General features: G+C 43.3%; 63 protein-coding genes and 1 pseudogene (1 of these 64 running past the window's edge). 50 read left to right on the forward strand and 14 right to left on the reverse strand.

What is annotated here, in order from left to right:
• Complete coding sequence (locus tag N8M93_RS22885) at positions 1-87, forward strand: IS3 family transposase (RefSeq protein WP_396125556.1); 87 nt, start codon at positions 1-3, stop codon at positions 85-87.
• 44 nt (positions 88-131) lie between these two features.
• On the opposite strand, the gene rarD is transcribed toward N8M93_RS22885, so the two are convergent.
• Entirely contained in the window at positions 132-1,091 is a 960-nt protein-coding gene (gene rarD, locus N8M93_RS11635; protein WP_261132014.1) for an EamA family transporter RarD, read from the reverse strand.
• Positions 1,092-1,204: 113 nt separating this feature from the next.
• On the opposite strand from rarD, the gene N8M93_RS11640 reads away from it, so the two are divergent.
• From N8M93_RS11640 to N8M93_RS11680, 9 genes and pseudogenes are all read left to right on the forward strand, one after another.
• Complete coding sequence (locus N8M93_RS11640) at positions 1,205-2,083, forward strand: LysR family transcriptional regulator (RefSeq protein WP_261132015.1); 879 nt, start codon at positions 1,205-1,207, stop codon at positions 2,081-2,083.
• 223 nt (positions 2,084-2,306) lie between these two features.
• A pseudogene (locus N8M93_RS11645) lies at positions 2,307-2,914 on the forward strand (FMN-binding negative transcriptional regulator).
• 119 nt (positions 2,915-3,033) lie between these two features.
• On the forward strand, positions 3,034-4,503 hold the full coding sequence (locus N8M93_RS11650; protein WP_261132016.1) for a flavin monoamine oxidase family protein: 1,470 nt from the start codon (positions 3,034-3,036) through the stop codon (positions 4,501-4,503).
• Positions 4,504-4,792: 289 nt separating this feature from the next.
• Entirely contained in the window at positions 4,793-5,497 is a 705-nt protein-coding gene (locus N8M93_RS11655; protein ID WP_261132017.1) for a TerC family protein, read from the forward strand.
• Positions 5,498-5,778: 281 nt separating this feature from the next.
• Complete coding sequence (locus N8M93_RS11660; RefSeq protein WP_261132019.1) at positions 5,779-6,288, forward strand: DUF4178 domain-containing protein; 510 nt, start codon at positions 5,779-5,781, stop codon at positions 6,286-6,288.
• Between the two features lie 47 nt (positions 6,289-6,335).
• The gene (locus tag N8M93_RS11665) at positions 6,336-7,007 is read left to right on the forward strand and encodes a PspA/IM30 family protein (protein ID WP_261132022.1); all 672 of its coding nucleotides are present in this window, start codon (positions 6,336-6,338) and stop codon (positions 7,005-7,007) included.
• Between the two features lie 31 nt (positions 7,008-7,038).
• Positions 7,039-7,602 carry a DUF4247 domain-containing protein gene (locus tag N8M93_RS11670; protein ID WP_261132023.1) on the forward strand — a complete coding sequence of 188 codons (564 nt, stop codon included), beginning with the start codon at positions 7,039-7,041 and terminating at the stop codon, positions 7,600-7,602.
• 17 nt (positions 7,603-7,619) lie between these two features.
• Entirely contained in the window at positions 7,620-8,015 is a 396-nt protein-coding gene (locus N8M93_RS11675) for a DUF350 domain-containing protein (protein ID WP_261132025.1), read from the forward strand.
• A gap of 435 nt (positions 8,016-8,450) precedes the next feature.
• Positions 8,451-10,001 carry a polyamine aminopropyltransferase gene (locus N8M93_RS11680; RefSeq protein ID WP_261132026.1) on the forward strand — a complete coding sequence of 517 codons (1,551 nt, stop codon included), beginning with the start codon at positions 8,451-8,453 and terminating at the stop codon, positions 9,999-10,001.
• 45 nt (positions 10,002-10,046) lie between these two features.
• Here the strand turns inward: N8M93_RS11680 and N8M93_RS11685 are convergent, their stop codons facing one another.
• Entirely contained in the window at positions 10,047-10,187 is a 141-nt protein-coding gene (locus N8M93_RS11685; RefSeq protein ID WP_261132028.1) for a lmo0937 family membrane protein, read from the reverse strand.
• A gap of 104 nt (positions 10,188-10,291) precedes the next feature.
• Here N8M93_RS11685 and N8M93_RS11690 point away from each other — a divergent pair, with 104 nt between their 5' ends.
• Together N8M93_RS11690 and N8M93_RS11695 are read left to right on the forward strand one after the other, a co-directional pair.
• Positions 10,292-10,963, forward strand: coding sequence for an AraC family transcriptional regulator (locus N8M93_RS11690; RefSeq protein WP_261132029.1), 672 nt, complete (start codon positions 10,292-10,294; stop codon positions 10,961-10,963).
• Between the two features lie 101 nt (positions 10,964-11,064).
• Positions 11,065-12,228, forward strand: coding sequence for a polysaccharide deacetylase family protein (locus N8M93_RS11695; RefSeq protein WP_261132031.1), 1,164 nt, complete (start codon positions 11,065-11,067; stop codon positions 12,226-12,228).
• A 237-nt stretch (positions 12,229-12,465) separates the two neighbouring features.
• Here N8M93_RS11695 and N8M93_RS11700 read toward each other — a convergent pair whose 3' ends face one another.
• Entirely contained in the window at positions 12,466-12,780 is a 315-nt protein-coding gene (locus N8M93_RS11700; protein WP_261132033.1) for a WGxxGxxG family protein, read from the reverse strand.
• A gap of 259 nt (positions 12,781-13,039) precedes the next feature.
• Between N8M93_RS11700 and N8M93_RS11705 the strand changes: the two genes are divergently transcribed.
• The 3 genes from N8M93_RS11705 (at position 13,040) to N8M93_RS11715 (ending at position 15,989) form a co-directional block, all read left to right on the forward strand.
• Positions 13,040-13,525 carry a DinB family protein gene (locus N8M93_RS11705; protein WP_261132035.1) on the forward strand — a complete coding sequence of 162 codons (486 nt, stop codon included), beginning with the start codon at positions 13,040-13,042 and terminating at the stop codon, positions 13,523-13,525.
• Between the two features lie 589 nt (positions 13,526-14,114).
• On the forward strand, positions 14,115-15,554 hold the full coding sequence (locus N8M93_RS11710) for a carbon starvation protein A (protein ID WP_261132037.1): 1,440 nt from the start codon (positions 14,115-14,117) through the stop codon (positions 15,552-15,554).
• 279 nt (positions 15,555-15,833) lie between these two features.
• Complete coding sequence (locus tag N8M93_RS11715) at positions 15,834-15,989, forward strand: hypothetical protein (RefSeq protein WP_261132038.1); 156 nt, start codon at positions 15,834-15,836, stop codon at positions 15,987-15,989.
• 19 nt (positions 15,990-16,008) lie between these two features.
• On the opposite strand, the gene N8M93_RS11720 is transcribed toward N8M93_RS11715, so the two are convergent.
• Both N8M93_RS11720 and N8M93_RS11725 read right to left on the reverse strand, forming a co-directional pair.
• On the reverse strand, positions 16,009-16,167 hold the full coding sequence (locus N8M93_RS11720) for a hypothetical protein (RefSeq protein ID WP_261132040.1): 159 nt from the start codon (positions 16,165-16,167) through the stop codon (positions 16,009-16,011).
• Positions 16,168-16,405: 238 nt separating this feature from the next.
• Positions 16,406-16,669, reverse strand: a complete 264-nt coding sequence (locus N8M93_RS11725; protein WP_261132042.1) for a hypothetical protein — start codon at positions 16,667-16,669, stop codon at positions 16,406-16,408.
• Positions 16,670-16,844: 175 nt separating this feature from the next.
• On the opposite strand from N8M93_RS11725, the gene N8M93_RS11730 reads away from it, so the two are divergent.
• The 5 genes from N8M93_RS11730 (at position 16,845) to N8M93_RS11750 (ending at position 21,995) form a co-directional block, all read left to right on the forward strand.
• Positions 16,845-17,366 (forward strand): YhcN/YlaJ family sporulation lipoprotein, encoded by a 522-nt coding sequence (locus tag N8M93_RS11730; protein WP_261132044.1) that lies wholly within the window; start codon positions 16,845-16,847, stop codon positions 17,364-17,366.
• Between the two features lie 351 nt (positions 17,367-17,717).
• A complete protein-coding gene (argC, locus tag N8M93_RS11735) occupies positions 17,718-18,755 on the forward strand; it encodes an N-acetyl-gamma-glutamyl-phosphate reductase (protein ID WP_261132046.1) in 1,038 nt (345 codons plus the stop codon).
• 18 nt (positions 18,756-18,773) lie between these two features.
• Positions 18,774-20,000 (forward strand): bifunctional ornithine acetyltransferase/N-acetylglutamate synthase, encoded by a 1,227-nt coding sequence (gene argJ / locus N8M93_RS11740; RefSeq protein WP_261132048.1) that lies wholly within the window; start codon positions 18,774-18,776, stop codon positions 19,998-20,000.
• 11 nt (positions 20,001-20,011) lie between these two features.
• Positions 20,012-20,818, forward strand: a complete 807-nt coding sequence (gene argB / locus N8M93_RS11745) for an acetylglutamate kinase (protein ID WP_261132050.1) — start codon at positions 20,012-20,014, stop codon at positions 20,816-20,818.
• Positions 20,808-21,995, forward strand: a complete 1,188-nt coding sequence (locus N8M93_RS11750) for an acetylornithine transaminase (RefSeq protein WP_261132053.1) — start codon at positions 20,808-20,810, stop codon at positions 21,993-21,995. Before argB ends, N8M93_RS11750 begins: the two co-directional genes overlap by 11 nt.
• Before the next feature lie 86 nt (positions 21,996-22,081).
• On the opposite strand, the gene N8M93_RS11755 is transcribed toward N8M93_RS11750, so the two are convergent.
• Positions 22,082-22,327 carry a hypothetical protein gene (locus N8M93_RS11755; protein ID WP_261132056.1) on the reverse strand — a complete coding sequence of 82 codons (246 nt, stop codon included), beginning with the start codon at positions 22,325-22,327 and terminating at the stop codon, positions 22,082-22,084.
• 352 nt (positions 22,328-22,679) lie between these two features.
• Between N8M93_RS11755 and N8M93_RS11760 the strand changes: the two genes are divergently transcribed.
• From N8M93_RS11760 to N8M93_RS11790, 7 genes are all read left to right on the forward strand, one after another.
• Positions 22,680-23,084, forward strand: a complete 405-nt coding sequence (locus N8M93_RS11760; protein WP_261132057.1) for a VOC family protein — start codon at positions 22,680-22,682, stop codon at positions 23,082-23,084.
• 13 nt (positions 23,085-23,097) lie between these two features.
• The gene (locus N8M93_RS11765) at positions 23,098-23,643 is read left to right on the forward strand and encodes a DUF1697 domain-containing protein (protein WP_261132059.1); all 546 of its coding nucleotides are present in this window, start codon (positions 23,098-23,100) and stop codon (positions 23,641-23,643) included.
• Between the two features lie 390 nt (positions 23,644-24,033).
• Positions 24,034-26,511, forward strand: a complete 2,478-nt coding sequence (locus N8M93_RS11770; protein WP_261132061.1) for a S8 family serine peptidase — start codon at positions 24,034-24,036, stop codon at positions 26,509-26,511.
• A 740-nt stretch (positions 26,512-27,251) separates the two neighbouring features.
• The gene (argF, locus tag N8M93_RS11775; protein WP_261132062.1) at positions 27,252-28,235 is read left to right on the forward strand and encodes an ornithine carbamoyltransferase; all 984 of its coding nucleotides are present in this window, start codon (positions 27,252-27,254) and stop codon (positions 28,233-28,235) included.
• Between the two features lie 121 nt (positions 28,236-28,356).
• A complete protein-coding gene (locus N8M93_RS11780; RefSeq protein WP_261132064.1) occupies positions 28,357-29,301 on the forward strand; it encodes a nucleoside hydrolase in 945 nt (314 codons plus the stop codon).
• Between the two features lie 54 nt (positions 29,302-29,355).
• Positions 29,356-29,901, forward strand: a complete 546-nt coding sequence (locus tag N8M93_RS11785; protein WP_261132066.1) for a DUF3231 family protein — start codon at positions 29,356-29,358, stop codon at positions 29,899-29,901.
• Between the two features lie 136 nt (positions 29,902-30,037).
• Positions 30,038-31,090 carry a hypothetical protein gene (locus N8M93_RS11790; RefSeq protein WP_261132067.1) on the forward strand — a complete coding sequence of 351 codons (1,053 nt, stop codon included), beginning with the start codon at positions 30,038-30,040 and terminating at the stop codon, positions 31,088-31,090.
• Between the two features lie 579 nt (positions 31,091-31,669).
• On the opposite strand, the gene N8M93_RS11795 is transcribed toward N8M93_RS11790, so the two are convergent.
• Both N8M93_RS11795 and N8M93_RS11800 read right to left on the reverse strand, forming a co-directional pair.
• The gene (locus N8M93_RS11795) at positions 31,670-32,005 is read right to left on the reverse strand and encodes a hypothetical protein (protein WP_261132069.1); all 336 of its coding nucleotides are present in this window, start codon (positions 32,003-32,005) and stop codon (positions 31,670-31,672) included.
• On the reverse strand, positions 31,998-32,228 hold the full coding sequence (locus tag N8M93_RS11800; RefSeq protein ID WP_261132071.1) for a hypothetical protein: 231 nt from the start codon (positions 32,226-32,228) through the stop codon (positions 31,998-32,000). Before N8M93_RS11800 ends, N8M93_RS11795 begins: the two co-directional genes overlap by 8 nt.
• A 66-nt stretch (positions 32,229-32,294) precedes the next feature.
• On the opposite strand from N8M93_RS11800, the gene N8M93_RS11805 reads away from it, so the two are divergent.
• The 5 genes from N8M93_RS11805 (at position 32,295) to N8M93_RS11825 (ending at position 36,362) form a co-directional block, all read left to right on the forward strand.
• Complete coding sequence (locus N8M93_RS11805; protein ID WP_261132073.1) at positions 32,295-32,693, forward strand: MerR family transcriptional regulator; 399 nt, start codon at positions 32,295-32,297, stop codon at positions 32,691-32,693.
• A 25-nt stretch (positions 32,694-32,718) separates the two neighbouring features.
• Positions 32,719-33,045, forward strand: coding sequence for a YnfA family protein (locus N8M93_RS11810; protein ID WP_261132075.1), 327 nt, complete (start codon positions 32,719-32,721; stop codon positions 33,043-33,045).
• A gap of 175 nt (positions 33,046-33,220) precedes the next feature.
• Positions 33,221-33,673, forward strand: a complete 453-nt coding sequence (locus tag N8M93_RS11815) for a hypothetical protein (RefSeq protein ID WP_261132076.1) — start codon at positions 33,221-33,223, stop codon at positions 33,671-33,673.
• 177 nt (positions 33,674-33,850) lie between these two features.
• A complete protein-coding gene (locus N8M93_RS11820) occupies positions 33,851-35,269 on the forward strand; it encodes a hypothetical protein (protein ID WP_261132077.1) in 1,419 nt (472 codons plus the stop codon).
• Positions 35,270-35,297: 28 nt separating this feature from the next.
• Positions 35,298-36,362: a nitronate monooxygenase family protein gene (locus tag N8M93_RS11825; RefSeq protein ID WP_261132078.1), complete on the forward strand. Its 1,065-nt coding sequence runs from the start codon at positions 35,298-35,300 to the stop codon at positions 36,360-36,362.
• A 110-nt stretch (positions 36,363-36,472) separates the two neighbouring features.
• Here N8M93_RS11825 and N8M93_RS11830 read toward each other — a convergent pair whose 3' ends face one another.
• Positions 36,473-36,676 carry a hypothetical protein gene (locus N8M93_RS11830; RefSeq protein WP_261132079.1) on the reverse strand — a complete coding sequence of 68 codons (204 nt, stop codon included), beginning with the start codon at positions 36,674-36,676 and terminating at the stop codon, positions 36,473-36,475.
• Positions 36,677-36,743: 67 nt separating this feature from the next.
• A complete protein-coding gene (locus N8M93_RS11835; protein WP_261132081.1) occupies positions 36,744-37,349 on the reverse strand; it encodes a bifunctional 4-hydroxy-2-oxoglutarate aldolase/2-dehydro-3-deoxy-phosphogluconate aldolase in 606 nt (201 codons plus the stop codon).
• A gap of 261 nt (positions 37,350-37,610) precedes the next feature.
• Here N8M93_RS11835 and N8M93_RS11840 point away from each other — a divergent pair, with 261 nt between their 5' ends.
• From N8M93_RS11840 to N8M93_RS11870, 7 genes are all read left to right on the forward strand, one after another.
• Positions 37,611-38,435, forward strand: a complete 825-nt coding sequence (locus N8M93_RS11840; protein WP_261132083.1) for a hypothetical protein — start codon at positions 37,611-37,613, stop codon at positions 38,433-38,435.
• Between the two features lie 474 nt (positions 38,436-38,909).
• Entirely contained in the window at positions 38,910-39,077 is a 168-nt protein-coding gene (locus N8M93_RS11845; protein ID WP_261132085.1) for a hypothetical protein, read from the forward strand.
• Between the two features lie 32 nt (positions 39,078-39,109).
• Positions 39,110-40,654 carry a hypothetical protein gene (locus tag N8M93_RS11850; RefSeq protein ID WP_261132086.1) on the forward strand — a complete coding sequence of 515 codons (1,545 nt, stop codon included), beginning with the start codon at positions 39,110-39,112 and terminating at the stop codon, positions 40,652-40,654.
• A 97-nt stretch (positions 40,655-40,751) separates the two neighbouring features.
• Positions 40,752-40,961 carry an SHOCT domain-containing protein gene (locus tag N8M93_RS11855; RefSeq protein WP_221563360.1) on the forward strand — a complete coding sequence of 70 codons (210 nt, stop codon included), beginning with the start codon at positions 40,752-40,754 and terminating at the stop codon, positions 40,959-40,961.
• 96 nt (positions 40,962-41,057) lie between these two features.
• Positions 41,058-42,485 (forward strand): cell wall metabolism sensor histidine kinase WalK, encoded by a 1,428-nt coding sequence (locus tag N8M93_RS11860; RefSeq protein ID WP_261132090.1) that lies wholly within the window; start codon positions 41,058-41,060, stop codon positions 42,483-42,485.
• Between the two features lie 18 nt (positions 42,486-42,503).
• Entirely contained in the window at positions 42,504-43,190 is a 687-nt protein-coding gene (locus N8M93_RS11865) for a response regulator transcription factor (RefSeq protein ID WP_396125550.1), read from the forward strand.
• A 137-nt stretch (positions 43,191-43,327) separates the two neighbouring features.
• A complete protein-coding gene (locus tag N8M93_RS11870; RefSeq protein ID WP_261132094.1) occupies positions 43,328-43,825 on the forward strand; it encodes a hypothetical protein in 498 nt (165 codons plus the stop codon).
• A gap of 108 nt (positions 43,826-43,933) precedes the next feature.
• On the opposite strand, the gene N8M93_RS11875 is transcribed toward N8M93_RS11870, so the two are convergent.
• On the reverse strand, positions 43,934-45,589 hold the full coding sequence (locus N8M93_RS11875; protein ID WP_261132096.1) for a YecA family protein: 1,656 nt from the start codon (positions 45,587-45,589) through the stop codon (positions 43,934-43,936).
• A 182-nt stretch (positions 45,590-45,771) separates the two neighbouring features.
• Between N8M93_RS11875 and N8M93_RS11880 the strand changes: the two genes are divergently transcribed.
• Genes N8M93_RS11880 through N8M93_RS11890 form a run of 3 tightly spaced genes read left to right on the forward strand, consistent with a single transcriptional unit; the run spans position 45,772 to position 47,326 of the window.
• A complete protein-coding gene (locus N8M93_RS11880) occupies positions 45,772-46,185 on the forward strand; it encodes a FixH family protein (protein WP_261132097.1) in 414 nt (137 codons plus the stop codon).
• A gap of 10 nt (positions 46,186-46,195) precedes the next feature.
• Positions 46,196-46,780, forward strand: a complete 585-nt coding sequence (locus tag N8M93_RS11885; protein ID WP_261132099.1) for an SCO family protein — start codon at positions 46,196-46,198, stop codon at positions 46,778-46,780.
• Positions 46,781-46,807: 27 nt separating this feature from the next.
• Positions 46,808-47,326, forward strand: coding sequence for a GNAT family N-acetyltransferase (locus N8M93_RS11890; RefSeq protein WP_261132101.1), 519 nt, complete (start codon positions 46,808-46,810; stop codon positions 47,324-47,326).
• A gap of 430 nt (positions 47,327-47,756) precedes the next feature.
• On the opposite strand, the gene N8M93_RS11895 is transcribed toward N8M93_RS11890, so the two are convergent.
• A complete protein-coding gene (locus N8M93_RS11895) occupies positions 47,757-48,032 on the reverse strand; it encodes a hypothetical protein (protein WP_261132103.1) in 276 nt (91 codons plus the stop codon).
• A gap of 29 nt (positions 48,033-48,061) precedes the next feature.
• The gene (locus N8M93_RS11900; RefSeq protein ID WP_261132105.1) at positions 48,062-48,331 is read right to left on the reverse strand and encodes a hypothetical protein; all 270 of its coding nucleotides are present in this window, start codon (positions 48,329-48,331) and stop codon (positions 48,062-48,064) included.
• Positions 48,332-48,466: 135 nt separating this feature from the next.
• On the opposite strand from N8M93_RS11900, the gene N8M93_RS11905 reads away from it, so the two are divergent.
• The 5 genes from N8M93_RS11905 to N8M93_RS11925 all read left to right on the forward strand — a co-directional run bounded on the left by N8M93_RS11905 (position 48,467) and on the right by N8M93_RS11925 (position 53,116).
• Complete coding sequence (locus N8M93_RS11905; protein WP_261132107.1) at positions 48,467-49,315, forward strand: DUF1206 domain-containing protein; 849 nt, start codon at positions 48,467-48,469, stop codon at positions 49,313-49,315.
• 194 nt (positions 49,316-49,509) lie between these two features.
• The gene (locus N8M93_RS11910; protein WP_261132109.1) at positions 49,510-49,827 is read left to right on the forward strand and encodes a TIGR04104 family putative zinc finger protein; all 318 of its coding nucleotides are present in this window, start codon (positions 49,510-49,512) and stop codon (positions 49,825-49,827) included.
• Between the two features lie 26 nt (positions 49,828-49,853).
• A complete protein-coding gene (locus N8M93_RS11915; protein ID WP_261132111.1) occupies positions 49,854-50,648 on the forward strand; it encodes an alpha/beta hydrolase in 795 nt (264 codons plus the stop codon).
• A gap of 315 nt (positions 50,649-50,963) precedes the next feature.
• Positions 50,964-52,424, forward strand: coding sequence for a catalase KatA (gene katA / locus N8M93_RS11920; protein WP_261132112.1), 1,461 nt, complete (start codon positions 50,964-50,966; stop codon positions 52,422-52,424).
• Positions 52,425-52,828: 404 nt separating this feature from the next.
• Positions 52,829-53,116, forward strand: coding sequence for a hypothetical protein (locus tag N8M93_RS11925; protein WP_261132114.1), 288 nt, complete (start codon positions 52,829-52,831; stop codon positions 53,114-53,116).
• Positions 53,117-53,230: 114 nt separating this feature from the next.
• Here the strand turns inward: N8M93_RS11925 and N8M93_RS11930 are convergent, their stop codons facing one another.
• Positions 53,231-54,724 (reverse strand): M1 family metallopeptidase, encoded by a 1,494-nt coding sequence (locus N8M93_RS11930; RefSeq protein ID WP_261132116.1) that lies wholly within the window; start codon positions 54,722-54,724, stop codon positions 53,231-53,233.
• A 162-nt stretch (positions 54,725-54,886) separates the two neighbouring features.
• On the opposite strand from N8M93_RS11930, the gene N8M93_RS11935 reads away from it, so the two are divergent.
• From N8M93_RS11935 to N8M93_RS11945, 3 genes are all read left to right on the forward strand, one after another.
• Positions 54,887-55,480, forward strand: coding sequence for a DedA family protein (locus tag N8M93_RS11935; protein ID WP_261132118.1), 594 nt, complete (start codon positions 54,887-54,889; stop codon positions 55,478-55,480).
• An 82-nt stretch (positions 55,481-55,562) separates the two neighbouring features.
• On the forward strand, positions 55,563-56,003 hold the full coding sequence (locus N8M93_RS11940; protein ID WP_261132120.1) for a GNAT family N-acetyltransferase: 441 nt from the start codon (positions 55,563-55,565) through the stop codon (positions 56,001-56,003).
• A 10-nt stretch (positions 56,004-56,013) separates the two neighbouring features.
• Positions 56,014-56,312, forward strand: the 5' portion of a protein-coding gene (locus tag N8M93_RS11945) for a DUF4871 domain-containing protein (RefSeq protein ID WP_261132123.1). The gene runs 250 nt beyond the window's last position; only the first 299 of its 549 coding nucleotides appear in the window; it begins with the start codon at positions 56,014-56,016; the stop codon falls past the right edge of the window.

Below are 56,312 nucleotides of genomic sequence, written 5' to 3' on the forward strand. Positions count from 1 at the left end.
GTGGAATACTACAATTCCTTTAGGTATCAATGGGGATTAAAAAGAATGACCCCAGAACAATTCCGGGGTCACCTCTTAGCTGCTTAGGTCCTTTTATTAAACTGTCTATTTTTAAGGGTACAGTTCAGTCTTTATTGACAGCTGCTTTTTTCGCATTCCTGGATCATGACAGGGGATGTTCTTTTTAGCCATGGCCTATACTGCATATACCGCTTGAAGTTGATTTGCGACAAGGAGAATAGTGTGAGCGCGACCCATATGAATCCGAAGCTGATGAGATGTGTCTTCGTGAATGTCTCATGAAAGAAATAGATTCCGACGAGCAACTGAATAGTCGGATTGATATATTGAAGGAAACCGATCGTCGATAATGGGACCTTTTGTGCGCCTTTTGAAAACCATAAAAGCGGAAGCGCCGTGACAGCACCTGCACCAAGCAACAAGATCGTTTCAAGAAGGGACACATGACCGATAGCAGCGGTTCCTTTTACTTGTAGGAAGGTAAGATAGGTCAGGACGAGCGGTAGGATGAAAAATGTTTCCAGTGTTACCGATACGAGTGGTTCGACCTTGACGACCTTTTTCACCACACCATACAAAGCGAATGTCGATGCGATGATCAGCGCGACCCAGGGGATCTGACCGAATTGGATCGTCATGATCAACACACCGGTTGCAGCAAGCAACAACGAGATGATTTTCCAATGGTTCAATTTTTCCCGAAAGATGATGACACCTAACGCAATACTTAGAAGCGGGTTGATGTAATACCCCAGGCTTGCTCCGATTACATGATTCGATGTGACCGCCCATATGAAAATGAACCAGTTCGCACTGATGAGAAGAGCGGCCAAGAACACCCAAGAAGCCTGGACCCGGTTGGCGAGCACTTTTTTCACCTGTGACCAACCTCCGATCAACAGCAGGATGAAGGCAGCAAAAAGGAAGGACCATAGAATCCGGTGGGCAAAAATTTCATAGGCAGGTATCCCCTTGAGGAAATACCAGTAGATCGGCAGAACCCCCCAGGCGACGAAGGCTGCAAGTGTATAAATCATTCCGACAACAGAATCAGACAGTCTATTCAACATAAAAAGGACCTCCTAATGATTGTTTAGTAATAACATACGCCAACTCTTTGCATTAGTAAAATGAATCTTTATAATAATAAGTATGAGTAAAATTAATGAAGGGTGGAAAATGGATGAATACGACGATCATCCAAATGGAGGTTTTCATAAAAATCGTTGAAACGAAAAGCTTCACAAAAGCAGGGGAAGATCTGGGCATGACGCAGTCCGCAGTAAGCCACGCCATATCCAGCTTAGAATCCGCCCTGGGCTTTCAATTGATCATCCGTAACCGTTCCGGTGCTGTCATTACGACCAACGGGGAAAAAATGCTTGCGCATATACGGAATATACTGCGGCATACGGAGCTCATGAAGCAGGACGCAGAGAGCATCATGGGCTTGCAGAAAGGGAAAGTCCGGGTCGGCTCATTCGAAAGTGTGATGATCAACTGGGTACCGGATATCATTGGACAATTTCAACAAATGTTCCCTGATATTGAAGTGGAACTGATTGAAGGGGATTACCAGGACATCATCCAATGGCTTCTTGAGGGGAGGCTCGATTTAGGATTCATCCTTGAAACAGAACGGATGAACGTCGATTTCCATCCGCTTAAAGATGATCATTTATCTCTGTTGATTCCATGTGATCATCCCCTCAGCGAGGAACGTGAGCCCTCGATTGAGCAGGTCGCTTCGTATCCGTTCATCATGCCGAAAAAAGGATGTGATGAACAAGTGCGGAAGATGTTCAAAGCGGAGAATCTCGATCCGGATGTCCGCTTTGTGATCAAAGATGTCCATTCGATCATTGCCATGGTGAAATCCGGTATCGGAATAAGCATCATGCCTGAACTGACCTTGCCGAAGCATATGGATATGATAAAAGCGACGAGGATTTGTGAAGAGGTTTACCGCACGATCGGGATCGCTGCACCGTCATTCAAGCGTCTGTCGCCTGCTGCCGGTAAGTTTTTCGAGCTGACCAAAGCCTGGGTCAGAAATACTTGATGTTGAATTCTTCCGTAACGGACACCAGAGCCGCTATTCAGTACAAAAATGGGTGTTTCCGAACCCTAACGGACACCACAGCCGTTATTTGTGAACAAAACAGCTGATTTCATCCGATTTTTACAAAATAAGGTCTCTGGTGTCCGCTAAAATCTTGAAAAGGGCACTTTTGGAGGAAATAACGGCTCCTGTGTCCGTTAAAATTTGAAGAGGGGTGGAAAGAATGTATATTCCTTCGCATTTTAAAATTTCCGATACGCAAGTTGCCTTTGACATTATGAAAGAAAACAGCTTTGCAACGCTATTTTCTCAACATGATGGAATGCCGTACGCTACTCATCTGCCGTTACTTGTGGACAATGACCAGCAATCTTTATACGGGCATTTTGCACGTCCGAACGCACAATGGAAGGATATTGAGGGTCAACCGATATTAGCTGTTTTCCATGGGCCGCATTGTTACATATCCCCGTCGTGGTACGAAACAAAAACAGCAGTCCCAACCTGGAACTACGTCACGGTGCATGTTTACGGTCAAGTGGAGTTGTTGACTCAGGAGGATGAGGTTATGGAATCCTTGCAAGAAATGGTGGCGTATTATGAAGCACCAAATAGTCCATACAAGTTGGAGGATATAGATGATGGATACCTCGCTGGGATGAGCAAAGGGATCCAGGGGTTCAAAATCAAAATTGACAAAATTGAAGCAAAAGCTAAATTGAGTCAGAACATCCTTTTGCCCGACAGGAACGTATCATAAAAGAACTCGAAAAAAGCCCGAACTCCGATGAACAGAACATTGCAAGGCTGATGAAACGCAACCTTGTTTGAATAAACGAACAACTAATCCTTCTGATTTTCCTATTTTGTCCGCCTGATCCAAGGGTATAGTCCCAGTTATTTCCTTATCCTTCCTAGCATATTTATAGCTAGAAAGGGGGGATGCTGTGATGAATAGACAGACATACGCAGAACTGCAGTACCCAGAAGGCATGCTTTCGATTATCAGGAACGGTCTGGATCGGACTGGAACACCGAAATCGGTCATCATTATCGGAGGGGGTCTGTCAGGGTTGGTTGCAGCATCCCTCTTGAAACAGGCAGGTCATCAAGTGACGATCCTCGAGGGGAACAGTCGGATTGGTGGCAGAGTTTTGACCTTAAGGGAACCATTTACGGAGGGCAATTATCTGGATGTCGGGGCAATGAGAATTCCTGAAAACCATGCATTGGTGCTTGAGTACATCAAGCGATTCCAACTGCCTTTGAATAGATTTATCAACTCTACACCGAGGGATGTGATCTATGTCAACAATGTGTTGACAACTAGAGAAGTGTATGAGGAAAATCCGGATATCCTCCAATTTCCGGTGGCACCTGAAGAAAAAGGGAAGACAGCAACGGAATTACTTTTAGCAGCGACCACGCCTTTCGTGGAGCTTTATACAAGCAGCACACCGGAAGAACAGGAAGAGTTGAGGAAAGAGTATGCTGGCTATTCAATGGGCGAGTTCCTGCAGTTCAATCCTATAGGTCCATCCCTTTCATTGCCTGCAATCCGTATGATCAACGTCATGCTCGGTATTGAAGGGTTTCCGGAGTTTGCTTTCTTGGATATTTTGACCGATATCGTCTATCCGATCTTCAGTGAGGATTTGCAATTTTATGAGATCCAGGGCGGCAATGATCGTCTTCCGTCATCTTTTTTCCCGCAACTTCAGAACGACATCATATTCAACCAAAAAGTGATTCGGATTGCGCAAAATGACAGCGGCGTCCTGGTCCAAGCCCGAAACCCTTTGACGGAAGAAATCAACGAATACAAGGGAGATTATGTCATTGCTGCCGTTCCTTTCACTGTTTTTCAGTTTATTGATGTGATTCCGTATGATTCTATACCTTTTGAAAAGTGGCAAGCAATTCGGGAGCTGAATAATGTACCAGCTGTTAAAATCGGAGTCCAATTCAAACGTCGGTTTTGGGAAGCGAACGGGCTCGGGAATGCGATATCTGATCGTCCGACTCGTTTTTCGTATATTCCGAGTCATGGTATCGGGTCAGAAGGTCCTGCGGTGCTGTTGGCAAGCTATAGCTGGGGAGCTGATGCAGAATTGTGGACCAGTTTGAGCTTTTCAGAACTCGTCTATACCTTGTTGAAAGATCTTGCGAAAATATATGGGGATGTCGTATATACAGAATTTCAGAATGCTGTAGGGTTCGATTGGAGTGAAAATCCATATTCCGTAGGGTGTTTTACGTTATTCACACCGAGACAAGAAGAGGAATTTGATGAAATAATCAGGCGTCCAGAGGGAAGGATCCACTTTGCCGGTGAACATACATCTTCGTTCCATGGATGGATGGAAGGGGCGATCGAATCCGGTATCCGTGCTGCATTTGAGGTGAATGCAAGGGAATGAAATATCTTTTGGTGACAGGATCAAGGTCCTAATCCACGTATGCATATTGACAGCGGAGGGATTTAAGGGTATTCTTATAGTAATAAAATAAAAATCGTTTCTCCTAAAGGGGAGTAGCTTTTACAGCAAAGTCGTCATTCCAGAGTTCACGCTCTCGGCTTTGTTGGCAACGAAACTGTTGTTAGCAAGACCTTTACCGGTTCAGGTAAAGGTCTTTTTTGATGGCCTTTACCAGATTGATGGTAGAGGCCATTTTTGTTTTACATATTAAAAAAAGGAGTGAAGTGGAATGGAATTATTCAGTGCTGAATTTTTCACCGCACTATTATCGATCGTGATTATCGATCTGGTCCTGGCTGGAGACAATGCGATCCTGATCGGGCTTGCTGCAAGGAATTTACCTCAATCACAACAGAAAAAAGTCATCATGTGGGGAGCGCTCGGTGCGATCCTGATCCGAGTCGTCGCTACACTTGCGGTTGTCTGGTTGCTCAAGATTCCGGGGTTGCTTTTAGTCGGGGGATTACTGCTTGTGATCATCGCGTATAAACTGTTGGTGGATGACAAAGACCATGACGTAGAGGCGGCAGGCGGATTCTGGGCCGCAATCCGCACAGTCATCATTGCGGATGCTCTTATGGGATTAGACAATGTATTGGCGATTGCAGGTGCCGCACACGGAAACATGGTTCTCGTCATTTTAGGACTATTGATTTCGGTGCCTGTTGTCATGTTTGGTAGCAAACTCATCCTCATGTGGGTTGACCGTTTCCCGATCATCATCACGATCGGAGCAGCGATCCTTGCCTGGACGGCTTCGAAAATGATCGTCGGAGAACCATTCTTGCATAGCTTTTTCGACAACGGATTCATCAAGTACGGATTCGAATTGTTTGTAGTAGGGGCAGTGATTGCGGTCGGCTATTTGAAAAAGAGGAAAGTGGAACAGGAAGTCGAACAAGAAGAACAGGTTGTTTTACAGAAAGCGGACTAAGAATTTTTTGTGCTTGAAGAAAGCATAAAATACTTTCTTCCGTATAAGGGCACAAGCTGGCGGCTTTGGAAACAGTACAGCGCACGAAGGAAAAACAATTGCTTTTTCGAGGAACTGAAACTCAGCCTGCGTTAAGGTTTTGGCTTTGCAAAGTTTTCTTTGTATGATTTTGAAACCTTTTCAAGAGCCATCCGTAGGAATAGTGGCGGATGAATAGTCTTATGTTTTTACCGTCTTGTGTTTTATCTTTGATGGTTAAGTACAGACTGATGGAGGGGAATATGAGCATTTTCTCACGATTGTTCAATAAAAAGGATAAGGAAGTTGAAAAGGTTGAAGAACGGAATTTTTTCAACATCCAGATCAACGATATCATCACGTACAATTTTGAAGATTATCAGGTGAGCGGAAAATTGATCTACAATGATGGCGGTTATGAGTGGTATGCGTATCAGCTTGTCGGAACGAATGAGACGATCTGGTTGAGTGCAGAAATGGATGATGAGCTTGAACTCGGAATCTACAAAAGCACGAAACAAAAGCTTACCGAACCGATTCCAAACAAGGTGACCGTGGAACAGACAGAATATACCCTTGATGAAAAAGGGACCGCTTCAGTACGGGGAGAAGGCAGAGGGAAAAACGTGAACGGCCAGCAAGTGAAGTACTTTGATTTCGCAAATGATGCAGAAGACCGCTTCCTTTCCGTTGAAATATGGGGCAGTGAAGTCGAAGTCAGTGAAGGGCATGAAATAGAAAGCTATGAAATAAAAATCATTGCTGCAAGCTAGACGTAGCTTGACTTCGCAAAAAAAATCACATAATCAGGAGGTATAGCATGTTTAATTTCTTTAAAAGAGTACGTACAATGGTTTCATCCGAATTGAATTCAGCACTTGATAAAGCGGAGGATCCGGTAAAATTGCTTGACCAGTACATGCGTGAAATGTCTGCGGATATCCGTGAAGCTGAAACGGCTGTCGCGAAACAAATCGCAAATGAAAAGATGCTCAAGAAAAAGTATGAAGATGCAAAGAGCATGGTAGAGAAAAGGGAAGAGCAAGCGGTTCAGGCTTTGGAAGCCGGGAATGAAGACCTCGCCCGCAGAGCGCTGGAAGATAAGCAGAAACACAATCAACAGGCAGATACACTGCTCGCTGCCCATACCAAAGCAAAGGACGATGCTGATTCCTTACGAGAAAGACTATCTGAAATGAAAGCGGAATATGATGAGATGAATCTGAAGAAGGATTCCCTCAAAGCAAGAGCTGAATCTGCGAAGACGAAGACTAAGATCAACCGCACGATGTCGAATATCGGCAACGACAGTTCGCAACAAGGCTTCAAGCGGATGGAAGAGAAAGTGCTCCAGTATGAGGCTGAAGCGGAAACGACGGATGACATGCGCTCTTCAAACAAGTCCCTCGATGATGAGTTTGAGGCGATGAACACGAAGAATAATGTAAACGATGAATTGGCGGAGTTAAAGAAAAAAATGGGGAAAGAATAACCTTCTTTCCCTTTTTGATGGGGGTGTGTCGATGAGAAGGAAAGTCATAGGAATCTCCATAGCGGCAACATTTCTCCTCCTGGTAGCTTGTGGATCTGCTAGTGTACTGGATTGGATTGCCGAACACTATCCATTGGAGGATGTGGTCGAAAGCAGTACCGATCCGGATGATGTTGCCAGAATATATGTTGGCGAACAACAAACCATATCTGAGGTCTCTTCACAAATCCAGAAGGACCATCAACCAGAAGAATCCAGTGAAATAAAGGAAGATAAGCAGATTTTGGTTTATGATGATTATTTCGTGACACTTACGCAGGATGAAGATGATCCTGATAATACTCTTATTGAAGTGGCATCGAATGAGTTTGCACGGGATAATTACCGGCCTGGCTTTTTTAATGGATTTATTGCGTATTACATACTGGATCGAACTTTCGGTGTGAATGATTGGAGATACAAACAGGATCAGCGATGTGGTACGAAATGTTATGGAGGCTACAACCATTCAGGTGGAAATTATAAAGGTCCTGCTGTCCCTTCTTCTTTTAGAGGATCTGGGAATCGCGGCGGAGGTCCTGGAACTGGAAAATAACTTTTGGGAGGTTTAGTATGAGTCCATTTATTTTAACGCTATTATACTTTATCGCAGCAGTTGTGATCGTTGTCATCGGTCTTGTCATATTTGAGCTTGTGACGACGAAATACAAAGATTGGGAAGAAATCAAGAAAGGAAATTCTGCTGTCGCCCTATCGATCGGCGGTAAGATCATCGGTATCTGTATCATTCTGGCGTTTTCGATTTATACGAATGATAGCATCCCTCAGACCGTACTCTGGGGAGGTTATGGAGTCGTTTTACAATTAGTCGCCTATTACTTGTTTGATTTTCTCACGCGCAGGTTTACAGTGGAAATGGAATTGAAAAATGGGAACGTCTCTGTCGGGATCGTTTCGATGTGTGTGTCAATCGGACTGGCATTTGTAGTCGGAGCTTCGATTACATAACAGCAATTATCGGAAAACGTAAGGCTTGTTGAATTTGGTGACACTCGTACGGGGAAAGCGGGTCTAAGCAGCCATGTATTCAGCTAACGGACATCAGAGCCGTTATTTGTGACAAAATGAAGTGTTTCTGAATTTTAACGGACACCAGAGCCGCTATTTGTGAACAAAGCACCTGATTTTCTATGATATTAGCCAAATAAGGTCCCTGGTGTCCGTTAAGTTTGTAAAATCCCTTTGTTTGGGTCAAATAAGGTCTCCTGTGTCCGTTAGCGGGTAAGTGGAAAATCAACAATATAAAATGCAAGAAGATCGGGGAGAACCAAGTCATTGGCTCACCCCTCTTATTTTATGAAGTACGTGCCAGGCACCATTTGAGAATGTAGTCGTAGCAAGGGTTCCAAAAAGGTGCCTGGCACCAGTTGCGTAGGTGAAATCATGATAGATAACGGGACAATCAAAAGTAATCGAATTTACTGGGCATCAGGAATCGTATCGATATGCGGTATCATCTTCGAAGTCCTGTTTGGTGCATTAGGTTCATACATCCTGGGGGATGGTGTGAAACAGTACACGTTGACGATTTCCTTATTCCTCACTGGTATGGGAATCGGATCTTTCCTAAGTGAGAAAGTGATGAAAAAGCTGATCGAAGCCTTCATCATCATTGAGTTTTCCGTCGCCTTGATCGGCGGTTTTTCAGCGTTTCTTTTGTTTGGTGTTACGGCATATCTCGCAGATGGATCGGATGCGATCTTTCTATACACGGTCATTCTTGTCATCGGTACCCTTACTGGGCTGGAATTACCGATTTTGATCCGTAAAGCGAATGAAATAGGCGTCCAGATCAATAAAAGTACAGCGAGGGTTCTTTTTTCAGATTACGCAGGCGGATTGATCGGCGGTTTACTCTTCATTTTCCTTTTTCGTCCACAATTCGGTCTCGTAAAATCGGCTTTCCTCGTTGCTATCATCAATCTAGTTGTCGCACTCTGGGTCTTGTATACTTTCAGAAAAGAAATCCCCCGTGTGAAGACCTATTCTTCCATTGGCAGCCTCATTTTTATCCTCCTGATCGGCGGGGTGATGTTTGGTGAAGAAATGGCTCTTTCCTTTGAACAGAAGTTGTACAAAGACCCGATCATCTATACCGAAGAAACGAAGTATCAGCATATTGTCTTGACGAAGGAACAAGGTGATCTAAGGCTCTATTTGGATGGACAGCTCCAGTTCAGTTCTGCTGATGAATACAGGTATCACGAAACCCTGGTCCATATCCCGATGGCGCTGGCAGAGCGGAAAGAGAGGGTACTGGTCCTTGGTGGTGGTGATGGTCTCGCGCTCCGTGAACTGGAAAAGTATAAGGATATAAAAGAAATTACGCTGGTCGACCTTGATCCGAGAATGGTTGAATTGGCGGAAACCAATCCGCTTTTGAAAGAGTTGAATGGCAATGCATTTGAAAATGAAAAGGTGGAGGTCCTCCATCAAGATGCATATGATTTCATGGAAAAGGCGGAAGGTTTTTATGATGTCATTTTGGTTGATTTACCTGATCCAAACAACGAATCTCTTAATAAGTTGTACACACTTGAATTCTATTCTTTGCTCCGGAATCACCTGGATCCAGGCGGAATGATCATGGCGCAGGCTACCAGTCCGGTATTTGCTAGAGAGGTGTATTGGACGATCGATCAAACGTTTGCGGAGACGGGCATGAATACTGAAAACTTCCATCTCGATATACCGAGCTTCGGAAACTGGGGATTTGTCCTGGCATCAAGGAGACCGATCGATGTCAACGAGGTCGATATCAACGTTGAGACCAAGTACTTATCGACGGAACTGATCCCTTCGTTGACACACTTCGGGAAAGATGAGGATCGTTCTTTTGCTCATAAAGATGGGGGTGAAGTGGACCTTAAACCGAATACATTGATTCGTCCGATTTTGATTGATATCTATGAAAAAGCCTGGCAGGATTATTGATTAAAAGGGAAGTGAGGCTGTCCTGAGCGGAGCAGCCTCACTCCATTAAACACGTCTTTTAATAAACTTATACACTAGGATTGCTGCAGCTACCACAAGCAGGATATGGATGATTCCGCCTACGATGTTGAATATCACACCGAGCAACCAGATGATTAGTATGATCCATAAGATTGTCCAAATCATAGATGAAAATCCTTTCATTGATGTATTTGTCAGATAGTTTTCCCGGAAACCCTCAATAACATGCAGATGATCAGATTTATCCCTTATGATCTGGAGGTGTCTAAATGAATCACTCCCCTACGATTCATATTTTGAATGGACAAGTGATGTATGATCATTTCAAAAAAACACGCTTTCTCAACCACGACATGATGGTCCCCTTCAACGAGGCGATGTGCTATGGAGAAACATGCACGGATGTCTTTTCCAATCAGTTCTCTGAAATCCGTGCCAACGTCCACAAAGTAACCCATGAACAATATTATGAAATCACACTAAAACCATTACAGCCCCTCTTCAATGGGGAAATTTCACGAATTGAACTCTGGTTTGATGCGGATATGTTTTGCCAGATCAATCTCCTGACCATTTTAGCCTGGTTGGATCAGACGGATTATAAAGAGAATGTGCAATTACATATCGTCGATGAAAAGTTTGAGCCCTTGAAGCAGTATACCCTGGAGGTGGACGGGTACCATGAGATTTACCAAAAGGTATTAATCCACAAAAAGATGCCCGATATTATCAATCTGCCCCCATTACAGAAGGGGATCGAGCTATTTTTTAATTATCGTAACCCAGACAGTGATCTCATCCGGTATATCAAAGATCATCAAGATGTACCTACAGATGAACTCGTATCCTTACTCTTAAAAAACTTCAAAAACTATGGGTTGGGCGATACCCAATATTATGAACTTATAAAATCTATCTGGGAGCATAGGACAAAAGAATAATAGACATACGACTCATTTTTTTGAATTTTCCGAAACTTACGTAACATTATTTGACAAAGAACGTCTAAACCGTTGAATAAAGATGTAAGGAGATTCAAATAATGAGACGTTCACTTAATTTTACTGTTGCTTGCTTGTTCATGGTTATGTGTCTGGTGGCCTGTTCTTTTGCAGCATCGGGCTTTCAGGAAAGTCAAGATGAAGAGACTGAACGACCATCGGAACATACACGTGAACAGGCAAGCAATGGAGACATGAATGAGGAGATTGATTCTCCAACTCAAACGGAAGATAAGGATGCCGATTTAGTCGAATATCACGGACCTGTCGAGCATATCTTTTTTCATCCAACAATCGTCTATACAGAGTTGGCATTCGATTATGATGCGATGGCTAAGGGATACAACGATTATTTTGTCACTGTAGATGAATTTAAAAGGACGCTCAATGAACTTCACAAGAATGACTATATTTTAATCGACATCAACTCACTGATCGTGGAAAAAGAAGATGGGAAAATTGGAACGAGGCAATTGATGCTTCCAGAGGGTAAGAAACCATTGGTCATCTCGATCGATGATATGAATTACTATGACTATATGAGGAAGAACGGGAATGTCTTTAAGCTGGTGCTTGATGAAGAGGGTGAAGTCGCCTCCTACGAAAAGACACCCGAAGGTAAAGAGCTGATTACGCGTAATCATGCGATTGCTCCTATTTTAGATCAATTTGTAGAGAAGCATCCCGATTTCTCGTTCAATGGAGCGAAGGGGCTCATAGCATTGACCGGGTATGAGGGTGTTCTAGGCTATCGGACAAATGAATTGGATAGAGCTGATATTGAAGATCGCAAGCAAGAGGCACTCAAGGTCATCAAGCGATTAAAAGAGACGGGGTGGACATTTGCGTCACATGGTTATGGTCATCTGGATGCGAACAAGGCAGGTTATCAACGCCTGGCTGACGATACTGCCCAGTGGAAATCGGAAGTGGAGTCGTTGATCGGAGTGACAGATGTGTATGTTTATCCTTATGGCAGCAGGGTCGAAACAGGAGGAGCGAAATTTAAGGATCTTGTGGAATCAGGCTTTAAAATCCTCTGTGGTGTTGGACCTGAACCATATCTGGAAGTATACAAGGATAGTGTGATCATGATGGACCGCCGTCACATTGACGGTATTGCACTTCAAACGCAAAAAGACAGATTAACACCTCTTCTAGATGCGGACATCGTGCTTGAACATGAAATCCGGCCAGAGTATTAGGTGTAAAAAACAAGACAAAGCCATGATTCAGCGAAAAAAAAAGCTGCCGATAGCGTAGGCAGCTTATGACAGTGACGGTCACCACTGTCATTTAGGGGGAGGGGATAGGTCTTTAATGGATTTATGCGTTAAAGTATAAATGATTAACGAAGGGGAGTAAATACGACAAAAGGCGTAATATGTATTTGTTATAAAAATAATAGCAGCCTTCTGTGATGAAGGCTGCAAACAGTATTATCATGCTGGTTCTTTATCTCGCTTACGAAGTCCCAGGAGTCCTACTAATCCTAAGAGACCAAGCCATTCCCAGTTCGTATCATTTCCAGCGCCAGTAGCAGTGACATTTGCTCGACCATTACGACGATCCTCAGCATCTGCTTCATCACCGATTCTCAATGGACCATCGTCCTCATTGATGTTCAGTGGTCTTTCACCATAGTTTCCATCATCAGTTGTGTCCATTCGATCATTATTACCTTCTGCAAAAGCTGTGATCGAAGCTGATGAAAGGATTAATGTCAATGTAAAAAGAATAGACAAAAGAGCTTTCATTGTCATTCTACCTCCTGAATTATCTTGTTTTTAGAAACATGTTCAACTTTATAGTTCCGATTTTTGAGATAGTTATTCATGAAAAGAACGATATGTAAAGGTTAAGTTCATTAAAAATGTAGGTGACAAGAGATAACCATGCCGGGAATGGCTTTGTGATTTTTGTTGGTCAATCTTGATGGCTTTTAACGTTTAATGAATAGGTTTGATCATATGGATAAGGACAAAACGATACGTAAAAAAAATGGAGGTTTGTTTGATGTTGAAACTGTTTGAATATAACTGGCAGGTTCGTGAGGATTGGTTCAGATGGTGTGAGGATTTGTCTGAGGAAGAATTGTTGAAGGAACGGGTTGGTGGAGTCGGCAGTATCCTATATACATTGTTTCACATTGTTGATGTCGAATGGAGTTGGATTCTTGGTCTGAAGGGTGAGCCAGAGACAGAAGAACCCCCCTTTGAGAAATTTTCCAGCTTGAAAAAAGTGAAGGATTTTTCAAGTCGATGTCATGCCGATGTTGAACCATTTGTGAGATCCTGGACAACTGAAATGGAGTACCGGATCCTATCAGAGCCGGATACTAATGGAAAAATGGTCAGCTTCAAGCATGGTGAAGTCATGCGTCATGTCATTGCCCATGAAATTCATCACATCGGGCAGTTATCAGTGTGGGCACGTGAAACGGGAAGAAAACCAGTCACGGCAAATCTGATCAGAAGAGGATTGTACGTTGATTACAATTAGCGGACATGAGAGCTCTTATTAGTGGCAAAAAGCGATGTTTCGGAAATTTTGCGGACACCAGAACCGTTATTTGTCAATAAATCCGCTGAATTTCAATGAAAACCATCAAATAAGAGCGCTGGTGTCCGCTATTTTAGTGAATTCCAATGGAATCAACGAAATAAGGTCTCCTGTGTCCGTTAGCGCATCATCATGAAATGAATTTGATAAAAACTAGACTCTTATAGAGGGTACTCTTAACTTCAAGCGAAATTGGGCCTCTTCTGCGAGACTTGCGAGCTAGGCTAACCGCACAGCGAACTGGCATCTTAATATAAAAGAATGACTTTTGACTAAACACCACCACATCTTATGTTGAATGTCCTAGTCAATGCATCCTGCAATTTAGTGAGGAGGCTCACGGTCAGCCAGTAAAAAATCAACAATTGAACAGACCCTAAATTGGGGCGAAAACCCTTTCATAGCAATGAAAACGCTTTAAATATGACAAAACAATGGAAATATATATAATTTTCAGAAAACCTGTTGTCATTCGACAAGTTTCCGTATAGAATACTCCCTATCGTTTATTTTGAAGGGAGGCTTAGCGATGGTTACATTTCTTGCATCCATCATGTTATTACTTCTAGGATATTTTTTCTATGCAAAGGTGGTTGAACGAATTTTCGGCATCGACGACCTGAACCGGACCCCTGCATATACGAAGAATGACGGGTTCGATTACACACCTATGAGCTGGTGGAAAGCCACCCTCATTCAACTGCTCAACATCGCAGGCCTCGGCCCGATCTTTGGTGCCATCTTAGGGGCACTGTATGGACCAGTGGCATTCATCTGGATTGTCATCGGCAGTATCTTTGCAGGTGCTGTCCACGACTATTTTTCCGGGATGTTATCTCTACGTCACAACGGTGCACAATTTCCGACGATTGTCGGTAAATATCTTGGAAAACCAGCGCAATCCATGATCAATGTGCTTTCCATCGGTTTGATGATTCTTGTGGCTGCAGCATTTACAGCAGGTCCAGCACAGCTGATGGCGGAGATCACACCCTTAAGTTTCACGGTGTCCATCATGATCATTCTCGCCTATTTTCTTGTAGCGACATTATTGCCTGTCAATAAAATCATCGGACGGATTTATCCGATTTTCGGAGGAATCCTCATTTTCATGGCGCTTTCGATTGGTGTAGGATTGTTCTTTTTTGATAACCCGATTCCGAATTTGACCGTGAACAACCTGCACCCTGAGGAACTGCCGATTTGGCCACTATTGATGGTCACGGTATCGTGCGGGGCAATCTCAGGTTTCCATAGTACACAAAGTCCGATTTTATCCAGGACGTTGAAGAAGGAAAGCGAAGGGCGGAAAGTCTTTTACGGTGCCATGATCAGTGAAGGGGTCATCACGCTCATCTGGGCAGCTGCCGGAATGACGTTCTTTGGCAGTACAGCGGGGCTTCAGGAGGCTCTTGCGGGTGGAGGCCCTGCAGGTGTCGTAAACGAAATAAGCTCGACGACCCTTGGAACACTGGGCGGCGTCCTTGCCGTACTAGGTGTCATCATTTTACCGATTACGACAGGGGATACAGCATTACGGTCATCCCGTATGATGCTTGTAGACCTTTTAAAGCCTGTTCTCAAAAATGCCGGGAAGAAGACGAATGCATTGCTCGTCATTCCAGTTGCAGCTCCTGCCTTTTTGCTGACTCAAATCGATTACAGCTTTTTATGGCGTTACGTCGGCTGGTCGAACCAGGTCGTTGCGACTGTCATGCTTTGGACAGGAGCCATGTACTTGATCATGCATCAGAAGTTTCATTGGATCTGTAGTGTGCCGGCATTATTCATGACAGCAGTGGTGAGCACATATCTTTTTTATGCACCAGAAGGATTCGGATTGCCTTACATGACATCGATGGTGATCGGGGCTGCGATCTGGACAGTCGTATTCATCTGGTTCATCACCCGACTTGTAAAATGGAAAAATCCTGATCAAGCAAATATCGTCGTCGAAAAAGCAAGTTGAATTCTATAAATCCACTAGGGGCTGTTAGGGCAGCCCCTTATTTATTTTGTGAAGACCTAGGGAGAATCTATTAGAATGTAGGGAATATAAGGGGTTAGAGGAGAAGTCAACATTGGACTGATTGGAGCAGTCAATTATTCCGTTATAAACGTTAATAGAAGAGACTTCGAAATAGACCAGGTGTTGTTAAAAAGAGATGAACAACTTCCACTCAAGTATAAGTATTATCTAAAACGCTGGGTAAAATATGAAAAACAAATAAAAAATAGGAGTGAGAACATGCCAGAAAATGATAATGCGAGGCAAACGACGGGATCTGAAAATAATCAGGATTTAACAAATATGGACAGGATGGAAGGTAAAGGGAAAAATAAAAAGGATAAAACACATTCTGAAAAAATCCGATACGAACATGCTGACGAAATATATGAATAAATTATTAAAGGGTCCAAAGTTAACTTTGGACCCTGCAAATTTCTACGTCCTCACAAGCCTTCATTGCAACCCATTCAATAAAACGAACCTCATCCCTTAATAACGGGCGGCCGATTTTCAATTGAAATTCGATGACTAAACTACGGTAAATATCTTCAAATACATCTGAACCTGCCATAGATTACACCTCGTATAAAAAAATCATTACCTTTAACTTATATGTAAGATCTATTTTCTGAATTCCATATTTTCTATCGTTAGTCCATCTAAACGTATGTTTATCGGATTAATTTTTGCCGTGGGAAATAAACAAATGTGATTCCTCCTGTAAATCAGTTTTATATTCCGCTTAACCATAAATAACCTCCGAGAAATTTCGGAGGTTATTTATATTTGTGGGAATAATCCTCTCTATATTAAAAATGTTCGTTGACTTCCCATGATTCAACCATTTGGTAAGCCATTCTCGGTGGATAGCCCCTTCCGATCAGATAGCTGATTGCTGCCACTTCCATCATTGCATGTCTATAAGATGTTTTCTTAGCTTCATCCAGCCCATATTGAACAAAAGGTTGTACTGTCATTAATGTTTGGTGCTTTAACCGTGGATCATAATGTGATTGCTGATAGCCATCATAGTGTCCAGGTGTTTGGCCCCAATGGTACGGATTCCCGTTCATATACACACTCCTTAGAATTAATGATTCCTAGTGTCAGTCTATGTAGGTACAAGTTGTCCATTGAGCCTATTTCAACCTTGATGTTGGTTTTAAAATTTATTTCTAAAATTACATGCATAATTTTCCAAGAATGTTTTCAAACTAACTTCGAATCAAAATTTAAGGAGGAATCTACATGTTCTTGAAAGCAAAATTCTTGTTGGTTGCATGTCTTTTCGCTACGGCATTGGTAGCTTGTAACATGGGGGGCAACGATAACGATAACATGGGGGAAAACGGTGCTGAAACGGAGAACATCGGCGATCGCGATAACGGGGTCATCGATAACAATGATCGTGCCGGTGTCATGAACAACGAACGTGTCCGAGTTGCGGAAAAAGCTGCTGAAAAGATTGAAGCTATGAAACAAATCGAGGATGCGAACGTTTTCGTCACAAACGAAAATGCATATGTTGCAGCACAGTTCACTCCTGCTGTAAAAACAGAAGGCGAAGTGACGAAGGAAATCGAGCAAGAAATTTCTAAGAGAGTCAAATCGACTGACCCTGACATCAACAATGTTTTCGTTTCGACAAACCCAGAGTTCTTTGATCGTTCACAAACATACGCTGAAAAGTTCGGCCAAGGAGAGCCTGTCCAAGGTTTGTTTGATGAATTCAACGAAACGATCCGCCGCGTTTTCCCTAACGCCCGTTAAAAGATCAATATCATAAGTGAAAGTGAATCAAAAGGACCGATCCGGATTACCGGATCGGTTTTTTAAGTGCACAAGCTGGCGGCTTCGGAAGCAATGCAACTGCAGATCTGGAATTACTTCAAATTTTCTGGGATTAAACACAAATTTCTAGAATTACGGATGTGATGTCCTCAGGTAATCCCAATAACGCTCCCGCTCCCATAAAATGTATGATTATTTAATAAATGTATACTCCGATAAAATGAAAGCGCTTTAATAAAGAATTTTTATAAAAGCTGTTGAATAAAAATACTTAACTATGTATAATAATCCGAAACAGAAGACAGAAGAGCAGATAGGAGATGGAGTCATTTGAAAGCAGCGATTATCGGAGGAACCGGTTATGGGGCAGTTGAGCTTGTGAGGTTGCTGCATAACCACCCCCTAGTTGAAATTTCCACTATTGTTTCCCACTCGAACAGCGGCAAGGAGCTTCAATCGATCTACCCGCATTTATCAGACATCATCGACACTTCTTTTGCTGAGATGGACGTGGCGAAAGTCAGTGAAGAAGTGGATCTCGTATTTTTCGGAACGCCATCAGGAGTCAGTTCAGAACTGATTCCGCAATTCATGGAACACGGAGTGAAGTGCATCGATCTGGCTGGTGACTTCCGGTTGAAGTCCCCTGACATCTATGAAACGTGGTATAAGAAAGCCGCACCACCTTCGCAATACACAGATCAGGCAATCTACGGGTTGAGCGAAATTTACCATGACGATGTGAAAAATGCGACCCTGATCGCGAACCCCGGATGCTATCCAACAGCAACGTTGCTTGCGCTCATTCCGGTTTTAAAAGAAAAGTTGATTGATGCGCAATCGATCATCATCGATGCAAAGTCTGGACTTTCAGGGGCGGGGAGAAGCCAATCACTAACGGCGCATTTCACGGAAACGAACGAAAACTTCCGGGCATACAAAGTTGCCTCACATCAGCATATACCGGAAATTGAACAGATCCTCGCCAATGAAAGCGGCGTCGATCTTCAGGTTTCGTTCACTCCTCACCTTGTGCCGATGACAAGAGGCATCATGTGCACGATTTATTCGAATTTGACAACAGGAAAAACGACAGAAGAACTCATCACGTTATATCAATCATTTTACAAAAATCATCCTTTCGTCCGCATCCGGCCTGAAGGGGTCATCCCGGGGACGAAAGAGGTGTACGGAAGCAACTATTGTGATATCGGTTTTACAGTGGATGACCGGACTGGCAGGGTAACGATCGTTTCCGTGATCGACAACCTCGTCAAAGGTGCGGCAGGCCAAGCGATCCAGAATATGAACCTGATGCTTGGATGGGATGAACAGACAGGGCTTACCAATGTGCCGATTTATCCATAAAAGAGAGGAGGAACGATGATGCAAGCAGTGAAAACGAACGAAATCGTCGGTGTAAATGATGGGGGTGTCACAACGCCGCTGGGCTTCAAAGCTGGCGGGATCCACTGCGGACTTCGAAAAACGCGTCTTGATCTGGGGTATGTTTTATCAGAAGTTCCAGCAGTGACTGCTGGTGTCTATACGACGAACCAATTTCAAGCTCCTCCGTTAAAAGTGACGCAGGAAAGCATCGCGGTCGAGAAGAAAATCCAGGCGGTGCTTGTGAACTCGGCGGTCGCGAATGCATGTACTGGTGATCAGGGCTTATCGGATGCATATGAGATGCAGCAAGTGTTTGCGGATGAACTTGGTATTGCGAAGCATCATGTCGCGGTTACCTCAACTGGAGTGATCGGCGTCCATTTGCCGATGGAGAAGATCAAGTCCGGTGTGAAAACTATCCTGGCGGAAAAACATATAGGGGCAGTGAACTTTGAGGAGGCGATCCTCACGACCGATACGACGGTCAAACACCATGCCGTCCAGTTTGAGGTCGACGGGAAGCTGGTCAGTATCGGTGGGGCTGCGAAAGGGTCCGGGATGATCCACCCGAACATGGCGACGATGCTTGGTTTTATCACGACAGATGCCAACATCGAGCATGATAGTCTGCAGGCAGCAATGCGGCAGGTGACGGACGAGACGTTCAACATGATCACGGTCGATGGCGATACGAGTACGAACGACATGGTGCTCACGCTAGCAAACGGAAAGGCAGGCAATGAACCGCTCACTGAGGACCACCCGGATTGGGATGTGTTTTTTCAAGGTTTGAAATCAGTCTGTGCATCGCTTGCAAAAAAGATTGCTCGTGATGGTGAAGGGGCAACGAAACTGATCGAGGTTAACGTGAAGGGGGCCACAAGCGGAACTGCCGCCCGTGCTGTCGGGAAGTCGATCATTTCCTCAAACCTCGTGAAGACGGCGATTTACGGGACGGACCCGAACTGGGGAAGGATCGTCTGTGCGATCGGTTATAGCGGCGAGAAGGTTGAACCGGAAAAGGTCAGTGTTTCGCTTGGCGATATTCCAGTCGTCATTAACGGTCTGCCATGCCCTTTCAGCGAAGAAGAAGCATCGAACTATTTGAAACAAGAAAATGTGCATATTCATGTTGAGCTGAATCAAGGTGAGCATGAAGCGACGGCGTGGGGTTGTGATCTGTCCTATGATTACGTGAAAATCAATGCATCGTATCGAACATAAGGAGGAAGCTGATGAACTATCTTGTCATCAAGTGTGGCGGAAGTGTTTTGGAAGCATTACCCGAATCGTTTTATGAAAATATCGTCCATCTGGAGAAGGAACTCGATGTGAAACCGGTCATCGTCCATGGCGGCGGCCCGCTCATTTCATCGCTTTTGAAAGTGATGGGCACGGAAACGACCTTTGTCAACGGACTGCGCGTGACGACCGAAGAGGTGCTTGATGTCGTCGAAATGGTACTGAGCGGTTCAGTAAATAAACAGATTGTCAGACACCTTGTTGAGGCTGGTGGTGCCGCATATGGATTGAGCGGGATCGATGGCGGTCTATTGAAAGCGAAAAAGCTGGAAAGCTCTGTAGACCTCGGATATGTCGGTAAAATCTTTCACGTGGAGACGAAGCTGATTTCACAGCTAGGCGACCATGGCTATATCCCTGTCATCTCACCGCTCGGGATTGATGAACGGGGACAGCGGTACAACATCAATGGGGACATCGCTGCTGCGGAAGTGGCGAAAGCGCTTGGTGCGAAGCTTTGTCTGATCAGCGATATACCAGGCATTTATGTAGAGGAAGCGGACGAAAAGCAGGTGCTCCATTCCGTGACGAAGGAGGATATTTTACAGCTGATGGATGCCGAGGTGATCACTGGCGGGATGATTCCGAAAGTGAAATCAGCGATCGATGCGCTCGAGCACGGGGTGCCTGAGGTGTCGATCATCAACGGGATGGCTGTAGATGCACTGATCGATTTTTGTACAGGAAAAGAGATTGGCACGAAAATCACACTAGCTGAGGAGGTCGCACATGTCCACTGAACTACTGACAGAAATATCGCCACTCATGAAAACATACAACCGGTTTCCGATTACGCTTGAAAAAGGGAAAGGAAGCTACGTTTGGGACCAGGATGGGAATAAGTATCTCGATTTCACTTCAGGCATAGCTACATGCAACCTGGGTCACATTCCCGATGTTGTCAAGGAACGTGTGGATGCTCAATTGGGAAAGCTCTGGCACTGTTCGAACCTGTATCATATCCCGGAGCAGGAGGCAGTTGCCGAACTGCTGGTGAAACATAGTTGCGGTGAACAGGTCTTTTTCTGTAACAGTGGTGCCGAGGCGAATGAGGCAGCGATCAAATTGGCAAGGAAATATGCGCGTGAGGTGAAGGGTGAAGAAGAAGCATGCGAGATTGTGACCTTCAACCAATCGTTTCACGGGCGGACGATGGCAACGCTGTCTGCTACCGGACAGGCGAAGATCAAGGATGGTTTTGCTCCGTTGCTTCCGGGGTTCCGTCATCTTCCTTTTAACGATGTTGAAGCATTGCAACAGCTTCCATCCAATAAAACGTGTGCGGTGCTGGTCGAACTTGTCCAGGGTGAAGGCGGCGTGATTCCGGCGGATGCAGACTGGATACAGCAGCTCGAGGACATCTGTAAAGCGAACGGAATCTTGTTGATGGTTGATGAAATCCAGACAGGAATGGGCCGGACTGGGACACTGTTTGCTTATGAGCAGTATGGAATCGACCCAGATGTGATTACGGTTGCGAAGGGGCTTGGTTCTGGATTTCCGATCGGCGCGGTGATTGCGAAAGGGAAAGTCGGTGATGCCTTTGGTCCAGGTACACACGGCAGCACGTTCGGCGGGAATCCGCTGGCTTCTTCGGCTGCCTTTGCGACAGTCAACCACCTCGTTTCGAGCGATGTCATCAACGAAACCTTCATCCTTGGTCACTATTTGAAAAATCAGCTGGAGCAGTTGAATGGCGCGTTTGCGGATATAAAAGAAGTGCGTGGAAAAGGATTGCTGCTAGGGGTCGAGATCAGCGGCAAAGCGATCTCTGTTGTGGAAAAAGCGCGAGCGAAAGGCGTGCTGATTTTAGTAGCAGGTCCGAATGTAGTGAGGATCCTTCCGCCGCTCACGACCTCGAAGGAAGAAATCGATGACTTCGTGGACGTGTTGAAAGAAGTCTTTGCAGAAGCTTGAAAAATCTATAAGGAGAAATACTTTCTACAGTATAAGTACAATTAAGGCTCAGCCTGCGCCTAAGGCTTAGCTTTGCTAAGTTTTCTTTATATGGAACCTTCATACGACCAGTCAAACAGGAAAAACGGTTTGATTTGTCCGTATGAAGGTTCCATACGACCATTCGAGCAGTAGAATCTGGCTCGTTTGTCCATATGAAGGCTCCATACGACCATTCGAGCAGTAAAATCGTGCTCGTTTGTCCGTATGAGGGCTCCATACGACCACTCGATCAGTATATTCGTGTTCGTTTGTCCATAAGCTCCATTCATCGTGAATAAAAATAAAAACACCCCGGATGCTCATGGCGTCCGGGGTGCTTCTATTTAATGGTTGATGCATGGCGGTCTGCATCAACCCTGGTAAAGGAGAGGAGGCTTTGCTTTTATTCGACGTAAAAAAGTCGTTTGAAAAGGGGGAGGATCCCTTTTCATACTCTATCATACGCATTTTGCTAGAATGTGACTGTGCGTTTGCTAGATTAATAGAAATATATTTGATAGATTTCCGCTTGCCTTTGTATAGTCGAGGCGGGCTTTTTATCAGACCTTCAAGAGGGAGTTGAACATTTCTTCCTTTTTAAAAAGGACATATCCGTTTCAACCAGAATTGTTTAGTTATAAAGAATTAGGAGGAGTTTACGAAATGAAGATGCTTGAAGCCATTCCTGCTTTGCCTGTAAAGGATCTTAAGAGCAGTATTACGTTTTATCGGGACACATTAGGGTTTGCGCTTGTTCATGAAGAGGATGGTTTTGCAGTGCTGACCTGGGATGAGGTCGAGGTCCACCTCTGGCTGGCGGATGATGAACGATGGCGGATGGTAGACAGGCCTGCTCCAGTCATATCAGGCGCAGAGTCGTTCATTGCCGGGACAGCGAGCTGTAGGATCGGTATGGATGGTGTTGATGAACTTCACGGACGCCTGGCAGAACATGAGATTTTACATCCGAATGCACCGCTTGGAGATCGTCCATGGGGAGTCCGGGAATTTGCCGTAGTGGATCCCGACAACAATCTGATCACATTTTATGAGCGACTGGTACGTTGAAAGGAGTAATGGAATGCCGGTTTATATTACACTGTTACGCGGAATAAATGTTGGCGGAAAGAAAAAAGTGAAGATGGACCAGCTGAAGGAAATCTTTGCGTCACTCGGGTTCCGGAATGTGAAAACCTATATCCAAAGCGGCAACGTCATTTTTGCAGCAGTTGAGTCAGAAGGACTTGCTGTGCAGATTGAACGGAAGTTAAAAGAAGAATTAGGGTTCGAGGTGCCAGTTCTTATAAAAACATTGGGAGAGTGGGAGAAGGCAATCGAACAAAATCCGTATGATGTTGAGATGTTAGATGAGAATGAAAAGCTGCACGTGACTTTTCTGGCAGAAGAGCCCACGACCAGTGTGGTGGAAAATCTCATGATGATTGAAAGTGATGTCGATGAGATCCGAATTTTAGGAGGAACGGTCTACATCCTCTGTCGAAACGGGTACCACAAAACCCTTTTCTCCAATGCTTTTATCGAGAAAAAGCTCGGTGTCCGCGCAACCACCCGTAACTGGAACTCAGTGCTCAAAATTGCCGATATGAGCAAAGCTTTGGTTCAATAAGATGAGATGAGAGCAGGCCATGGGGGCTGCTTTTTCTTATGGTTTTAAAACGTAGGTGTTTATATCCCTTGGGAAGTTCTGATGGATGTGATAGATTTTAAAACTCGATTCGAGGAACCTATTGAGGCTATTGGGAGTACTTAATGCACGAAAAACTCAATTTGCAGTACCCAAGAAAGCTTTATGAGGTACCAAAAAAATACTGAATACCTGTCGTTTCAAACCGAAACCTAGTAAAATCCTACTACTATTCTTAGGTCCTTAAGACTTTCCGATTAGATGAAATAGACCTTTGGTTCTTACCGGATACGCCCTCTGGAGAATAGCGGATTTTGACAGTTTCGTGAAATAATTGAAGTATGAAAAAATCAGCAAAACGGAGGGCGAGAGATGAAACGGTTTACCTTTTTAATGTGTTTGATGCTCCTATTATCAACATGGTCCGCTGCACTGTCACCGATCATAGAGACGGCTGATGCGGAAACGGGCAGCGCCACGATCAACAGCAAACTACAAGATGCGATGCAATCCACAACAGACCCGCTTGAAGTGATTGTAACTTTCCATACAGACAGCGGACCGACCAATGAACATATCCAACTATTAAAAGACGCGGGGATTACGAATGGGGTCACGTTCAACGAGCTCCCGATGGCAGGTGTATTAGCGACACCCGCCCAGATCCAATCCATTGCACAACTGGATGAAGTCCGATCACTTTACTTGAATGAACAATTGGAATATGAAAACGAAGAATCGACGGACTTGACGGGAGTGGATAAGCTACGTAATGACGCAGGTCTGACATCGGAAAATGATGGGCTCCCGGTTTCAGGAAAAGGAGTCGGGGTCGTCGTTAATGACAGTGGGGTAGATGGAACACATAATGACATCAAGTTCGGTGACCATCTCGTTCAAAACGTGCAAGGTGCAACCAATTTGAATGCGTTGAGTGAACTGCTTCCCATTACGTATATGGAGGATGTACCGAACACCGACAGTGATTCAGGACATGGAACTCATGTTGCCGGAATCGTCGGTGGGAACGGTGCGATGTCGAGTGGAAAATATGAAGGAGTCGCTCCTGGTGCTGACCTGATCGGATATGGATCTGGTGCGGGGCTAGCGATCCTTGATACGATCGGTGGCTTCGATTATGCACTGACCCATCAAGCGGAATACAACATCAGGGTAATCACGAACTCCTGGGGATCGACGAGTGATTCCGGCACTGATTTCGATCCGGAAGATCCGATCAACATTGCGACAAAAAAACTGTACGACCGAAATATCCTCACTGTATTTTCAGCTGGGAACTCTGGACCAGGTGAATCAACAATCTCTGGAAATTATAAAAAAGCCCCCTGGGTTATTACTGTTGCGGCAGGTGATAAACAAGGAAATCTCGCAGAATTCTCATCACGTGGTGTCAAAGGGAAAAGCGGCACAGTGACAGTGGACGGCGAGGAGTTCACCTGGGAAGACCGACCGACCATCACCACTCCTGGAAAAGACATCATCTCGACGAAAACAGTCGCTCCACTGACAGCATTAAGTGCGGAACAAGACGCGGAAAACATCGAGCCAGCACACCTGCCTTATTACACACATATGAGCGGAACCTCGATGGCAGCGCCGCATGGGGCAGGAATCGTTGCGCTGATGCTTGATGCGGATCCGAGTCTTACACCTAAAGAAGTAAAGAGGATCATTCAACAGACCGCGACAAACATGCCAGGATATGAACCATGGGAAGTCGGAGCTGGATACGCGAATGCATATGCGGCAGTGGACATGATTTTGAATGATAAGAATTACGGTGAAACATTGAACCTTGACAAAGCGTACAATGCAAACGTCGATATGGAAGTCGAACGGACGCCGGTCGAAGTGGAATACAATCCAGTGACAGCTGATTCGAACAAGGTAGAGTTTGAAGTCGAGGAAGGACTGACGGAGCTTGTCGCCCGGATCAATGCGAAAGGGATTCTCGGTGAAACCGGCAACCCGCTCAACCTTGTGTTGACAGCACCGGATGGGACCGAGTACTCCTCAGGTATCTATGTAGTTTTTTCCTTATATACGGATCGGACTGTCCAAGTGACAAAACCGGTACCAGGTACGTGGACGCTTGAAATTCGAGGGCTTCAGGGGAGTGTCGGCGTTCCCGAAACGGTTGAAGGTGAACTTGCTTTTAAAAAAGCAGCGGGATTCACAGGACTGAATGACATCAGTGGCCATCCAGCAGAAGAAGCGATCAAGACCGGTGTGAGTGAGAGACTCCTCGACAGTAACAAAAATGGAGATTACAAGCCAGATAACGCCTTAACCCGTGTCGATCTTGCCAAATCCTTGACGATGGGTGCTGGAATTCGCCAAAACCTTCCTGATGGAGGATCCAGTTTTACCGATGTGGCTGCTGTGGATGCTGCATATGCGGAGGCTGTCGCTTCCGATGGTGCAGCATTGAAGGATACTGCTCAGGATGATGCTGGGGTATTGCTCCCGACAGCTGACGGAAAATTCTCTCCGAAAAAAGCGGTTGATCGTGCTGAACTTGCATACTCCCTCGTCCAAAGTCTTGGCTTGCAACATGAAGCGGAGTCGCTTATCGATGAACCGTTGACGGTACAGTACAAGGGTGAACGGATTCCAGTTGAAGATGAGACACAAGTTCCGGCAGATTTAAAAGGATATGTCCAACTTGCCCTTGATTTGAACATCCTCAATGCGTATTTCGATGTCACACAGGGACCGTATGACCTCGAGCCGACTGTTACAGCAACAGTCGAACCCGGAAAGACCGTCACAAGAGGTGACTTTGCAGTCGCTATCTCACGTTATTACGTGTCGTATCTCACTCCTTGATTAGAAACAGGTGGTTTATCAAAACGATTTAACCATTCGGACGCAAGTGGATTCTCATAAGAATTCACTTGCGTTTTTTCATGGGTTTAAAAAGGTCACATTTTCAGCTCCAAAAAGTGGTTAGCACTGTTGACGACAAACCATGAATTATCAGAGGAAAAAGTGATTCGACTGTATGAAGGTCATGTTAATCTCCGTTGTTGATTTTAACGAAATTACCGACGGTCCTGTGAAACAACTATCCGAATCGAACTCGATTTAAAGATAGAGGACAACTGTTTCGTTATCTTTGAAAAAATGGCTTGGTTTCGAAAAATAGAAGACAAATGATCCGCTATTCGGGTAGATCGACTCTGATTTATTCTTGTTTCATGCCAATAAGGTCTCTGGTGTCCTCTAATTTCTTGAAAATGGGGATTTGGGGCGAATTAGGTCTCTGATGTCCTCAAATTTAATCCTTGAAAAATTTTCTTGCTCTCCGGAAGTAATCGCTCAGGATTTGCCATGTTTTCTTTTGGAATGGTTATCCGATTGTCTTTCGAGCACCGAAGATCAACTAATCAATCCATCTAAAACTCACCATTTCTTTATGTTTATGGAATGAATTCTATATACATCATTATACATAACCCATACACTAAAATAAGGTAATTGAAGTATTTTTATAATAACTATTGAATAAATATTATTAAGTATGTATAATAATTCGAAAGAGAAAAAGAGTTGAGGAGAGATGCAAATTGGCTAAAGCCGTTGAACTACTACACACTAAGGGACTGACTGCTTCAAACTTTACAGGTCAGGATTTTCTAACGATATCCGATTTTCATTCCACAGAAATCATGTACTTACTGAAACAGGCACTAAAGCTGAAGAAGGAACAAAAGCTCGGCGTTACACATAAGCACTTGAACGGAAAAGTTCTGGGGATGATTTTTGATAAGGCGTCGACACGTACGCGGGTTTCGTTCGAGGTTGGGATCATCCAGCTCGGAGGGAATCCGATTTATTTGAACACGAAAGACACCCAGCTAGGACGTGGAGAGAGCGTAGCCGACACGGCAAAAGTTTTATCCCGATATGTCGACGCCGTCATGATCCGGACTTTTGCACACAAAACAATTGAAGACTTTGCTGCACACGCTGATATTCCGGTGATCAATGGTCTGACTGACTTGCATCATCCCACACAGGTGATGGCAGATCTGATGACGATCCTAGAGCACAAAGGAAAGCTGAAAGGGTTGAAGCTGTGCTATGTCGGTGACGGTAACAACAATATGACGCATTCCCTTTTGGAAGGGGCGGCGAAAGTAGGGATGGACATTGCAGTCGCAAGTCCATTCGGATACGAGCCAAATCAGATGATTCGCGATCACGCAAAGCTTGTGGCAAAACAGAATGGCAGCTCTGTGGTCATCACAAACTCCCCGGATGAAGCGATCCAGGACGCAGATGTCGTCGTCACGGATGTTTGGGCAAGTATGGGTGAGGAAGATGAATTTGATGCAAGGGTCGAAGCGTTCAAACCGTATCAGGTGAACAGCAAGCTCTGTAAAAAAGCGAAGGACGACTTCATGTTCATGCACTGCTTACCCGCACACCGCGGTGAGGAAGTGACAGCTGAAATCCTCGATGGTCCGCACTCCGTTGTATTTGATGAAGCGGAAAACCGGCTCCATGCGCAAAAAGCGATCATGCTTGCGTTGATGGGAGAAAACTAAGGGACAGTTTAGAGGTGATCCATCGATTTGGTGGATCGCTCTTTTTACTATGAAAAAGACATATTCTTGGTGCATCTTTTATAAACTCCTTAATAACAGCCTGGTATGAAGGAGTGACGTCATGAATGTGCTCTTTTTCACCGATTCCGGGATTGATGATACGTTCGCCTTGATATATGCGTTACGCCATCCGGACATCAACGTAATCGGAGTGGTCGCAGGGTATGGAAATGTTTCTCGTGACCGGACGATACGTAATACCCAATTCGTACTGAAATTACTTGAAAAAGAGGATGTCCCGATCATCAGTGGCTCAAGCAGACCGATTTTAGGGGATGAACCGGTTTTCTATCCTTATGTCCATGGGGTAGAGGGCTTCGGTACCGTCTTGCCTGAAGAACAGCCAGAGGTATTGTATAACTTCAACAACATCTTCATCTTGCTGACCAAATCGAAAGAGCCAGTGACGATCGTGAATGTTGGCAGAATGACATCCTTAGCTGTTGCATTCCTGCTGCATCCGGAAATATTGAGCCTGGTCCAGAATTTTCATATCATGGGCGGAGCATTCCTGGTACCCGGAAATGTGACACCTTATGCAGAAGCGAATTTTTTCGCGGATCCTTCGTCTGTCAGTATCGTTTTCAACAATGCTAGTCCTTTGTCGATCAAGCTTTTTCCGTTGAATGTGACCCATCAAGCAATTTTCACACCTGAGATCATCAACTCCTTCACTCAACCAGATGACCCAGTCGGGGATTTCTTGAAGAGCACATTCAATTATTACTACACCTTTTATCAAAGGCAGCGGCCGAGGTTGAGAGGAGCCCCGCTTCACGATCTGGTCGCCATCCAGGCCATTGCGAACCCTCAAATGTACAGGTATATTCAGCGGAATGTTCAGGTCATAAACGATTCAGCTCTGGGTAAAGGAATTACTGTGGCGGATTTAAGGGATCGACCAATTATCGATCCTGGTAAAAATGACTTTATTAATATCGCAATGGATGTTGATTACCCCGCTTTCATTCAGGATGTCGTTTCCGTCTTGCAAAAACAAAGATGAATTGGTGTATACCTTCTTTCCAAATAGAGATATTAACGGTAAGGAGGTATGTTTATGGCTAATATATTTGAAGCATTTGTGGATTATATGAAACAGGCATATGATGATGAACCGAAAACTCCATTACATATAGGAGAAGCTATGGGGTGCTGGTTATATTACACTGCGTTAGCAGAAGAAGTTCCAGCATTGGAAATATGTTTGAACACGACGACTGATGATGAATTGAGTCTTATAGTAAAAGAAGGGAAAGACCTGGGAGAATCCCAAATGAATAGACTCGAAAAATTCATGCTGCAGGAAGGAGTCCCCTTATCAAGAGGAGATGCACATAAACCTGAATCAGATCCTAATGCAATTCCCCTTGGAGCAAAATCTACAGATAATGAAATCGCCAATTTATTGAGTGCTAAAGTCGGTACCAATGTGGTGCTGTGTGCAACGAATATGAGCCAATGCATTCGTGCCGATTTAGAAAAGATTTGGATTGAACTGCAAAGCGAGAAAATGCTCTACGGATCCAAATTGAAATTGTTGATGCGTAAAAGAGGCTGGATCAAGGTTCCGCCATACTATACACCTCCCGGTCGGGAAGGTTAAAGCATGTGAATGGAAGCAAAGACCCTTTTTCGGGGTCTTTTTTGTGTGAAGAAAAGTTTTTTACGTTTTAGCGTAATTTGTAGTTGCTTTTGAACGTAAAATAGAATACTATAAAAAGTAACAGGGGGTGTAAAATTTGGAAACATTAGAAAATATTCGCTTGAATGTCGCGTTACTTCGCAAAAGAGTTCCGAATTTGACCAGTGCTGCCAAATCCGTCGGGTTACGTCCTGCTACAGTTTCAAATCTTTGTACAGGGAAGATCCCGGTAGGACGTTCCGAGGTACGTACACTGGTCGCTCTTGCAACACTGGCTGAATGTAGTCTTGATGAATTGATTATCAGAGGGGAGAAGATCGATATGATCGAAACAGGTATCAAAACATTGGATTTGTTCGCACCACTAGCTAAAGGAGGGACGATCGGCCTCGTCGCTCGTCATGGGATGGGACAGCTCGTCATTCTAGCTGAGCTTACGCATCGATTGAAGAAGAATGACTATGCAACCGTTCTTTTAAAACCAGAAGGTGACCACAAAGAACTGAATGACATTCTTGAATATTTCGATGTCGTCGCAGAAACTGTGGATGAAGCGTATGAAAAAATGGCTGCCTTCGGAAATAAGAAGGAAATCATGTTCACGGCAGATCGTTCGCATGTGTTGACGGGAGAAATCCATGACCTGCAAGAGCGTTTGCAGGATGTCGGGGTCCAGAAGGTAACCACGTTCCTTCTGGATCTGAAAGGCGAAGCGGTGGATGAGGATCTACCATACGGGCCGCTCGAAACGCTATGGCAATTCGACATCGATCTTGCTACTCGTCACAAGTTTCCTGCAATCAATCCGATCTACTCGACATCTTCTGTCCTTGAAGGGGCGCATTTGGATCAGAACCACTTGAATATCCAGCAGCGTGCACAAAAATTACTGCGCCGCTATCGTGAACTTCGCGCTGTCGTCAATGTAAGAGGCATCGAAAGTGTACCTGATGCTGAAAAGCTTACGTATAAAAGAGGAGAGCGGCTCGAGGCGTATTTGACACAGCCATTTTATGTCGCAGAACCATTCACCGGGAAAAAAGGCGAGCACGTCAGCTTGAAGGATACCCTCATCGATGTCCAAAAGATCTTAGACGGGTCCGCCGATTCCAAAGAAATCGATCAATTAGACTACATCGGAACATTATAAAATGAAAAACAGAGTGCTGGATCTATCGTCCAGTGCTCTATTTGTTGCAAAATAACATGAGAAGAAATGCTCCATTTTAGGTTCATACGACCACTCCAGGGTAAAAAAGCAGAAGAAATGTCCGTATGAAGGGTTCATACGACCATTCCAGGGTAAAAAAGCAGAAGAAATGTCCGTATGAAGGGTTCATACGACCATACCAGGATAAAAGAACAGAAGAAATGTCCGTATGAAAAGGTCACACGGCCACTCCAGGGAAATAAAAGAAGAAATATTGATGTGAGTGAAGTATTTGCCATAATCAACTAGAAATCATCATACAACCTTCTCCAGCTCTTGACGGTCCTTGATAATAAAAAGCCAACGACAGATGCTTTCGTTAACCGCTGGCTTTTTCACATTCTCGTATGTTTCTTTTTCTCAGAAGATGATGTCCAATGTAATTCTAAAGCCTTTACTAGCCCGACGATTTCAAAGTTTTTTCCTGCACCTTAAAGCTCTACTTTTCCTTTACAGGGATAGTACCTGATAAAACTGGATACGAGTCTCTTTTAAGGCATTTATTCTTAAGATTCAACCTTAGGATATTCTGAATTCTTCTTTTATTAGATTTTTCACCGTTTCATTACCTGTCAGTTCTACTGTTATTGTTTCAGATTCACCACTTACTTGTAGTGAGAAATGAATGAATGGACAGCACTTATTTTCATAAGATATCCATTCTGCAATGTTGATCAGTAACTCATCTCGGTTAGGGTAACAAAACGTATAACCATCAAGTGTTTCCTCTACTGATAGATATGAGCCTGATTCCTTTCGGAGCTTATGATAGTGAGCTCTCTCACCTGAACTGATTGTGGAAAGATTACATGCAATATTTGTTTTGTTTTGGTCTTTACAATTACATTTATTCATAGACTCCTCCTCCACAACTGCATTCTTCCTTTTTACTACATTGTTTTTTATTCTTCTTTACAATCAAGGATAGAATGACAGCAAAAACGATTAGTATGACTCCCCATTTCCACATCCCAAAACCGATCCCAACCATACCAGCAAATCCAACGAATAAGCCGGGAAAGGTACAACAAAGTATACATAAACCAAAATCGCCAATACCTGCTAATAATTGTTTCATCACATTCCTCCTCTTATTTGTAAAAGTATAATACTTAAAGTAAACTTTAAGTCAAGAGGTGATAATATGAATTCTTTTTCGATTGGTGATCTAGCAGATAAGGCTGAAATAAGGGCATCAACGATTCGGTATTATGAATCCATTGGATTGTTGCCTAACCCAAAGAGGGTGAACGGACAAAGACGATATACGAAGAAGATATTAGACCAAATAAAATTCATCAAAATAGCCCACTCAGCAGGTTTTAGTAATCAAGAGATCCTTGTTCTTTTGGAAGGTTTCGAGCAACAAGCTGCTCCATCTGAAAGATGGAAACAGATGGCGAATACAAAACGTGTTGAATTAAAAGAAAAAAAGCATCAAATTGAAGCCATGCTCAACGTTTTAGATACGGGATTAAAATGTGATTGTCTGACCTGGTCTGAATGTTTTACCAAAATCAGTCCTGATGGAAGATGTAATTAATCGATTTTGAAAGGTGTTGTATAGGTTGACCTTAGTCATAATACTTTTTTTATTAGCAGGGATCGCTGAGATTGGAGGAGGTTATCTTATCTGGCTTTCCTTAAGGGAAGGTTATCCATGGTATTGGGGGTTGCTTGGTGGAGTAGCCCTGGCTTTATATGGTGTCATTGCGACATTTCAATCGTTCCCATCATTCGGTAGGGTTTATGCTGCTTATGGTGGCGTTTTTATTGTATTGTCGGTCTTGTGGGGATGGGGGATCGATAAAAAGACCCCGGATTTCTACGATTGGATCGGAGCATTCATTTGTATCGTCGGCGTTTCTGTAATGCTTTGGGGACCGCGTAATTAATGGTTCATAATTCGGAGAGGCATAAGGCCGAGCTTTAGTTGCGCTTGAGTGAAATCCAGATAAGCAGATGCAAACTTATTTTTTTGGCAAATTATCAGTTTATGGGAAGATGTCCATTGCGAAGCCTATTGATTCAGCATTTACTATAGTATGAACTGTTAATTCGAGAAAGGACGTGCTGACAATACGTGATGCTGCATTTTCTTATAATGTGAGAACGCAATTTACGTTCATGACAGATCATCGTACGTTAAGTGAGATTTTGAATCAACTTGCAACGGATGGGATTAACATCAACGGATATGAACAAATAGCAGAACATCAATGTAATTTAGTGAAACTCGTGGTCGGGCGTTCAGATGGAGAGAGCACTCATGATCTATTGGTTACCAAAAGTACACTACGGCATTTTGGCGTCCGATTCCAAACCAAACCAATCCTTCAAGTACTCAATATAGCCTCTGGTATCCCCGGCCAAGTCAATACGATTTATGGAGCGTTGTTTTGCAGAGTGGATGTTGATGCGATATACATCGGTGAGAATGATAATCTCTACGTAGAGGTATCTGATTTAGATAAAGCGATTTGGATCTTATCCCAGGAGAATGTTCCGAGCTGTCTAGAATGAAAAAGGATTGGTGAAGACTCTGGCCTGCTGAAGTTTAGCCTGGTGGGTCTTTTTTTGTTATTTTACCGAGAGAGGGAAAGGCGGATTGGTTGGAGTAGAAATCAGGATGCGTGAAATCTCCCCCCTCAGATGGTATCATTTGTATAACAACAAGTGTTGAATCGAGGGGAATCAATCATGTCTGACGGCAGTAATACTGAGACAACATCTCGGCAGAGCACATTTCTGGTGGGAGTGCTCATCTTGCCGATCATCGGCCTGTTCATTGCCCGCCAGTTCATGGCCAATGATTGGCTCGAACTTTTCACAGGAATATATCTCTTAAGTGTCATCACCCTTTTGCTGCCATCTGCGAAAGGGGTTTTCAAATATTTGACCCTCACCCTGATCCTATTAAGTGTGATTTTCCTTTTGAATGAAGGAGCAACGTTTGACGTATGGATTGAAAGTGTGTCGATCAACCATACACTAGTGGCTTTGTTCATCAGCGTTCCGTTTCTAGGCGTTCCCATCAAATCAAAGGAATACCTGGAAGCTCTTAAACAGGTTTACATACGGTACATGCAAAATCCGAACGTTTTCTTTTTCTTGACACAGTCCTTCACACACTTCATGGCGATCATTTTGAATGTCGGTTCAGTATCGATTTTTTATCAGCTGGGTGGAGCGAACCCTTATGTCCAATCCGCACGAAGACTTTCCACCCCATTGATGCGCGGGTTTGCGACAGCTTTGATCTGGTCGCCGTTTTTTGCAGCGATGGCACTCGTCACGACTTATCTCCAAATCGAATGGGCAAACAGCGTACCATTTTTATTAGGATTCGTCATACTATCCTTCCTGGCAAGCAGTCTTCTTGAGTGGCGGATGAATTTCAAGACTGCTGATAAAGAGGAAGTTGCAGCAGGAACCGAAAATGCAGAGGAAGTAAAAGGAACCGTACCTCTTCAAAAGCGCAAACTCATCGAACTTGCTAGTTTTCTGGTAATGATCATCGTGTCGTTGCTGGTATTGGAGAAGGTAACCAGTATGTCGATGGTCACACTCGTCATCTTTCTATCATTTCTGTTTCCGATGTTTTGGCTCACAATAAAAAAACGGTTCAGGCGGTTCGTCCTGGAAGCGATCCGTTATGCTACCGTCACAGTGCCGCTTTTGAAAAAAGAAGTTTTGCTGTTCCTTGTGGCCGGTCTGTTCAGCGGGGCTGTTGCTCAAACCGGCTTCGGTGATTGGATTGCTGGTGTATTGAATCATATGTACGGCGGCTATGTAAGTGTTTCGCTGTTCATCATATTGACCGTCATCGTTGCCAGCCTGATCGGGTTCCATCCCATCATGCTCATCACTGTTTACGTTACAAGTCTCGAACCCTCAGCCATCCATCTCTCAACGATGTATTTTGCGGTATTGTTGCTTGGTGCATGGGGGATCGCTACATCAATTTCACCTATGACAGGTGTCAGCCATCTGTTAGCTCACGAAATGAAAGAGAAAGTCGTCAATATCTCATTAAGATGGAATCTTGGATATGGTATCCTGTCACTCGGACTATTGCTTACGTACATGGTCATATTGCATGAAACGGGCTTGATTTGAACAGAAATTCGAATGGAGAGTGATCGATATGAATATGAAAACTGAGATTTGTTCGCTTTTCAAGATTGATTATCCGATTGTCCAGGCTGGCATGGCTGGTGGCATTACAACGTCTGAGCTTGTAGCCGCGGTCTCGGAGGCTGGCGGTCTGGGAACGCTCGGCGCAGGTTATTTGACACCGGAAACAACCCGGAATGCGATCATGGAAATCCGCACACGTACGGATCGGCCATTTGCCGTGAACCTCTTCAAGGTAGAAATGCTGCAAGAAGACGACCGTACAGCTTCTGTCCAACAGCAGCTTCTTCCAATCTATGAAGACCTGGATATCACCCCTTCTACCCAGAAGCACGTGGTCACCGACTATTATGAAGAACAGTTTGATATTTTAATAGAAGAGAAGGTGCCCGTCATTACCACAACGTTCGGAGTACCGACTGACGTTCAGGTCAAGCGTGCACATCAACATGGAATCAATCTGGTGACGATGGTGACGACTGTGAAAGAAGCCATCGAGGCGGAAGAGGCAGGCGTCGATGCAGTTGTGGCTCAAGGCGGGGAGGCTGGCGGCCACCGTGGGACGTTTGATGTGAAAAACGGAAAAGGTGCTGCGATCGGAACGTTTGCGCTCATCCCCCAGGTCGTCGATCATGTCTCGATTCCGGTCATCGCGGCAGGCGGTATCATGGATGGCAGAGGTTTAGTGGCAGCACGAGCATTAGGAGCAGAAGGGATTCAGCTCGGAACCCGGTTTTTGAATGCAACCGAGAGCGGAACCGATTTTGCTTATAAAAAAGCATTGCTCGAATCCGACGAAGAAAGTACAGAACTGACGGCCGCTTTTTCCGGCAGACCGGCTCGCGCCATCCGCAACCAGTTTGTGGACTTTTTACAAAGCAACAGAATCGAACCCCTAAACTATCCAATCCAGAACCTTCTTACGAAAGAAATCCGGGCAGCAGCCAAGCAACAGGGGAAGCCTGGGTACATGTCCCTCTGGTCAGGGCAAGGGAACCGACTCATCAAAGAAGGTCAGACGGCAGAAGAGATCATCAAAGAAATCATGGACCAAGCAAGTAGTTTGTCATTTTAATAGTTTTAGAGATAATTCTTGAGTTGTAGAGATAAATTCCAAGTTGTAGAGAAAATTCAAAAGTTGTAGCGTTCGACCAAGTTGTAGAGAAAATTTTAGGCATCTGGGAATTAATCCATACTATCCCACAGTCTCACGATTCTTTTGCAATAATGGAGGATCAGGTAACCGACAGCAAGGATCAAGAAGACGATTGCAGCATAAACAATTACTGGGACCGCAACTACAAATGAATCTGGAAATTTTTCTGAAAGATACACAATCGAAAAACCTATCAGCATGAAGATGGAAAGAAACCTCATGAACTTAACCATACGAAAGCCCCTCCCAAAAAAATGGTACTTCCTCTAGTATACCACTATCATCAGGAGGGGTGCTGCTTTAATTTACCTGTGCCACATATTCTTGAAACCGTCCTTTGATCAGGTTCCATTCTTTGTTTTCGAGGTTCCGATCAGTAATCAGGTTACGATCGATTCGGATCACTTCTGCTCCGGCATTCATATAATCTGCCACATTTTCATCACTTGAACACATGAGCGGGATATCTTCAAATGGTTCCAATACGGATGCAATGAATTCGGGTCCAAGGGCGGAGGCTGGAAAAATGTTGACCATTGATGCTCCTTGGATCGTTGCATGGACCATTTCAGTAGGTGTGAAAACCCCTGGGATGAACAACGTGTGACGGTTATTCGCGAAATGAAGGACTTCTTTTACCATGATCGGTGATACTAGAAAATCAGCTTTCACCTTGATGGCATCTTCCGCATCATCAATGGAAAATACGGTGCCAGCTCCAACCAACAGTTCAGGGAATTCTTTCTTGAGCTTTTTGATTTTTGCGATTCCGTTCGGCTCGTCTAGTGTGATTTCAATTGCTTTAGCCCCTCCATCTACAAGGGCTTGCACGATGTCTGTCAGATCGTCATCGGGCATGTTTCGTAGAACGGGGATGACCTTCGCCTCTTTAAGTTCATTCAACATCACGATCACCTCGGTTGAAAGATTTATAATATATGCGAAAAACCTTTTCACGCACATGCCGATCAAGACAGACGGGAAAAGGGTATTTTTGGATACTTATTGTAGGCTTTCCCGACTTAGATGGATTTTAAAACCATATCAGTGTTTTTCTGATTGGAATACATCCAAAGTTGTACGTCAGTTTCGATCTTTTGCTCGTTTCTTCGTTTTGTTTGCTTGATTAGGATAAAGGAAAGAAGTGTAATTAAAGGAGAGAATATGATGGAGAAATACATTTGTACTACTTGCGGTGTGCAATATCCGAAAAGTGAACATGTGCCTGAAAGTTGTTCGATATGCCAGGAAGAGCGGCAGTATGTCAATCCGAATGGACAGGAATGGACGACGCTCCAAACGATGGTCGAGAGCGGTTACTATCGAAACGAAATCAAGCAAGAAGAGGAAAACCTGTACAGCATCACCACCACACCGAGTTTCGGTATCGGACAGACGGCTTATCTGGTTCGTCAAAATGGCTTCAATATTTTATGGGACTGCATCACGTTCTTGGACCAAGAGACGATCGATACCATTGAAAAACTGGGAGGAATCGACGCGATCGCTTTGTCACACCCTCATTATTATTCGTCGCAGGCAAATTGGGCTGAAACCTTTGAAGCTCCGATTTATATCCATGAAGACGATCGGCAATGGGTGATGGAGCCGTGTGAGCGGATAAAATTCTGGGGAGGCGAAGAGCTGCCGTTTGAGTCCGGTATCACTCTCCATCGTCTTGGCGGTCATTTTAAAGGTGGAGCAGTTATGCATTGGTCGGATGGAAACAGTCAGAAAGGGATCCTGTTGAGCGGGGACATCATCCAGGTGGTTGCGGACCAGGACTGGGTAAGTTTCATGTACAGCTACCCGAACCAGATCCCGCTGCCAGCAAGGAAAGTGGAAGAAATCGCAGAAAAAGTGCATGGTTTGACTTTTGACCGGATCTACAGTGCCTTCCTTAAAAGCGTGAGGACTGAAGCGAACGAAGCGGTGCAGCGATCTGCACGAAGATATGTAGATGCGATTGAAGGAAAGCTGTTCAATACGTGAAACAACAAATGAAAAAAGAGGCTGGGGCAAAACTATAACTGCCAACAGAAAAACAATAAAATAGATTGGAGAAAATGAAAGACAAAAAGCGTAGACAACATCCGTAGACTCTTGCGGGAACAGCACGAGTCGAAGACCCCGCAAGAAAGCAATTTGTGCTTTCTGAGGAGGCTGAGGCCGTGCCCGCGGAAAGCGAAGGATGTTGACGAAGCGGAACCTTCATTTATTACCACTGAAGAAAACCCGGACAAATTGTTCGGGTTTTCTATTGTACAAAGTTCATTTGTTCCAGCCTCTCTCTTATTTTGCGTTTATTTTTCTGCAAATCCTGTCGGCAACACGCTCGATGATATGGAAGGCTGTTTGCTGATTCAACTTTGTTGAAGGATTCTATCATAGAGATATGGAAATTCTATATAATTCCATAAAGAAGAACTGGTCTAGGAAGAATCATTTGATTGAGAGGATGGCCAAATGGATAAAACAATGTTCTATTTCTGGGTAGTTGTCATCGCTGTCATTTCTTTTTTTACAGGTGAAATCGCAACCTTCATGATGTTATTTTTAATTTTAATCACGTTGAGAGAAATGCATCAAACACTGCTTTCCTTTTACAATGATTGGAAAAGAAAGTATATGTAACGGGGAGCAAGCATAATTGTATGGGGTGGATCATGGAACTTAATTTTAAACGCTTAATTGATATTAAAGATGTAGATGAATGGAAGAAAGCATACACCCAGGAGATCGAGAAACTTGATCAACTTTACCAGGAAGAGGAGCGGATCTATTACAAGCTGTACGCTCAGGGTGAACAAGATCCTAGGCTAGATGACATTCAAAGGATCAAGCATGAATGGATGACAAATGAGTTCTCGAAAACTAACTTATCCTACTGGAAAGAAATTTTACAAGATGATCCAGTGTGGCATCGACGTCTGCATGTTTTTCTGACCAAGATGACTGAGGAAGAGGTGGACAGTCATCCAGAACTTGTTGAAATACAAAAAAGACTGCAATCGAACCTTATGGAGAGTACGTTTATTGTAAACGGAAATGAATATAATCTCGGTACCGTTCATTCAACAATTATGGAAAATCCGAATCGTGAACTTCGCAGGCAACTTTTATTAGAATCCAAAAGAATAGGAAGAGAGAATGAGGGTTTATTCCGAACATTGATCCAGAAACGGAATGAACTTGCGAAGGGTCATGGACATGTAAACTATTATTTCTTCAGATGCAACCTTAAAGAACTCGACATTGAAGCTTACATAACGGAAATGGACATTCTATTAGAAAAATCAGCAGACTCCTCTAGTTACTGGGATAAGAGAATAAAAGAAAGATTCGGTTGGGAAACGATTCATCAGTCTGACCAATATTATTCAACGTTCAACTTTCAGCAACTTCAAACAAGAAGCTTTGATTCTAATCGAATGAAAGAGGCATTAAGCGATGCAGCCAATAGTCTAGGTGTACTTTTGCGTCAACTTCCTGTATCCATTGAAGGTTTGGAGATTCCCTATGGTGGTTTCTGTATCAATATCAATCCAAAGGAAATCAAGCTGGTCTTCAACAAAAGGGATTCGTACTCTGTATTTCTCTCGGGAATCCATGAGATGGGTCATGCCATTGATGGTCATTATAGCTCTTTCCAATATCCGGAACTGTATCGCTTTTATTCGAGTATTGCGGCTGAAGGTGTAGCCGAATTATTCCAAACGATCATCACGGATCAATCGTTTCTTCTAAAAAACTTCGATATTCAGGATGAAGAGTATACCCAAATTGAAGAAGCGGATCATTTGTTGAATTTGAATATGGTGAAAATGAATCATTATTATAGCCTGGTCGAATATGAAATGTATAAAAAACCTGAGAGAAGTTTCGAGGAAGTTGCAGCAGAATGCTATAGACATGTATTCGGGTTTGAGGGGGAAACGTTCCATCCGGCAAGCGAGATGTTTTACGTCGAGAATCCTGCTTTTTTCCAGGATTATAACTTTGCGCTATCCATTAGAGATATGATCCGTAGTAAATTCAAGATTAAGAGTCCTTACGGAAAGGTTGATGTGTTTCAAGAGCTCCTTGAAAAATACATCGAACCGAACCAGTTGTATACCTGGCAAGAACGGGTTGAGCGCCTATGCGGAGAACCTCACACCTTTTCGAGCTTGCAAGAAACACTGAATGGTAGGAAGATTTTCAATACATGAAGATTTAAGAAACGATTAATATTTTGTATAGATGCATTTAAGGACTGAGCGATATCCTGTGGATAGTAACAATACATTATTCACAGGAGGGATTCACATGCATCATTTCGGTTTTTTCCCCTGGTTTGTTTTTCCGATCTTTTTCATACTCATCGCGATTTTTGTTACGAACCTCATTTTATTACGAAAAAATGGGCAATGGTATCGGAGCGGGTCATACAATGCGATGGAAATGCTCGAAAAAAGATATGTCAGTGGCGAAATCGACGAAACCGAGTTCAAAAGAATCAAAGAAAACTTAAAATGAATCAGAGACACCGCCCGATTCGAGCGGTGTTTCTGTATGGTGCAGCCAGCAATTCCATAGGATATGATTGGAGTAGGTGGAAGGAGGCTAAGAAGGATGTCAATACGAAAAAAACTGATCCTGTCAAACATAGCAATGATTGTCATTCCTGTTATTTTATTTGTCGTAGCCGTTTTACTGATCATATCGCTGGTTTTCGGTGGATCTGATGAAATTTGGGGCCCTGGAAATAAATCTGGGTCGGATGTTGTGGAGCAGGAATTTACTGAGTTGAAGAAGATCGCATCTATATCACCACATGAACTGGAAGATGAAACCTCCCTCAATGACTTTGCTCATGAATTGGAAACCACTGGATCTTCATTGATTGTTAGAAAAGCTGGAGAAATCATCTATCAATCTAAAGACGTGGATAAGATATCTTCCAACGACCTCCCTGCTTATGGCAATGATCGGTTTCAACGGCCTGTACAATGGATTGCTGGCCATCCGATTTCACTTCGGTCCTATGACTTTTACTTTGATGATGGAGCAGAAGGAACGATTTTCCTATTACAAAATCCTGATTCTATGGACCATTTCAGCATTTTCCCAATATTGTTCGGGATTCTCCTTCTGATTTTGATCGGTACAAATATATTACTCAGCTTTCTGATGTCAAGAACCATCCTCAACCCGGTGAATGAATTGACTCTAGCTTCCAGACGTATAAGTGAAGGGGACTTGGACTTTGAAATCAAAACTAAGAAAAAGGATGAGTTAGGTGAACTTTCGCGTACGTTCGACCAAATGAGGCTCAAATTGAAAGAGTCGATCAACCTGCAATTACAATATGAAGAGAATAGAAAGGAACTTGTTGCTAATATCTCTCATGATCTGAAGACACCAATTACCTCAATTAAAGGGTATGTAGAAGGGATTCAAGAAGGTGTAGCGAATACACCTGAAAAAATGGATCGATATTTGAATACGATTTTTACAAAAGCTGTGGATATGGATCATCTGATCGACGAACTTTCTTTGTATTCAAAATTAGATTTGAACCGGTTGCCTTACGACTTCCAAGAAGTAGACTTCCGTTCATTTATGGGAGACTTGATGGAAGAGGTTGAATTTGACCTTGTCCAGAGAGGAGTCGGACTTACCATTGAAGTTGATGAGACAGGATCTTACCATGTGTTAGCTGATCGGGAGAAGATCAAAAGAGTTGTCATGAATATCCTGAATAATAGTTTGAAATATCTTGATAAAGAGGATAAGACGATCACGATACGATTGGAAAGTACAAAAGAACAAGTCATCGTCCAAATTCATGATAATGGTTCAGGTATTCGAGAATCCGCGCTTCCTTTCATTTTCGACCGATTTTATCGTAGCGAACCTTCTCGAAATACTGGAACAGGTGGAAGTGGTCTCGGACTGGCGATTGCTAAACGGATCGTAGAGGACCATCAGGGGAAAATATGGGGGGAAAGCAAGCCGGGAAAAGGCACTCGTATCTTTTTTACGATAAAAAAGATTTAAAGATAAGAGGTGGTTGCCATGAAAAAAGTATTGATCATTGAAGATGATAAGAGCATTGCAGAGCTGGAACGTGATTACCTTGAAATCAATGGCTTTGCCACAGAAATCGAAACATCTGGTGATAGGGGACTGGAAAAAGCCATGAACGAAGATTATTCACTCATCCTGCTCGATATCATGCTTCCTGGTAAAGATGGATTTGAAATTTGTAAAACCATTCGGAAATCAAAAGACATACCTATTTTGCTTGTAACTTCCAAAACCGAAGATATCGATAAAATCCGTGGGTTAGGATTGGGGGCAGATGATTATATTGTTAAACCTTTCAGTCCTGGTGAACTTGTTGCAAGGGTGAAAGCACACCTGACAAGGTATGAGCGTTTTCTTGGAAAGGATCGAGAAGAAGATAAGCTGCACATCCGTGGGTTGAAAATTGAGAGAAACACTCGACGTGTGTGGATGAACGAGAAAGAAATCACCCTTACAGCTAGAGAGTTTGAGCTTTTGTTGTTTTTGGCAAACCATCCGGATCATGTATTCAGTAAAGAACACTTGTTTGATAGAATATGGGGGCTCGATTCATTGGGGGATATTTCGACGATCACAGTCCATATAAGAAAAATACGTGAAAAAATCGAAGCTGATCCTTCGAATCCTCAGTATATCGAAACTGTCTGGGGTGCAGGGTATCGCTTTAAAGCATGAGGCACATCTATTGAATCTAAAATCGCAAAAGGGCATTTGTGGATTTTTAAGATTTTTTTAAGAAATTCTTCAACGTGAATTTAGGAATGGTCCTTATCCTGTTTATAAATTCATTTTATACAGGAGGTCCATTTCTGATGAAAACAGGATTAAAGATGAAAAGAGTCTTTCTGACACTCCATTTGCTGTTTGCAGGGATCATGTTAGGATCTACTGTCGTCTTCTTGATTTTGAACATTGCTGCTGCAGCTACGGATGATCAGCAGATTTTGATGGCGTCATATACGAGTATGAACGTATTGAGCAGGACTTCGATAAGAGCTTCAACGATCGGTACAGTGATTTCCGGTATTTTGCTTTCGGCTATGACCCAATGGGGTTTTGTACGCTATTATTGGATCATCGCCAAAGAGGTGTTGACGATCTTTGCCATTGCAATCGGTATGGTCGGAATCTATGTTTGGTCACTCAATGGTTTGACAATGGTGGAAAACGATGGCCTCAATTCGCTGCAAAACCCTGAGTTCGTAACCAATCAGATCGAACTGGTCATTGGCATCATTCTTCAAATCATTTTTCTCGTAACGATGTACATCCTTTCTGTCTTCAAGCCATGGGGGAGACGGAAATCGTAAAGGGGTTGTAAATTAAGCCTTTTCCGACAAGGTTCATCAACAGAAACAAAAAGAAAAAACCAATTGAGCTGAGCATCGTCCAGCTTCTATTGGTTTTTCTATACAACACTATTCAACTTGTGCTAGCAGTGCAATTAATGGTTCCTCTTCCATCCAGATTTCAAAGTGGTTCATGACATAGTCGATTGCTTCGTTTTCGTCTCCCATCCCAATATACATCGGGGGTTCTGGAGGTATTTCCTTGCGGTCAAGCATGAATTCCTTAACATGTGGATTGACTGAATCCGCTTCTTTCAACAATTCCAATGTTTTACCAAAGTTCCGTGTTTCTTTATATTCCAAAAGTGCCTTGTTGAACGCGAAGTTTGCTGTTACTTCGTCATACTCTTTGATCAGCTCTCGTGCTTCTTCATACAATCCTTCTTCGATCAGATTTGGGAGTAGGACGTAGCGGACACCCTGATTATCCATCGGATTTTCCTCAAGAAGTTCTCTCAGTAAATCTAATGCGAAGTCACGTTCTTCCAGCTCCAATTCACATTCAGCATAATTGAACTTTGCAGTCATATACGGTCGTGCTTCCATAACCATCCATAAATGCCCTTTGTTTTCATTGATGAAATTCTGGCCGAGTTTCTCTTGTTCTTTAATCATGATATCAAAAAAGAATCCTGCCTGTTCTTCTATATCAAACTCCCCGTCCAAGTCTTCAAGCAATGATGGGTTATCTTCGATTTCAGGTTTGATTTCCTCCATGAACTCAATGAATGATCGGCTACGTGTTGAAATCGTTGGGGCAGTCACGCCATACTTTTTGGCAATCTCCTTTTGTGTGACTTGGCGTTCTTCAAAGTACGTATGAGCGACATATTCCAATCCAGCCGCATAGGACTCAGGCTTTGTGATTTGCGGAAACGTGTAACTGCAATAATCGACCCATAGCTTATAAAATACACACATTTCTTCGTCTGAAAACATCTCAACTGTATTCCGTTCAAAACATTCCCAAACCTCTGCTTCCAATGGAGTGAGATCTTCATCATAATCATCAAACTCATCCAATTGCTCAAGCCCATACATCAGTTTGAACCCTTCCTGGATAATCTCAGGGAAATGTTCTACAAGGTTTATTTGCGGTGGCAATTGATGATCAATCGAACATATTTTTTCTGTAAGTTCTCCTATGACTTGAAATGGGACGAAAATCGGTGGTCCATTGATAAAGAGCTTTTCTTTGAAAGGGAGTAATGCTCCAACTAAATAATATCCATCCATAGGCGGACCATCTGGAATATTCTCTAATACTGCGACGTGCTTCTCTTCAGGTTTGATAGGATCAACTAACGTACATTGATTGTTTGCATGGTTTTCTATCCGATAGAGTGATGGTTTAGATTGGAGCCATTCTTCAACCGTCTCACGTTCCTCATTTGATAGTCTAGTATTTTTAAGAAAAAGCTCTGCGGGCGTCTCTTCACCAGAAACAGGCATGTGAAATGTGCTCCAGGAATAAGAGGCTTCAAGAATATATTGAGTATGCTCCTTATCGAAAGAAGGGATATCGATCCTTTCATACAACAAGTCTTTCAATGATTCGTTTTCAAGCACGGTATATTCCATCAACTTATTATAAAGTTTGAAGAATTCGCGCTGTTTCTTTTCGTGGAAAAAATCGATGACATTATCATCGTTTTCGAGACAACATTTTTTATATTTTTTACCGCTGCCACAAGGGCAAAGATCGTTCCTGCCAACTGTTTTCATCAAGGTGACCTCCTTCTACCTAGAATACTATCATGAAAAGCTACCAGTGAAAAAGAATTCCCCAAAGATGGTCATGTAGCAGAATTTTCTTTAAATCTTCACACATTACTTTGGGTCAGCAGGTTTAGAATGGAAGCAGAGACGTTAACACTATGAATAATCAATAGGAAGGACTTGGATATATGAAAAAAATGAACCGGTGGATTCCGTTTTTGATTATGACTATTGCGTTGACAGCTTGCGGCGATCGTGAACAACATGCGGAGCATAAGGAAAAGAAAGAGGTTTCAACTGAAATGTTGGAAGTTCAGCTTCATGGCCCTGATACACTTGTTAAAAGTGAAACTGGACACTTCGAGGCTGTAGTGATACAAGGGGATGAAAAAGTCGAAGATGCGGAAGAAGTCGAGTTTGAAATATGGCTGGAAGGAGCCAAGGAAACAAGCATCAATCTTGAAGCTGAAAATGAAGGTAACGGCGTTTATTCAGTAAAACACTCTTTTGAACAGGAAGGTGAATATATTGTCCAGTCCCATGTAACAGCACGGGACATGCATACCATGCCGACGAAAAAGGTGATTGTCAGCAACGAATAGAGGTGTTCACATGAAAAAAATATTTAGTTTGATCTGTATGATGATGGTTTTAGCAGCTTGTGGAGAAGAGGAATTGGAAAAACCAGATGATTTCAACTTCGAGGTCCAATCGTTCAATTTTACAAACCAGGACGGAAAGACTGCCAGTTTGGAAGATTTGAAGGGAAAGGTGTGGGTGGCTGATTTCATCTTCACAAGCTGTAAGACGGTGTGCCCTCCGATGACGAATGGTATGGCCAGCCTTCAGAAGAATATTGAGAAGGCAGGATTAAAAGATGTGCAAATCGTTTCATTCAGTGTGGACCCTGAAGTGGATACACCGGAAAAATTGAAAGAATTCGGGAAAAAGCATCATGCTGATTTTTCCACCTGGCATTTTTTAACCGGTTATGAACAAGGAGAAATCGAAGAGTTTGCCGAAAAGAGCTTTAAAGCTGCTGTACAGAAAACATCTGCTTCCGATCAGGTGTCACATGGGACCTCTTTTTACCTCGTAGATCAAAACGGAACTGTTGTAACCCGCTATAGTGGGACGAATCGGTCAGATGAAGATGATAAAGCGGTTATTCAAGACATTAAAGCACTTCAACAATAACGGAAGCTAAGAAAAGGGGAGACGAGGTTGTACAAGATCAGAGCAGAACATGAAACTGATATTCCTAAGATAAAAGAAGTGAATGTCCTTGCGTTTGGGCAAGAGAATGAAGCAAGATTGATTGAAGGGATCCGTAATTCTGACGCGTTTATTCCAGAGTTGTCGCTAGTTGCTGTAACAGAAGATGGAGATGTAATCGGGCATATCCTTTTCAGCAGGATCTCTATAAAAACAGCTGGCGGTAGTGAACCAACGCTAGCCCTTGCACCTATGGCTGTAAAACCTGACTGGCAAAATAAAGGCATCGGTTCTGCATTGGTACAGGAGGGGCTTCAACGTTGTGTAGAGGCAGGTTTCGATGCGGTCATCGTTCTCGGCCATTCGAAGTTTTACCCAAGGTTCGGTTTTGTCCGTGCGAGTACGAAAGGAATCCACCCACCATTTGAAGTTCCGGATGAAGCATTCATGGTCTATGAAGCTATGCCTGGTATATTGGACGGAATCGAAGGCACAGTGCAATATCCAGAAGCTTTTTCAGCAGTCTAGTAAATGACCAAGCTGTTATTTCAAGAGGATGATGCTTGAAAGAGTGCTAGACAGAAAAATTTAGCGGACACCAGAGCCACTATTTCTGAACAAAGCAGCTGATTTTCAATACTTTTCACAAGATAAGGTCTTTGTGTCTGCTATTTTTGTGCATCAATAGAAAATTGGATGAATATTCCTATTGACCTCGAAATTGGTCAAGATGTCCTGAATTACTCATCTCAACACATTCAAATATGGAAAGAATTGCGGGCAATTCTTCCTCAGTAAGTTAGATTGCGGGTCTTTTTTACTAAATTGCACAAGATACCCTCGAAATTGTACAAGATGCCTTCGGAATTGCTCAAGATGCCTTCGGAATTGCTCAAGATGACTCAGAAATTGCTCAAGATGGTCCGGGACAGACAAATTGCAAGTGGCTCGCATGGGGTTAAGCTTTCCGTCGTCTACGCTTAACAAGAATGTATACCAACAAGCCAAAACCTGCTACTAAGATGATCGGCCAGGCACTTTGAAAAAATGACTTAGCTTGTCCGTCTGTATTTTGAGAGGGGGCAGTTGAGCCAGTCATCATGAGTTGCTCATAAAAATTCTTTTTATAGACCTTTTCATTAACGACATTTCCATTCATCACTTGAATCATACCATTCGGACCGCCGACGGGTGTCGGGAAGTGGAATCCTTCGTTTTCCTCTAAAAACAGCAAAAATCCCCCGCCTTCTTGTTGAAACTCTTCTACCCTGCCTTTGTCAAAAGCATCGATTCAGGCAGTGATGATCTCATCCGCGTCCCCTTTGAATACTTTTTGAACATTGAAATCATAGCCGCCGAAAATCTTTTTCCCTTTATCGGTAAACCTGAAAAGTCATATGTACCAAGCACTATGATATTCGCTTTTCTTTCTACTTGCTCAGGTTTCATTTCTTCCCAACTTGTTGCATGAGCAGGCACACTGTTCAAAAGAATCAAAAACACTATCACAAAATAAAAGTTGATCCGTTTCATTCCCTACCCCTCATTTCTTCTTGTAATGTTTCCCTATTTCCATACTATTCTCCTTTTTAATATTTTTAGGTTAAAGTTTTCTTTTGGTCGTTCGGGGGTATTTAAAGGCCATGGAAGAAGAAGGGAGTTTTTAGGATGATGGACACGATTCGTGCAAAAATCAAAACAAGTGAAAAAGTGAGAGATGCAAGTAACGATGTAAAACCTTGGATCAAAGGGTTTGCACGATTTGGGTACTTCGCAAAAGGGACTGTATACATACTTATCGGGCTCCTTTCAATGATGGCCGCTGCAGGGATCGGGGGCAGCACATCTGATACAAGCGGCGCCTTTGCGTCTGTTGCGACTAAACCCTTTGGAGAAGTGTTACTCTGGATCGTGGGGGTCGGTTTGAGCGGTTATGTCTGTTGGCGCCTTATTCAAACTTTCATGGATCCAGAAAATAAAGGCACCGGCCTAAAAGGAACCGGAGTCCGCCTCGGTTATTTCATCAGTGGCGTCATCTACGCCAGTTTATCTTTGAAAGCCTTCAAGTATGCAATGCATGCCGGTGATACAGGGAGTTCACAGCAAACCTATACAGCAAAATTAATGAGCCAGCCCTTTGGTATCTGGTTTGTAGGTATCATCGGTGTGATCATTGTAGGCTTTGGATTGAGACAGATGCAAAGAGGATATAAAGAGAAGTTCACTCATAAATTCAAAATACATGAGATGAGTTCAAATGAATTGAGAGTCGGAAAAAAGATTGGAAGGATTGGGTTGATGGCCCGCGGGTTTACTTTCGTTATCATTGGGTTCTTTTTAGTTGTTACGGCATGGACAGCAGATCCTGATGAAATGATCGGCCTGGATGGTGCGCTTGGTAAAATTTCATCCCAGCCTTACGGTCAAATCATGCTTGGAGTCATCGCTGTAGGTCTGTTCTTATATGGAGTCTTCCAGGTTTGGAAAGGAAAAAGCAGACATATGAGAATCGAATAGATTTTAGGAAAGGAGCAGCCTTACGGGGATGCTCTTTTTTTGTATTTAAAGAAGGTATAAGGACCACTAAAGCTCACCCAACGTCAAGAGCCTGAAGTTTCCTTTATGTTTTGGGTGGGAATTAGCCTTCTTTAACTGTATTTGGAAGGAAGTGTGAAGAGAATCGTAGAATTATTACATAGAGGAGTGGTTTTATGCCGACATGTCAAAATTGCCACCATGAATGGACATGGAGACAAACCTTTAAAAAACAGTGCCGGTTCAATAATAAAATGACCTGTCCATATTGTGGCGAAGAGCAATACATATCAGCAAAAACCCGCAGAAATATGGTTGGTTATTTGGTCCTAGTACCTTTCATTCTATTATGTGTAATGGCAGCCATCGACTTCTTAATCATCGATGTACCTGCAATGGCACTATACTTATCGAATGTTTCTGTTTTTGCTGCAATGATTTTCATTTCTCCATTTTTTTTGGAAGTGACGAACACCGAAGAACCTCTTTGGTGATTATAAACATAGAAGGTGAATTCTAAATGCTTGAAATGTTTTCGATTAACCTGACCCCATTCAACCAAGAGAGAAATGTACGGGTTTACCTCCCAAAATCCTATGATAATTTGGATCAACATTACCCAACCATGTACATGCATGATGGGAAGAATGTATTCCGGGACGAAGATGCGGCGGGTGGTAAATCATTGGAACTTGAAAATTATCTAGACGAGCACAATATTGACTTGATTGTGATCGGAATTGATCAGCCCTCAACATTTGAAGAGCGCGTCAACCAGTATTGTCCCTGGGTGAACGGGGAGTACTGTAAAACAAAATTTGGTGATGAGCGTGAACTTGGCGGTAAAGGCAAAGAGTACATCAAGTTCATTGTGAATGAACTGAAACCGCTCATCGACGAAAAGTACAGAACGAGGACGGATCATACTATGATGGCTGGAATTTCTCTAGGCGGGTTGATTTCTACATATGCCGCATGCATTTATCCAGGCATTTTCACCAAAGTCGCTGGGTTATCCTCGGGGTTTTGGCGCAACCAGGAAGAGATCGAATCTTTGATAAAAAAAGCGGATTTCTCCAAAATCGAAGGAATCTATCTCGATTGCGGCACGACGGAAACGAATGATGAGTATATCAATGCCGGGTTCCTCGATTCGAATCGACGCATTTATTCGCTGCTTGAAGAAAAGGTGTCCAATACAACTTTCAATGTAATAGATGAAGGAGAACATAACTACAACGCCTTCCAAAAAAGAGTGCCAGCATTCACCGGATTCATTCTTCAAGATCAGGTGAAAACAGAACTGCAATCTTAAAGCATTAAACGAAGCAATCAATGATAATCGGAAATCTTCTGGATATAACTGCATATTCATCTATCTTACAAGACAATGGGGTTGGATAATACCAACCTCATTTTTATATACAAGATTTTGTTATCAACATTTGATCATTCGACATCTGTACAGACGAGCGATAAGAGTGAGGATATTACAGAAATACAAGTCCCAAGCACAAATCTTTATTTATACCAGATATTACATTATAATAATTATAAAAAGATATTGATTTTTTCTTGATAAGTGATATCATTTGTTTTGTACTCAATTAATAGATGAGGTGATTGAAGAATGTGTAAGAATAAGAAGCATTTGACGACAAGCTGGGGTGCGCCAGTTGGGGACAACCAGAACTCGATCACGGCCGGTTCTCGTGGTCCGACGCTAATCCAGGATGTACACCTCCTTGAAAAATTAGCTCACTTTAACCGTGAACGTGTTCCGGAACGTGTTGTCCACGCGAAAGGGGCAGGTGCTCATGGTTATTTCGAAGTGACGAATGATGTGAGCAAATATACGAAAGCAGATTTCTTGTCTGAAGTAGGAAAGAAGACACCACTTTTCGTCCGATTCTCTACTGTTGCAGGAGAACACGGTTCTGCAGATTCAGTCCGCGATCCACGTGGTTTTGCAGTGAAATTTTATACCGAAGAAGGGAACTATGACCTGGTTGGAAACAATACACCAGTCTTTTTCATCCGTGATGCAATCAAGTTTCCTGATTTCATCCATACACAAAAGCGTCATCCGAAAACACACTTGAAGAACCCGAATGCGGTTTGGGATTTCTGGTCCCTTTCTCCAGAATCGTTACATCAGGTGACGATTCTCATGGCTGACCGAGGTATTCCGGCAACTTACCGTCATATGCACGGATTCGGAAGCCATACGTTCAAATGGGTCAATGCCGATGGAGACGGTGTCTGGGTGAAATATCACTTCAAAACACAGCAGGGAATCAAGAATCTGACAGAAGAGGTCGGGACGAAGATTGCTGGGGAAAACCCGGATTACCATACAGAGGATCTTTTCAATGCGATCGAGAATGGCGACTATCCTGAGTGGAAGCTTTATGTTCAGATCATGCCGCTGGAGGATGCAAACAGTTATCGCTGGGACCCGTTCGACGTGACGAAAGTCTGGTCCCAAAAGGATTACCCGTTGATTGAAGTCGGAAAAATGGTCTTGAACAAAAACCCGGAAAACTACTTTGCTGAAGTTGAACAAGCGACGTTCTCACCAGGGACACTCGTACCAGGAATTGATGTTTCTCCTGATAAAATGCTTCAGGGTCGATTGTTTGCTTACTCTGATGCACATCGTTACCGCGTGGGGGCGAACCACAACGCACTACCGATCAATCGCCCGAAAAACGAAGTGAACAACTATCAGCGTGATGGTCAAATGAGATTCGATGACAATGGCGGCGGTTCCGTTTATTACGAGCCGAACAGCCAGGGGGGACCAGGCGAATCTCCTGGAAATAAACAAGCAGCATACCCTGTATCTGGAGTGGCAGAAAGTGTTCCATATGACCACAACGACCATTACACTCAAGCAGGTAATCTATACCGCTTGATGGATGAAGGCGAGCGTGAACGGCTTGTGAAAAATATCGTCGACGCGATGTCCGGTGTTGAATCGGATGACATCAAGCTTCGTCAGATCCAGCATTTCTATAAAGCCGATCCTGAATACGGTGAAAAAGTCGCTCAAGGCTTAGGATTGGCAGTACCGCAAGAAGTTAAATGAAAAGGTGAGGTCAGAAGGATGACAAACGTGTCGTCCTTCTTTCTATTTGGATCTTTTCTAGTTGCTTTTGAGTCATTTTAAAAAACTCACATTGTGCAAATTGATTGAAGAGCAAGGTGCGAGACTCCTCGAAAATGAAAATCGCATTTTCTTCGTGTGATGTTACGCTGCTGAAGCTTTCCTTGTCCTGTGGGCTCACCGCATGCCCGCGGAAAACGATCATCCTGGAGCGGAAATCAATGAATTTTAAAGAAAACTTGGCGAGACCAAGCCTTTTGTAGGTCGAGCCTTAGTTGCCCTTATACTGAAGAAAGTATTTTATACTTTCTTTAAGTGAATATTTTATACTTAACCTATCTATTACGGATGGTATAATAAAAGTAAAATCGAAAGGAGGTTGGATTATGGAACAGGTTTTAAAACAAATATTGGATGAGTTAAAAGTGATGAAGACAGATATGAGTGAACTAAAATCGATGAAGACGGATATGACTGAATTGAAATCTGATATGAATGACTTAAAAGAAGGACAACATAGATTAGAAGTTGGTCAAGCTAGATTACAAAAGAACCTGATTGAAAGCCTGGGATCATATACAGATAAGATTATAGAGCATGTTGAGAATAAGACGGAAGTATTAAACAAAAGAGTATATCGCGTCGAATCAGAAATTGAACGATTGAGCAGATAATAGAGGACCTATATATAAACAAAGAAAAACTCAGAAACATTGCCTGAGTTTTCCCTGCAATACTTATTTAATCTGATCCCATAAAGATTTTAACGACTTTCTGTACATCTCTCCTCATTGGATCTCTTCCATCTCTACAGGGTTACCCTCCAACCATTGGTTAAAGTAGTCTTCGGTTTCAGGTCCGATGACTTTTATAAAAGCGGCTAGCATGTCTTCCTTCGTTGCAAATCCAAACTGTTTATTTTCATAGTAATAAGCGAGTGCTTCGTTCATTTTTTCCACACCGTACTCTTTTTCCAGGGTATTGAACATCTGTGGTCCAACTCCGTAGATGAGCGCAGCATAGAGCTCACTATCCTGGAATTCCGTTGTCGGACTTTCAATGGTGTGACCGTTCCTCGAGAGAGCAGGCAATTGTGCAGTTTTCTCTGCATATCGCTCCGCATGTTCAACCGCAAGACCTGGTTCATACTCTTTTAAAAATTGCAGTGTCGAATAGTTTGTCAGGCTTTCATCGAGCCATGGGGCTTCGATCGGGTTGTTCCCTACAACCGCATACCACCATTGATGAGCGATTTCATGCACAATGGTCGGAATGAAGAATTTTTCTCCCGTCTGGTAATAATCACTGTTGACGACTGTCATCCCTGGATATTCCATGCCCAAGAATGTACGAGGACCGGGAACCACGTCGAATTCTTCATAAGGATAGTCGCCGAATGATCTTTCAAAATGCTTAAAAGCTTCGACTGCAGCAGAGTGATAGGTTTCAAATCCTTCCTCCGAATCAGGTGTATACCAACTCCGGATGGTAATGCCATCAACTTCCTCACTTTTTACCTGATATGTCTGATCCATCACACACATCGCAAATTCCCGGACTTTTTCAGCTTCGAATTCATAGGTTTTCTTCGTTTCATATTCGATTGGTTCAGATGTCTCCACGCCCGTACTTGCAATTTGATATGCTTTCGGAAGGGTGACATTGACAGTATAATCCGCTGGTTCATAGTAGCCTGAGTCGCCGACTGGGTGAAACTCGTTCTTATACCATCCGTCATCTTCATACACAGCTCGGATCGGAAGCCAATTCGCAAAATAGATATTGTTTTCTGTATAGGAAAAGATCCCTTCATTGAATGGAACGGTGATATCGAATTCCATCGTCAGCTCAATGGTCTCGTTCTCTTTCCAGTTTTCAAGTGGGATTTCAAGTATCGTGTCTTCAAGAGTATAGTCAGTGACCGATCCATCAAGGGTGATTTTTGTAAAACCTAATCCGCCCGGTTCAGGTGCTGGACCTAAGTAATCACGCCAGCCTTCACTTGTCAATTTGTCAAGGTCATGAAACTTGTTACCGAGCACCTGAAAATAGATTTTATCCTGAGTCTTGCCAGTATCGTTCTTCGTATAAACTTTCATAGTCGCTTTAGCCGTTCTCTCATCAGGAAATACTTCAACGTCCACCTCATAAGCTGTATTCACATCTACCAGATCGGGCTTGGAGCTGAACACAGAAAGGAGATCCGTTCGATCCTCTGCAACATACAAAACGACGGCCAACCCCACTCCAATCATCCCGATAACCCATAAGATTTTTTTCATAAAAACCCCCAAATACATCTTTTTACATGTTTATCTAAGTATAATTTTCAACAGCTAGAAGATATTCCCTTTTCAAAATGAGTAAAGAATGTTTCATTGGCGAAAATTGTGGAAGAACTAGAATACTACATGATTAAAATATCCGATTCACAAGGAGACTCTATGTTTGATTTTGTCGTACAACTCATTAAAGATTTCGGGGTATGGGGATTGCTTGCAAGCCTTGCGTTAGAAGCATCGTCCATTCCATTTCCAGGAGGGCTGGTCACTCTTACCTTCGGCTACTTCCTCAACCTTTCCCTGACGGAGGTTTTCTCTTATTCTATGCTAGCTAGTGGTGTGTATACTGCGTTCAGTTTCATACCTTATGGAATCGGATATAAGCTCGAAGATAAATTGAAAGAGAAGACGAATGCTCGTAAAATCGAGAGGGCGCAGCGTTGGTTCCAAAAGTGCGGGATTTGGAGTATCGCTTTCACACGGCCGATCGGTCTTGGGAATTACATTTCGTATGTCGCCGGTGTCAGTAAAGTGAACCGGTTGAAGTTTTCGATCCTCACCCTAATCGGAATCCTTCCGTGGACTGCAACAATGCTGTGGCTCGGAAGTACAGGTAATCTGAAATCTGTGACAGGCTTTCTGGATGAATTTCAAATGTATGTGTTCATTGCCCTCGGTTTTGCTGTCAGCGGGTTTATCGTGTACCGTTATTATAAAAGGAAAAGCTGTTCTACCAAGGATATTGTAAAAGAATAGACATAAGAGAACCGTGCAGTGTGAAACTTGTACGGTTTTCGTATGAATGAATATGTTAAAATTTGGTTGAGGTGATGCTGTCATGATAAAAATACAATTGATCAAGCCAGAAGTTACATATGGATTAAGACAAAAGATTTTACGGCCGCAACAGACATTAGAAGAATGTAAGTATGCTAGCGATGCTTCTGAGGAGTCTTTTCATTTAGGTGCTTTTGCTAATGATGTGCTGATCAGCGTCGCGTCCTTTTATCAAGAAGATAATCCACAGATCACTGGAGAAAATCAATACAGGTTGAGAGGGATGGCCACAGTTGAAACGTCCCGAGGTCAAGGTGCAGGGCGTTCATTGATTGAGACTGCTGAAAAAGAATTGAGAGGGCGCGGTACAGAGGTCTGGTGGTGCAACGCTCGTACGACGGTGAGTGGATACTACGAAAAGATGGGCTTGAAATCTATCGGTGACATATTCGATATACATCCGATCGGACCTCATAAGTTGATGTACAAGAAAATAAAATAGGAGCGTGTTTATGGGCAGGGTAGTAATCTGGGTATTTTTCGGTTTTTTCATATTTTTCGTTGTCACAGGGATCCTATCGTTTTATAGCGGAAGCCCGATTCAACCTGGTTCTGCATTCATCGATGATCACGAAATCATTGATGAGCTGGAGGTGGATGTAACTGAAGAGATGATTGAAGAGATCAATTGGGAAGTCACTCCTGATTTTAAAACCGGCAATTATATGCTAAGGGGAATTGAAAAGAAGGTAGGTTTCATTGATACTGGATTCATTGCCAACCAGGGGAACAAATACATGTGGCATTTCTG

Origin of the sequence: Bacillus sp. Marseille-Q3570 (assembly GCF_946151055.1) — a bacterium.
Classification (GTDB): domain Bacteria; phylum Bacillota; class Bacilli; order Bacillales; family Fictibacillaceae; genus Pseudalkalibacillus.

Bases quoted from the DNA above. Each gene is read 5' to 3' on its own strand.
- N8M93_RS11925 (WP_261132114.1), top strand. From the start codon at position 52,829: ATGGAACAGGTTTTAAAACAAATATTGGATGAGTTAAAAGTGATGAAG.
- N8M93_RS11850 (WP_261132086.1), top strand. From the start codon at position 39,110: ATGGAACTTAATTTTAAACGCTTAATTGATATTAAAGATGTAGATGAA.
- N8M93_RS11830 (WP_261132079.1), bottom strand. From the start codon at position 36,676: ATGGTTAAGTTCATGAGGTTTCTTTCCATCTTCATGCTGATAGGTTTT.
- N8M93_RS11885 (WP_261132099.1), top strand. From the start codon at position 46,196: ATGAAAAAAATATTTAGTTTGATCTGTATGATGATGGTTTTAGCAGCT.
- N8M93_RS11785 (WP_261132066.1), top strand. From the start codon at position 29,356: ATGGCTAATATATTTGAAGCATTTGTGGATTATATGAAACAGGCATAT.
- N8M93_RS11835 (WP_261132081.1), bottom strand. From the start codon at position 37,349: ATGTTGAATGAACTTAAAGAGGCGAAGGTCATCCCCGTTCTACGAAAC.
- N8M93_RS11750 (WP_261132053.1), top strand. From the start codon at position 20,808: ATGTCCACTGAACTACTGACAGAAATATCGCCACTCATGAAAACATAC.
- N8M93_RS11695 (WP_261132031.1), top strand. From the start codon at position 11,065: ATGAGACGTTCACTTAATTTTACTGTTGCTTGCTTGTTCATGGTTATG.
- N8M93_RS11665 (WP_261132022.1), top strand. From the start codon at position 6,336: ATGTTTAATTTCTTTAAAAGAGTACGTACAATGGTTTCATCCGAATTG.
- N8M93_RS11670 (WP_261132023.1), top strand. From the start codon at position 7,039: ATGAGAAGGAAAGTCATAGGAATCTCCATAGCGGCAACATTTCTCCTC.
- N8M93_RS11690 (WP_261132029.1), top strand. From the start codon at position 10,292: ATGAATCACTCCCCTACGATTCATATTTTGAATGGACAAGTGATGTAT.
- N8M93_RS11760 (WP_261132057.1), top strand. From the start codon at position 22,680: ATGAAGATGCTTGAAGCCATTCCTGCTTTGCCTGTAAAGGATCTTAAG.
- N8M93_RS11860 (WP_261132090.1), top strand. From the start codon at position 41,058: ATGTCAATACGAAAAAAACTGATCCTGTCAAACATAGCAATGATTGTC.
- rarD (WP_261132014.1), bottom strand. From the start codon at position 1,091: ATGTTGAATAGACTGTCTGATTCTGTTGTCGGAATGATTTATACACTT.
- N8M93_RS11915 (WP_261132111.1), top strand. From the start codon at position 49,854: ATGCTTGAAATGTTTTCGATTAACCTGACCCCATTCAACCAAGAGAGA.
- N8M93_RS11900 (WP_261132105.1), bottom strand. From the start codon at position 48,331: ATGAAACGGATCAACTTTTATTTTGTGATAGTGTTTTTGATTCTTTTG.
- N8M93_RS11855 (WP_221563360.1), top strand. From the start codon at position 40,752: ATGCATCATTTCGGTTTTTTCCCCTGGTTTGTTTTTCCGATCTTTTTC.
- N8M93_RS11700 (WP_261132033.1), bottom strand. From the start codon at position 12,780: ATGAAAGCTCTTTTGTCTATTCTTTTTACATTGACATTAATCCTTTCA.
- N8M93_RS11910 (WP_261132109.1), top strand. From the start codon at position 49,510: ATGCCGACATGTCAAAATTGCCACCATGAATGGACATGGAGACAAACC.
- argB (WP_261132050.1), top strand. From the start codon at position 20,012: ATGAACTATCTTGTCATCAAGTGTGGCGGAAGTGTTTTGGAAGCATTA.
- N8M93_RS11930 (WP_261132116.1), bottom strand. From the start codon at position 54,724: ATGAAAAAAATCTTATGGGTTATCGGGATGATTGGAGTGGGGTTGGCC.
- N8M93_RS11935 (WP_261132118.1), top strand. From the start codon at position 54,887: ATGTTTGATTTTGTCGTACAACTCATTAAAGATTTCGGGGTATGGGGA.
- N8M93_RS11880 (WP_261132097.1), top strand. From the start codon at position 45,772: ATGAAAAAAATGAACCGGTGGATTCCGTTTTTGATTATGACTATTGCG.
- N8M93_RS11730 (WP_261132044.1), top strand. From the start codon at position 16,845: ATGTTCTTGAAAGCAAAATTCTTGTTGGTTGCATGTCTTTTCGCTACG.
- N8M93_RS11780 (WP_261132064.1), top strand. From the start codon at position 28,357: ATGAATGTGCTCTTTTTCACCGATTCCGGGATTGATGATACGTTCGCC.
- N8M93_RS11765 (WP_261132059.1), top strand. From the start codon at position 23,098: ATGCCGGTTTATATTACACTGTTACGCGGAATAAATGTTGGCGGAAAG.
- N8M93_RS11800 (WP_261132071.1), bottom strand. From the start codon at position 32,228: ATGAAACAATTATTAGCAGGTATTGGCGATTTTGGTTTATGTATACTT.
- N8M93_RS11720 (WP_261132040.1), bottom strand. From the start codon at position 16,167: ATGGCAGGTTCAGATGTATTTGAAGATATTTACCGTAGTTTAGTCATC.
- N8M93_RS11680 (WP_261132026.1), top strand. From the start codon at position 8,451: ATGATAGATAACGGGACAATCAAAAGTAATCGAATTTACTGGGCATCA.
- N8M93_RS11685 (WP_261132028.1), bottom strand. From the start codon at position 10,187: ATGATTTGGACAATCTTATGGATCATACTAATCATCTGGTTGCTCGGT.
- N8M93_RS11675 (WP_261132025.1), top strand. From the start codon at position 7,620: ATGAGTCCATTTATTTTAACGCTATTATACTTTATCGCAGCAGTTGTG.
- N8M93_RS11710 (WP_261132037.1), top strand. From the start codon at position 14,115: ATGGTTACATTTCTTGCATCCATCATGTTATTACTTCTAGGATATTTT.
- N8M93_RS11705 (WP_261132035.1), top strand. From the start codon at position 13,040: ATGTTGAAACTGTTTGAATATAACTGGCAGGTTCGTGAGGATTGGTTC.
- N8M93_RS11820 (WP_261132077.1), top strand. From the start codon at position 33,851: ATGTCTGACGGCAGTAATACTGAGACAACATCTCGGCAGAGCACATTT.
- N8M93_RS11770 (WP_261132061.1), top strand. From the start codon at position 24,034: ATGAAACGGTTTACCTTTTTAATGTGTTTGATGCTCCTATTATCAACA.
- katA (WP_261132112.1), top strand. From the start codon at position 50,964: ATGTGTAAGAATAAGAAGCATTTGACGACAAGCTGGGGTGCGCCAGTT.
- N8M93_RS11905 (WP_261132107.1), top strand. From the start codon at position 48,467: ATGATGGACACGATTCGTGCAAAAATCAAAACAAGTGAAAAAGTGAGA.
- N8M93_RS11870 (WP_261132094.1), top strand. From the start codon at position 43,328: ATGAAAACAGGATTAAAGATGAAAAGAGTCTTTCTGACACTCCATTTG.
- N8M93_RS11795 (WP_261132069.1), bottom strand. From the start codon at position 32,005: ATGAATAAATGTAATTGTAAAGACCAAAACAAAACAAATATTGCATGT.
- argJ (WP_261132048.1), top strand. From the start codon at position 18,774: ATGCAAGCAGTGAAAACGAACGAAATCGTCGGTGTAAATGATGGGGGT.
- N8M93_RS11655 (WP_261132017.1), top strand. From the start codon at position 4,793: ATGGAATTATTCAGTGCTGAATTTTTCACCGCACTATTATCGATCGTG.
- N8M93_RS11660 (WP_261132019.1), top strand. From the start codon at position 5,779: ATGAGCATTTTCTCACGATTGTTCAATAAAAAGGATAAGGAAGTTGAA.
- N8M93_RS11725 (WP_261132042.1), bottom strand. From the start codon at position 16,669: ATGAACGGGAATCCGTACCATTGGGGCCAAACACCTGGACACTATGAT.
- N8M93_RS11650 (WP_261132016.1), top strand. From the start codon at position 3,034: ATGAATAGACAGACATACGCAGAACTGCAGTACCCAGAAGGCATGCTT.
- N8M93_RS11940 (WP_261132120.1), top strand. From the start codon at position 55,563: ATGATAAAAATACAATTGATCAAGCCAGAAGTTACATATGGATTAAGA.
- N8M93_RS11715 (WP_261132038.1), top strand. From the start codon at position 15,834: ATGCCAGAAAATGATAATGCGAGGCAAACGACGGGATCTGAAAATAAT.
- N8M93_RS11875 (WP_261132096.1), bottom strand. From the start codon at position 45,589: ATGAAAACAGTTGGCAGGAACGATCTTTGCCCTTGTGGCAGCGGTAAA.
- N8M93_RS11845 (WP_261132085.1), top strand. From the start codon at position 38,910: ATGGATAAAACAATGTTCTATTTCTGGGTAGTTGTCATCGCTGTCATT.
- N8M93_RS11805 (WP_261132073.1), top strand. From the start codon at position 32,295: ATGAATTCTTTTTCGATTGGTGATCTAGCAGATAAGGCTGAAATAAGG.
- N8M93_RS11640 (WP_261132015.1), top strand. From the start codon at position 1,205: ATGAATACGACGATCATCCAAATGGAGGTTTTCATAAAAATCGTTGAA.
- N8M93_RS11840 (WP_261132083.1), top strand. From the start codon at position 37,611: ATGGAGAAATACATTTGTACTACTTGCGGTGTGCAATATCCGAAAAGT.
- N8M93_RS11825 (WP_261132078.1), top strand. From the start codon at position 35,298: ATGAATATGAAAACTGAGATTTGTTCGCTTTTCAAGATTGATTATCCG.
- N8M93_RS11865 (WP_396125550.1), top strand. From the start codon at position 42,504: ATGAAAAAAGTATTGATCATTGAAGATGATAAGAGCATTGCAGAGCTG.